Source organism: Pseudomonas solani (assembly GCF_026072635.1).
GTDB classification, from domain to species: domain Bacteria; phylum Pseudomonadota; class Gammaproteobacteria; order Pseudomonadales; family Pseudomonadaceae; genus Metapseudomonas; species Metapseudomonas solani.
In genome coordinates this window covers 1,214,359-1,260,000 of record NZ_AP023081.1, presented here as the reverse complement: position 1 = coordinate 1,260,000, position 45,642 = coordinate 1,214,359, and the positions used below count along the sequence as shown (strand labels likewise).

Annotated in this window: 42 protein-coding genes, 1 tRNA gene and 2 rRNA genes (2 of these 45 cut by a window edge); 32 read left to right on the top strand and 13 right to left on the bottom strand. The window is 61.3% G+C overall.

Annotation, left to right across the window (positions count from 1 at the left end; translation table 11 throughout):
- The 5 genes from PSm6_RS05940 to PSm6_RS05920 all read left to right on the top strand — a co-directional run.
- Positions 1-2,691, top strand: a 23S ribosomal RNA gene (locus PSm6_RS05940); it begins 200 nt to the left of the window's first position.
- Between the two features lie 131 nt (positions 2,692-2,822).
- Positions 2,823-2,938: ribosomal RNA gene (rrf, locus tag PSm6_RS05935) — 5S ribosomal RNA — on the top strand.
- Between the two features lie 367 nt (positions 2,939-3,305).
- On the top strand, positions 3,306-3,968 hold the full coding sequence (locus PSm6_RS05930) for a paraquat-inducible protein A (protein ID WP_031288080.1): 663 nt from the start codon (positions 3,306-3,308) through the stop codon (positions 3,966-3,968).
- Positions 3,955-4,578, top strand: a complete 624-nt coding sequence (locus PSm6_RS05925) for a paraquat-inducible protein A (protein WP_021220389.1) — start codon at positions 3,955-3,957, stop codon at positions 4,576-4,578. The genes PSm6_RS05930 and PSm6_RS05925 overlap by 14 nt, the downstream gene beginning before the upstream one ends.
- Positions 4,571-6,862, top strand: a complete 2,292-nt coding sequence (locus PSm6_RS05920; RefSeq protein ID WP_265169742.1) for a PqiB family protein — start codon at positions 4,571-4,573, stop codon at positions 6,860-6,862. The genes PSm6_RS05925 and PSm6_RS05920 overlap by 8 nt, the downstream gene beginning before the upstream one ends.
- 59 nt (positions 6,863-6,921) lie before the next feature.
- Here the strand turns inward: PSm6_RS05920 and mksF are convergent, their stop codons facing one another.
- The 5 genes from mksF to PSm6_RS05895 all read right to left on the bottom strand — a co-directional run bounded on the left by mksF (position 6,922) and on the right by PSm6_RS05895 (position 13,421).
- Positions 6,922-9,756, bottom strand: coding sequence for an Mks condensin complex protein MksF (gene mksF / locus PSm6_RS05915; RefSeq protein ID WP_265169741.1), 2,835 nt, complete (start codon positions 9,754-9,756; stop codon positions 6,922-6,924).
- A complete protein-coding gene (gene mksE, locus PSm6_RS05910; RefSeq protein ID WP_031288083.1) occupies positions 9,753-10,457 on the bottom strand; it encodes an Mks condensin complex protein MksE in 705 nt (234 codons plus the stop codon). The genes mksF and mksE overlap by 4 nt, the downstream gene beginning before the upstream one ends.
- Positions 10,447-11,694: an Mks condensin complex protein MksB gene (gene mksB, locus PSm6_RS05905; protein WP_021220393.1), complete on the bottom strand. Its 1,248-nt coding sequence runs from the start codon at positions 11,692-11,694 to the stop codon at positions 10,447-10,449. The genes mksE and mksB overlap by 11 nt, the downstream gene beginning before the upstream one ends.
- A gap of 184 nt (positions 11,695-11,878) precedes the next feature.
- Positions 11,879-12,487 (bottom strand): hypothetical protein, encoded by a 609-nt coding sequence (locus PSm6_RS05900; RefSeq protein ID WP_021220394.1) that lies wholly within the window; start codon positions 12,485-12,487, stop codon positions 11,879-11,881.
- 265 nt (positions 12,488-12,752) lie between these two features.
- On the bottom strand, positions 12,753-13,421 hold the full coding sequence (locus tag PSm6_RS05895) for a hypothetical protein (protein WP_021220395.1): 669 nt from the start codon (positions 13,419-13,421) through the stop codon (positions 12,753-12,755).
- A 307-nt stretch (positions 13,422-13,728) separates the two neighbouring features.
- On the opposite strand from PSm6_RS05895, the gene PSm6_RS05890 reads away from it, so the two are divergent.
- The 7 genes from PSm6_RS05890 (at position 13,729) to rimI (ending at position 21,691) form a co-directional block, all read left to right on the top strand.
- Positions 13,729-14,772, top strand: a complete 1,044-nt coding sequence (locus PSm6_RS05890) for a DUF6160 family protein (protein WP_021220396.1) — start codon at positions 13,729-13,731, stop codon at positions 14,770-14,772.
- A gap of 11 nt (positions 14,773-14,783) precedes the next feature.
- Positions 14,784-15,803, top strand: a complete 1,020-nt coding sequence (locus PSm6_RS05885) for a hypothetical protein (protein ID WP_265170504.1) — start codon at positions 14,784-14,786, stop codon at positions 15,801-15,803.
- Complete coding sequence (locus tag PSm6_RS05880) at positions 15,793-16,383, top strand: DUF6160 family protein (protein ID WP_265169740.1); 591 nt, start codon at positions 15,793-15,795, stop codon at positions 16,381-16,383. Before PSm6_RS05885 ends, PSm6_RS05880 begins: the two co-directional genes overlap by 11 nt.
- Positions 16,384-16,397: 14 nt before the next feature.
- The gene (locus tag PSm6_RS05875; RefSeq protein ID WP_021220399.1) at positions 16,398-18,719 is read left to right on the top strand and encodes a DUF6160 family protein; all 2,322 of its coding nucleotides are present in this window, start codon (positions 16,398-16,400) and stop codon (positions 18,717-18,719) included.
- Between the two features lie 157 nt (positions 18,720-18,876).
- Positions 18,877-20,427, top strand: a complete 1,551-nt coding sequence (locus tag PSm6_RS05870; RefSeq protein WP_021220400.1) for a 2-isopropylmalate synthase — start codon at positions 18,877-18,879, stop codon at positions 20,425-20,427.
- On the top strand, positions 20,424-21,242 hold the full coding sequence (locus tag PSm6_RS05865) for a hypothetical protein (RefSeq protein ID WP_043246315.1): 819 nt from the start codon (positions 20,424-20,426) through the stop codon (positions 21,240-21,242). The genes PSm6_RS05870 and PSm6_RS05865 overlap by 4 nt, the downstream gene beginning before the upstream one ends.
- The gene (rimI, locus tag PSm6_RS05860) at positions 21,239-21,691 is read left to right on the top strand and encodes a ribosomal protein S18-alanine N-acetyltransferase (protein WP_021220402.1); all 453 of its coding nucleotides are present in this window, start codon (positions 21,239-21,241) and stop codon (positions 21,689-21,691) included. The genes PSm6_RS05865 and rimI overlap by 4 nt, the downstream gene beginning before the upstream one ends.
- A gap of 32 nt (positions 21,692-21,723) precedes the next feature.
- Here rimI and PSm6_RS05855 read toward each other — a convergent pair whose 3' ends face one another.
- Positions 21,724-22,065 carry a hypothetical protein gene (locus PSm6_RS05855; protein WP_265169739.1) on the bottom strand — a complete coding sequence of 114 codons (342 nt, stop codon included), beginning with the start codon at positions 22,063-22,065 and terminating at the stop codon, positions 21,724-21,726.
- A gap of 159 nt (positions 22,066-22,224) precedes the next feature.
- Between PSm6_RS05855 and PSm6_RS05850 the strand changes: the two genes are divergently transcribed.
- The 6 genes from PSm6_RS05850 to PSm6_RS05825 all read left to right on the top strand — a co-directional run bounded on the left by PSm6_RS05850 (position 22,225) and on the right by PSm6_RS05825 (position 28,616).
- Positions 22,225-23,571, top strand: coding sequence for a flavin monoamine oxidase family protein (locus PSm6_RS05850; protein WP_265169738.1), 1,347 nt, complete (start codon positions 22,225-22,227; stop codon positions 23,569-23,571).
- A gap of 86 nt (positions 23,572-23,657) precedes the next feature.
- Entirely contained in the window at positions 23,658-24,302 is a 645-nt protein-coding gene (can, locus tag PSm6_RS05845; RefSeq protein WP_021220405.1) for a carbonate dehydratase, read from the top strand.
- A 3-nt stretch (positions 24,303-24,305) separates the two neighbouring features.
- Positions 24,306-25,214: a DMT family transporter gene (locus PSm6_RS05840; RefSeq protein ID WP_043246311.1), complete on the top strand. Its 909-nt coding sequence runs from the start codon at positions 24,306-24,308 to the stop codon at positions 25,212-25,214.
- Positions 25,215-25,346: 132 nt separating this feature from the next.
- Entirely contained in the window at positions 25,347-26,180 is an 834-nt protein-coding gene (locus PSm6_RS05835; RefSeq protein WP_265169737.1) for an AraC family transcriptional regulator, read from the top strand.
- Positions 26,181-26,660: 480 nt separating this feature from the next.
- Entirely contained in the window at positions 26,661-28,055 is a 1,395-nt protein-coding gene (locus PSm6_RS05830; RefSeq protein ID WP_021220409.1) for an amino acid permease, read from the top strand.
- A 132-nt stretch (positions 28,056-28,187) separates the two neighbouring features.
- Positions 28,188-28,616: a hypothetical protein gene (locus PSm6_RS05825; RefSeq protein WP_265169736.1), complete on the top strand. Its 429-nt coding sequence runs from the start codon at positions 28,188-28,190 to the stop codon at positions 28,614-28,616.
- Positions 28,617-28,669: 53 nt separating this feature from the next.
- On the opposite strand, the gene PSm6_RS05820 is transcribed toward PSm6_RS05825, so the two are convergent.
- On the bottom strand, positions 28,670-29,095 hold the full coding sequence (locus PSm6_RS05820; protein WP_021220411.1) for a hypothetical protein: 426 nt from the start codon (positions 29,093-29,095) through the stop codon (positions 28,670-28,672).
- Between the two features lie 91 nt (positions 29,096-29,186).
- Between PSm6_RS05820 and PSm6_RS05815 the strand changes: the two genes are divergently transcribed.
- Positions 29,187-29,561, top strand: coding sequence for a hypothetical protein (locus PSm6_RS05815; protein ID WP_265169735.1), 375 nt, complete (start codon positions 29,187-29,189; stop codon positions 29,559-29,561).
- A gap of 314 nt (positions 29,562-29,875) precedes the next feature.
- Here PSm6_RS05815 and PSm6_RS05810 read toward each other — a convergent pair whose 3' ends face one another.
- Positions 29,876-31,654 (bottom strand): acyl-CoA dehydrogenase C-terminal domain-containing protein, encoded by a 1,779-nt coding sequence (locus tag PSm6_RS05810; RefSeq protein ID WP_265169734.1) that lies wholly within the window; start codon positions 31,652-31,654, stop codon positions 29,876-29,878.
- A 200-nt stretch (positions 31,655-31,854) separates the two neighbouring features.
- On the opposite strand from PSm6_RS05810, the gene PSm6_RS05805 reads away from it, so the two are divergent.
- Positions 31,855-32,322, top strand: coding sequence for a hypothetical protein (locus PSm6_RS05805; protein ID WP_265169733.1), 468 nt, complete (start codon positions 31,855-31,857; stop codon positions 32,320-32,322).
- Positions 32,323-32,402: 80 nt separating this feature from the next.
- Here the strand turns inward: PSm6_RS05805 and PSm6_RS05800 are convergent, their stop codons facing one another.
- On the bottom strand, positions 32,403-32,660 hold the full coding sequence (locus PSm6_RS05800; protein ID WP_265169732.1) for a DNA-binding protein: 258 nt from the start codon (positions 32,658-32,660) through the stop codon (positions 32,403-32,405).
- Between the two features lie 356 nt (positions 32,661-33,016).
- On the opposite strand from PSm6_RS05800, the gene PSm6_RS05795 reads away from it, so the two are divergent.
- Together PSm6_RS05795 and PSm6_RS05790 are read left to right on the top strand one after the other, a co-directional pair.
- Positions 33,017-33,289 carry a DNA-binding protein gene (locus PSm6_RS05795; RefSeq protein WP_265169731.1) on the top strand — a complete coding sequence of 91 codons (273 nt, stop codon included), beginning with the start codon at positions 33,017-33,019 and terminating at the stop codon, positions 33,287-33,289.
- Positions 33,282-33,497, top strand: coding sequence for a hypothetical protein (locus tag PSm6_RS05790; RefSeq protein ID WP_043245652.1), 216 nt, complete (start codon positions 33,282-33,284; stop codon positions 33,495-33,497). Before PSm6_RS05795 ends, PSm6_RS05790 begins: the two co-directional genes overlap by 8 nt.
- Before the next feature lie 837 nt (positions 33,498-34,334).
- On the opposite strand, the gene PSm6_RS05785 is transcribed toward PSm6_RS05790, so the two are convergent.
- Both PSm6_RS05785 and PSm6_RS05780 read right to left on the bottom strand, forming a co-directional pair.
- Positions 34,335-34,763, bottom strand: a complete 429-nt coding sequence (locus PSm6_RS05785; RefSeq protein WP_265169730.1) for a hypothetical protein — start codon at positions 34,761-34,763, stop codon at positions 34,335-34,337.
- A gap of 160 nt (positions 34,764-34,923) precedes the next feature.
- Positions 34,924-36,309, bottom strand: coding sequence for an AAA family ATPase (locus PSm6_RS05780; protein ID WP_265169729.1), 1,386 nt, complete (start codon positions 36,307-36,309; stop codon positions 34,924-34,926).
- A 723-nt stretch (positions 36,310-37,032) separates the two neighbouring features.
- Here PSm6_RS05780 and PSm6_RS05775 point away from each other — a divergent pair.
- The 3 genes from PSm6_RS05775 (at position 37,033) to PSm6_RS05765 (ending at position 39,929) form a co-directional block, all read left to right on the top strand.
- Positions 37,033-38,115: a putative RNA-binding protein gene (locus PSm6_RS05775; protein ID WP_265169728.1), complete on the top strand. Its 1,083-nt coding sequence runs from the start codon at positions 37,033-37,035 to the stop codon at positions 38,113-38,115.
- Positions 38,116-38,550: 435 nt separating this feature from the next.
- Complete coding sequence (locus PSm6_RS05770) at positions 38,551-38,787, top strand: hypothetical protein (protein WP_265169727.1); 237 nt, start codon at positions 38,551-38,553, stop codon at positions 38,785-38,787.
- A 71-nt stretch (positions 38,788-38,858) separates the two neighbouring features.
- On the top strand, positions 38,859-39,929 hold the full coding sequence (locus tag PSm6_RS05765) for a reverse transcriptase family protein (protein WP_265169726.1): 1,071 nt from the start codon (positions 38,859-38,861) through the stop codon (positions 39,927-39,929).
- Positions 39,930-40,033: 104 nt separating this feature from the next.
- Here PSm6_RS05765 and PSm6_RS05760 read toward each other — a convergent pair whose 3' ends face one another.
- Complete coding sequence (locus tag PSm6_RS05760) at positions 40,034-40,285, bottom strand: hypothetical protein (RefSeq protein ID WP_265169725.1); 252 nt, start codon at positions 40,283-40,285, stop codon at positions 40,034-40,036.
- 529 nt (positions 40,286-40,814) lie between these two features.
- Between PSm6_RS05760 and PSm6_RS05755 the strand changes: the two genes are divergently transcribed.
- The gene (locus PSm6_RS05755; RefSeq protein ID WP_265169724.1) at positions 40,815-41,135 is read left to right on the top strand and encodes a hypothetical protein; all 321 of its coding nucleotides are present in this window, start codon (positions 40,815-40,817) and stop codon (positions 41,133-41,135) included.
- Between the two features lie 141 nt (positions 41,136-41,276).
- Here the strand turns inward: PSm6_RS05755 and PSm6_RS05750 are convergent.
- Positions 41,277-41,353, bottom strand: a tRNA-Met gene (locus PSm6_RS05750).
- A gap of 219 nt (positions 41,354-41,572) precedes the next feature.
- Here PSm6_RS05750 and PSm6_RS05745 point away from each other — a divergent pair.
- The 6 genes in view from PSm6_RS05745 to PSm6_RS05720 are tightly spaced (at most 47 nt apart) and all read left to right on the top strand, a layout consistent with a single transcriptional unit that may run on beyond the window.
- Complete coding sequence (locus tag PSm6_RS05745) at positions 41,573-42,241, top strand: metal ABC transporter ATP-binding protein (RefSeq protein WP_265169723.1); 669 nt, start codon at positions 41,573-41,575, stop codon at positions 42,239-42,241.
- Positions 42,241-43,101, top strand: a complete 861-nt coding sequence (locus tag PSm6_RS05740) for a metal ABC transporter permease (protein WP_043245644.1) — start codon at positions 42,241-42,243, stop codon at positions 43,099-43,101. Before PSm6_RS05745 ends, PSm6_RS05740 begins: the two co-directional genes overlap by 1 nt.
- 17 nt (positions 43,102-43,118) lie before the next feature.
- The gene (locus PSm6_RS05735; RefSeq protein WP_043245658.1) at positions 43,119-43,988 is read left to right on the top strand and encodes a metal ABC transporter solute-binding protein, Zn/Mn family; all 870 of its coding nucleotides are present in this window, start codon (positions 43,119-43,121) and stop codon (positions 43,986-43,988) included.
- A 47-nt stretch (positions 43,989-44,035) separates the two neighbouring features.
- Entirely contained in the window at positions 44,036-44,416 is a 381-nt protein-coding gene (gene hisI / locus PSm6_RS05730; RefSeq protein WP_265170503.1) for a phosphoribosyl-AMP cyclohydrolase, read from the top strand.
- Entirely contained in the window at positions 44,413-44,973 is a 561-nt protein-coding gene (locus tag PSm6_RS05725) for a gamma carbonic anhydrase family protein (protein WP_043245640.1), read from the top strand. The genes hisI and PSm6_RS05725 overlap by 4 nt, the downstream gene beginning before the upstream one ends.
- A gap of 2 nt (positions 44,974-44,975) precedes the next feature.
- Positions 44,976-45,642, top strand: the 5' end (the start) of a protein-coding gene (locus PSm6_RS05720) for a dihydroorotase (RefSeq protein WP_265169722.1). The gene runs 674 nt beyond the window's last position; 667 of the gene's 1,341 nt are visible here — the first part of the coding sequence; it begins with the start codon at positions 44,976-44,978; its stop codon lies beyond the right edge, outside the window.

Genomic DNA, 45,642 nt, shown 5'->3' with positions numbered 1-45,642 from the left:
CTAAGTACCCTGAGGAAAAGAAATCAACCGAGATTCCCTTAGTAGTGGCGAGCGAACGGGGACTAGCCCTTAAGTGGCTTTGAGATTAGCGGAACGCTCTGGAAAGTGCGGCCATAGTGGGTGATAGCCCTGTACGCGAAAATCTCTTAGTCATGAAATCGAGTAGGACGGGGCACGAGAAACCTTGTCTGAATATGGGGGGACCATCCTCCAAGGCTAAATACTACTGACTGACCGATAGTGAACCAGTACCGTGAGGGAAAGGCGAAAAGAACCCCGGAGAGGGGAGTGAAATAGAACCTGAAACCGTATGCGTACAAGCAGTGGGAGCCCACTTTGTTGGGTGACTGCGTACCTTTTGTATAATGGGTCAGCGACTTATTTTCAGTGGCGAGCTTAACCGAATAGGGGAGGCGTAGCGAAAGCGAGTCTTAATAGGGCGTCTAGTCGCTGGGAATAGACCCGAAACCGGGCGATCTATCCATGGGCAGGTTGAAGGTTAGGTAACACTGACTGGAGGACCGAACCGACTACCGTTGAAAAGTTAGCGGATGACCTGTGGATCGGAGTGAAAGGCTAATCAAGCTCGGAGATAGCTGGTTCTCCTCGAAAGCTATTTAGGTAGCGCCTCATGTATCACTGTAGGGGGTAGAGCACTGTTTCGGCTAGGGGTCATCCCGACTTACCAAACCGATGCAAACTCCGAATACCTACAAGTGCCGAGCATGGGAGACACACGGCGGGTGCTAACGTCCGTCGTGAAAAGGGAAACAACCCAGACCGTCAGCTAAGGTCCCAAAGTTATGGTTAAGTGGGAAACGATGTGGGAAGGCTTAGACAGCTAGGAGGTTGGCTTAGAAGCAGCCACCCTTTAAAGAAAGCGTAATAGCTCACTAGTCGAGTCGGCCTGCGCGGAAGATGTAACGGGGCTCAAACCATACACCGAAGCTACGGGTATCACGTAAGTGATGCGGTAGAGGAGCGTTCTGTAAGCCTGTGAAGGTGAGTTGAGAAGCTTGCTGGAGGTATCAGAAGTGCGAATGCTGACATGAGTAACGACAATGCGAGTGAAAAACTCGCACGCCGAAAGACCAAGGGTTCCTGCGCAACGTTAATCGACGCAGGGTTAGTCGGTCCCTAAGGCGAGGCTGAAGAGCGTAGTCGATGGGAAACAGGTTAATATTCCTGTACTTCTAGTTACTGCGATGGAGGGACGGAGAAGGCTAGGCCAGCTTGGCGTTGGTTGTCCAAGTTTAAGGTGGTAGGCAGAGTGCTTAGGTAAATCCGGGCGCTTAATGCCGAGAACTGATGACGAGTCGTCTTTTAGACGATGAAGTGGTTGATGCCATGCTTCCAGGAAAAGCTTCTAAGCTTCAGGTAACTAGGAACCGTACCCCAAACCGACACAGGTGGTTGGGTAGAGAATACCAAGGCGCTTGAGAGAACTCGGGTGAAGGAACTAGGCAAAATGGCACCGTAACTTCGGGAGAAGGTGCGCCGGTGAGGGTGAAGGACTTGCTCCGTAAGCCCATGCCGGTCGAAGATACCAGGCCGCTGCGACTGTTTATTAAAAACACAGCACTCTGCAAACACGAAAGTGGACGTATAGGGTGTGACGCCTGCCCGGTGCCGGAAGGTTAATTGATGGGGTTAGCGCAAGCGAAGCTCTTGATCGAAGCCCCGGTAAACGGCGGCCGTAACTATAACGGTCCTAAGGTAGCGAAATTCCTTGTCGGGTAAGTTCCGACCTGCACGAATGGCGTAACGATGGCGGCGCTGTCTCCACCCGAGACTCAGTGAAATTGAAATCGCTGTGAAGATGCAGTGTATCCGCGGCTAGACGGAAAGACCCCGTGAACCTTTACTGTAGCTTTGCACTGGACTTTGAGCCTGCTTGTGTAGGATAGGTGGGAGGCTTTGAAGCGTGGACGCCAGTCTGCGTGGAGCCATCCTTGAAATACCACCCTGGCATGCTTGAGGTTCTAACTCTGGTCCGTTATCCGGATCGAGGACAGTGTATGGTGGGCAGTTTGACTGGGGCGGTCTCCTCCTAAAGAGTAACGGAGGAGTACGAAGGTGCGCTCAGACCGGTCGGAAATCGGTCGTAGAGTATAAAGGCAAAAGCGCGCTTGACTGCGAGACAGACACGTCGAGCAGGTACGAAAGTAGGTCTTAGTGATCCGGTGGTTCTGTATGGAAGGGCCATCGCTCAACGGATAAAAGGTACTCCGGGGATAACAGGCTGATACCGCCCAAGAGTTCATATCGACGGCGGTGTTTGGCACCTCGATGTCGGCTCATCACATCCTGGGGCTGAAGCCGGTCCCAAGGGTATGGCTGTTCGCCATTTAAAGTGGTACGCGAGCTGGGTTTAGAACGTCGTGAGACAGTTCGGTCCCTATCTGCCGTGGACGTTTGAGATTTGAGAGGGGCTGCTCCTAGTACGAGAGGACCGGAGTGGACGAACCTCTGGTGTTCCGGTTGTCACGCCAGTGGCATTGCCGGGTAGCTACGTTCGGAAGAGATAACCGCTGAAAGCATCTAAGCGGGAAACTCGCCTCAAGATGAGATCTCACTGGAGCCTTGAGCTCCCTGAAGGGCCGTCGAAGACTACGACGTTGATAGGTTGGGTGTGTAAGCGCTGTGAGGCGTTGAGCTAACCAATACTAATTGCCCGTGAGGCTTGACCATATAACACCCAAACAATCTGACGATTGTTGTTATAAGGTGAAGTCGACTTAGCCGAAAATTGGCCAGAACTTGCAAAGCCTTATCACATACCCATTCGGGGTCGCGTCCTGGACGATACCCCAACCGAATTGCTTGACGACCATAGAGCGTTGGAACCACCTGATCCCATCCCGAACTCAGTAGTGAAACGATGCATCGCCGATGGTAGTGTGGAGTTTCTCCATGTGAGAGTAGGTCATCGTCAAGCACCTATACCAAACCCCCGATCTTCGACAGAAGGTCGGGGGTTTGACTTTGCGCGGCAGAAAAGTTGGCGAGCGGCTTGTGGCCGTGGCAGTAGGGGCGACTTGTAGGGGCGACTTCAGTCGCCAAGCAGGCCGAAGGGCTGCTAATCCCACGACCCTCATGTGACTCCTCCTTTCCTGGCTAACCCTGGAAAAGCCCCGGACTGAAGTCCGGGCTACGTCCAGGCTACATCCGGGCTACCGATATGCCGGTCCGCTGCCATTCCCCACCCGTTTCGAACCTGTTAATGGCAAATCGGGTCACAGTCAGGCAGACCCATTGCCGCTGCGCTCGTCTAGAATAGGCGCGAATTCATATGAGCCCCCTGTATGCCTGACTCGGCCGATCTCCGCCCGTTGTCCGAACGCCCTCTTGAGGAGTTGGTCGCCTGCCCGGAGTGCGACTTGCTGATGCATCGTCAGCACGTCGAAGAAGAACACAAGGCCTGCTGCCCGCGCTGTGGCTATGAACTCATCGTTCACCGTGCCCATATGGAGCGCCGCGCCCTGGCCTTGGTGCTGACCGCATTGATGCTCTACGTCCCGGCGAACTTCTTGCCGATCATGAAGCTCAACCTGCTCGGCCAGACAACCCAGGACACCATCTGGAGCGGCGTGCTCGGCCTCTACCACAGCGGTATGGATGGCGTAGCCGTCCTGGTCTTCCTCTGCAGCATGGTCATCCCGCTGCTGAAGCTGCTCTGCCAGCTCGCGGTGCTGCTGTGCATCCGCTGGCAGGTCATGCAGGGGCTTGGCCTGCAGCTCTATCGTCTTTATCACCATATGCGTGAGTGGGGGATGCTCGAGGTCTACCTGATGGGCATCCTGGTCAGCATCGTCAAACTCATCGATATGGCCGACCTGCACCTGGGCGTCGGCCTCGCCTGCTTCATCGGCCTGCTGCTGTCGCAGGTCTGGCTGGAAGTCACCATGTCTCCGCATCAGGTCTGGGACTCCCTCGACGCCGGAGGTCACGCCAATGAGAGCGCTTGATGCCGGCATCCTCGTCTGCGGTGACTGCCACCAACTGAATCGCCCGGGCCAGGACGACGAGGCCCCCACCTGCACCCGCTGCGGCTCGCGCCTCCATGAGCGTCGACCCAACAGCCTGATCCGCACCTGGGCGCTGCTGCTCACCGCCACCATCCTCTACATCCCGGCCAACGTGCTGCCGATCATGACGGTGAACTTCTTCGGCAACGGTTCGCCCTCCACCATCATGGAAGGCGTCATCGAACTGATCCACGCCGACATGCTGCCCATCGCCCTGGTGGTCTTCACCGCCAGCATCCTGGTGCCCACCTTCAAGCTCGTCGGCATCGCCCTGCTGCTTTACTCCGTGCAGAGGCACCAGCCCATGTCGGCCAGGCAACGCATCCTGATGTACCGCTTCATCGAATGGATCGGTCGCTGGTCCATGCTGGATATATTCGTCATCGCCATCCTCGTGGCGCTGGTGAACTTCGGCAACCTGGCCAGCATCGAAGCCAATCCCGGTGCGGCCGCCTTTGCCAGCGTCGTGGTCCTGACCATGACCGCAGCAGTAACCTTCGATCCCCGACTGATCTGGGACAACACCGATATGGACGACGAGAATGGCTGACCTGCCAAAGCCCAAGACGAAGAAAACCACCAACTGGTCGGCCATCTGGGTCCTGCCCCTGATCGCCCTCGGCATCGGCCTCTGGCTGGGCTGGAAGTCGATGAACGATGCCGGTATCGACATCAAGATCTACTTCGAGAACGGCGAAGGCATCCAGGTCGGCAAGACCCAGCTCATGTACAAGGGCATCCAGGTCGGCAAGGTCACCGACCTGCACGTCAGCGAAGACATCAATGGCGTCGTCGCCACGGTCGAAGTGCTCAAGGAAGCCGAGCCCTACCTGAGCAAGGAAACCCGTTTCTGGCTGGTACGCCCGCGCGTGTCCCTCGCCGGTGTCACCGGCCTGGAAACCCTGGTCTCCGGCATCTACATCGCCATCGACCCGGTGAAGGGCGAGCCCGAGCGCAAATACCATGCGCTGTCCGAGCCGCCGCCGCTCTCCGACAACCTGCCCGGCCTGCACCTCACCCTCAAGGCCGAGCGCCTCGGCTCCCTGGAGCAGGGCAGCCCCGTCTACTACCGGCAGATCCAGGTCGGCCAGGTGAAGAGCTACGAGCTGGCCGAAGACCAGCGCACGGTCGAGATCAAGGTGCACATCGAGCAACCCTACGCCCAGCTCGTGCGCAAGCACACGCGTTTCTGGAACGCCAGCGGCCTCAACGTCACCGCCGGCCTGTCCGGGGTGAAGATCCGCACCGAGTCGCTGCTCAGCATGGCCGCCGGCGGCATCGCCTTCGCCACGCCCGAGAACCGCCAGGACAGCCCGCCCACGGATTCCACCATCCCCTTCCGCCTCTACGACGGTTTCGAAGCCGCCGAAGCCGGCCTCAAGGTCATGCTGCGCATGGAAGACGTCAGCGGCCTCAACCCCGGCAACACCCCGGTCATGTACAACGGCGTCCAGGTCGGCACCCTGAAGAAGCTCGACATGGACAAGAACTTCGCCGGCGCCACCGCCGAGCTGACCATGGAGCCGCGCACCGAGGAGTTCCTGGTCGAAGGCACCGAGTTCTGGACGGTCAAGCCCTCCATCTCCCTCGCCGGCATCAGCGGTATCGAGGCCCTGGTCAAGGGCAACTACATCGCCGTGCGCTTCGCCAAGAGCGGTACGCCTACCCGCGAGTTCACCGCCCGCCCCAAGGCCCCGCCGCTGAACACCGATGCCCCCGGCCTGCACCTGGTGCTCACCAGCGACAAGCTCGGCTCCCTCGATGTCGGCAGCCCGATCCTCTACAAGCAGATGCGCGTCGGCAGCGTGCAGAGCTACCAGCTCTCCCGTGACCAGCAACGCGTCGTGGTTGGCGTCCACATCGAGCCGGAATTCGCCAAGCTGGTGAACGAATCCACCCGTTTCTGGAACGTCAGCGGCGTCAGCATCAAGGGCGGCCTGTCCGGTGTCGAGGTGAAGAGCGAGTCGCTGCAGACCCTCCTGGCCGGCGGCATCTCCTTCAGTACGCCGGATTCCAAGGCTACGCCGGTGACCAAGCCGCGTCGCTTCACCCTCTATGACAACGAGAACCTCGCCCTCGGCAAAGGCACGGTGGTCGAAGTCCGCATGACCCAGGCCGATGGCCTGCGCGAAGGCACGCCCGTGCGCTTCAAGGGCCTGGATGTCGGCAGCGTCGAGCGCATCACCCTGGCCGATGACCTGGGGGGCGTCGTGGTCACAGCACGTATCACCGAGGCCGCCGATCGCATCGCTCGCACCGGCACGCAGTTCTGGGTGGTCAAACCCGAGCTCGGCCTGGTGCGTACCGCCAACCTCGACACCCTGGTCAGCGGCCAGTACCTGGAAGTGCAGCCCGCCTCGGCCAAGGGCCCGATGCAGACCAAGTTCACCGTACTCGCCGAACCGCCGTCGGCCATTGCCCGCGAAGAAGGCCTGCGCATCGTCCTCAGCACCGCACGTCGTGGCTCCATCAAGCCCGGCGTGGTGGTCAGCTACCGCGAGGTCCCGGTGGGCAAGGTGGTGCGTTTCGAGCTGGGCAAGACCGCTGATCGCGTGCTCATCCACGTGCTCATTGAGCCGCGCTATGCCTCCCTGGTACGCAGCGGCACGCGCTTCTGGAATGCCAGCGGCGTGGGTATCGATGCCGGTCTGTTCAAGGGCGTGAAGGTACGCACCGAATCCCTGGAGGCGCTGATCGAGGGGGGCATTGCCTTCGCCACGCCGGACAACGCCCAGATGGGCGCGCCGGCCATCCCCGGGCAGACCTTCGCCCTGCATGACGAACTCAACGAAGAATGGCTGAAGTGGGCACCGAAGATATCCATCGAAAAGTGATCCACCCAGCATGAAAAAGGGCCGCATCTGCGGCCCTTTTTCGTTACTGCGGCTTCAACTCACGCCGGCTCGGCTTCCTCGCTGGCAGCCGGGGTTTGCTGGCTGGCCTGCTCGCGGCGCTTGATGAACTTCCAGTCCGCCTCGTCGATATAGATGCCATTGGGGCCGCTGCCCCCTTCCAGGTCGATGGCCACGTCGGCCGAAACCTGCGGCTTAACCGAGGCCAGGATGGGCGTGAAGCCCAACTGGGCACTGGTCTCGATCAGCGCCTGCTGGTTGCGCTCGTCGATGTCCGCTGCCTCGTCCAGGTAGTAGGGGAGGCGGATGCGGCCGGCCTGCTCGCGGTCCATCAGGTGCAGCAGCAGGTACATGTTGGTCAGCGCCTTGATGGTCATGGTGGTGCCGTTGGAGGCGGCGCCATCGATGTCCGTGTGGATGATCGGCTGGCCATGCACCTTGGTGATCTCGAAGGCCAGCTCGAACAGGTCCTTCAGGCCCAGCTGGTTGCCATTGGCAGCCACCAGGCGCGCCAGGTATTCCTTGGCTTCCTCGTTCTTCGCGTCCTGCTCGGAGGATTGCGACAGGTCGAACACCGACAGGGTCTCGCCTTCCTCGTACTGGCCGGCGCTGTGGATGATCTGGTCGATATGGCGCAGCGCATCCTTGTTCGGCGCCAGCACGATGCGGAAGCTCTGCAGGTTCGACACCTGGCGCTTGTTGATCTCGCGGTTGAACAGCGCCAGTTGGTGTTCCAGGTTGTCGTAGTCGCTGCGGATGTTGCGCAAGGTACGGGCGATGTCGGTGACCGCCGCACGGCGCGCCTTGGCCAGGGTCAGGGCTTCGTCCTGACGGTGGGCGTAGGCGTTGATCAAAAGCTGCAGGCGGCGCTCGGTGTCGTCCTCGCTGTCGAACTTGGCCACGCCCTTCAGGCGTACCTGGGCGTAGAGCGCCTCGATCTGGCCGTCGATGCGCTGCAGCGCCTGCCAGGTGTCCTGGTAGTCGTTGAGCAGCGGCAGCAGGTTGTCGATGCTGTCGTCCACCGGGTCGGTGAAGGGGGTGCCGAAGGGCAGGTCGGCCGGCAGCAGCTGGCGACGGCGCAGCGCGTCTTCCAGGGTGCGCTCCTTGGCCTCCAGGTCAGCCAATTGGCGGCCCACCAGCTGCAGCTTGGCGGAGAGCTGCTGAACGCGTTCGGTAAAGGCATCGCTGGAGCGCTTGAGGTCATCCTGCGCGGCTTCACGCTGGGCCAGCAGCTCCATCTTGCCGGCTTCCTCGGCAGACAGCGTCTGGGCCTTGCGGAAGTCTTCCAGGGCCTTCTGGGCATCCAGCACGGCCTGGTAAAGCTGCTCGGCCTGGGCCTTGCTCGCGGCGCGGTCGGAGGCGACCGACTGCTGGGTCTTGAGCTGTTTCAGCTCGCGCTCCAGGCGGTCCTTCTGGTCGCGCAGGGCGGCGCGGTCGGCCAGGGCCTGCAGGGCTGGCGGTTCGATGCTGGACAGGTCGATATCCAGGCCGGGAACCTGAAAGTGCTCGCCCTTGAAGCGGTCGAGAATGGCTTCCAGGGATTTCACCCAGGCGTCTTCTTTATCCAGCTGAATGCCTTTCTCGCCCAGGGGCAGGCTGAACAACTGGCCGTTGAACAGGCGCATCAGGCGGTCGACGTCGGCCTGGGAGAACTCTTCGCGCAGGCGCGAATAGCTGTTGTTGTCGGCGTGATCGAGCTGCTGCTTCACCGACTTCAGGCGTTTCTCCAGGTCGCGCAGACGCTCTTCCAGATCCTCCGAGGAGAACTGGCGGGATTGCGCCAGGGCGCCGGCCAGTTCGTCGTGGGCGTCCTTGGCGGCCAGCAATTGCTGCTCCAGCACCTTGATGTCGTTGACCAGGGCGAAGCGGTTCTTCAGCACCGCCAGCTCGCCCAGCCAGCGCTGGATCTCGCTGATTTCCCGCTCCAGACGCATCAGCTCCTGGGTGCCGCCGCGTTGCTCGTGCTGCAGGCCGTCCTGCTCGTTGCGGTAGTGCTCGGCCTGGATCACCAGCTCTTCGCGGCGAGCGCCGGAGTAGTCGTGCCAGGTGCCCAGCAGGTTATCCAGCAGGGGCGAAAGGCGGTGCAGCTTGCCGCGCAGGGTCTCGCGCTGGGTCACGCCGTTGGCCAGCGCCTCCACCAGCGGGCCGGCGGCCACCAGGGCCTGGTAGTCCTGTTCCATGCGACGCACGTCGCGGAAGGCTTCCTCGGTGGCGGCGATGTAGTCGACGCTGCCTGAACGCAGGCTGTGCTCGAAGGCATCGAGGAACAGCTGCTTGAGCTTTGCCGCGGTGATCTCGCGCATGTGCAGCAGGTTGATGAACAGCGAACGGAAGGTCTTCAGGCTCTGCTCGCTGGTGGAGCGCAGCGGGATCAGCGTCAGGTCCAGCGGAATGGACGTGTGACCGCCCACCAGCAGGCGGCGCAGTTCATCCGGCTTCAGCTCGTAGGCCTTGATGCCCCCGCGCTCGAGGTTGTTGAACAGCTCGCGCTGACGCAGGCAGGTGCCGTTCTTCTGGTAGTGATCCAGGTCCAGGCTGCCCTGGTAGGCGAAGAACTGGTGGCCGAAGCCGCCGCCCGGGCCGCGACCGGCAACACCGATCACATGGGGGCCGTGGGGCAGGGAAACTTCGACCAGGATGTAGCTGGTGTCGGTGGCGAAGTAGAACTTGCGCGACTGCTCCAGGCTGTACTTGCCGAAGCTCATGTCCGACATGCGCGCCAGGATGGGGAACTGCAGCGCGTTGATCGACGCGGATTTACCCAGGTTGTTGGCGCCGTAGACCGACAGCGGGGTTTCCAGCGGGAACAGGCCGAGGCTGTAACCGGCGGTGTTCAGCAGGGCGAAGCGGCGGATGCCATAGCGTTCCTGGCTCATGCGTCCATCTCCTGCGCGGCGCGCTCTTCGGCCATGGCGCGGGCCAGGGCATCTTCATCGGATTCAACGGCGGCCGGCTCATCGACCTCCAGCGAAATGATGGGCTCCTCGCCCTCATCGTCCATCAGCACCGGCGCTTGCAGGGCCAGGTCGCTGCTGTGCAGGTTGGCGGCCAGGTCGCGGTCGTGCTGCACCGACAGGCACACATCGAGGAAGCGGTGCATGGGCGGCAGGAAGCGGTAGATACCGTTGCTGTCCTCGGCGAAGCCGAGCTGGGTGAGGCGGCGGATGACCTTCTCCTCCAGCTCTTCATGGGTGGTCACCTCGGCCTGCAGGAACAAGTCGCGGTACTTCTCCAGCAGCGCGGGCAGTTCGTCACGGCCGATGCTGCCGCCGTCGAGCACGGAAAGCGGGTCACGGCCCTGGTCGGCCAGGTGTTCCACCAGGATGAAGGTGAACAGCGCCAGGCGCTGGGCGGTCTTGTTCACCTGGGCGCCCATCTGCTCGGGCACGAAGTAATAGAAGCCACGGGGGTCGCACACCAGCTCGAAGCCGAGGGCCTTGAACAGGGCGCGGTACTGGTCCTGCATGGTGGACAGCTGGGCGTAGCATTCCGGCTCGCTGCGCGAGAGGTGATAGCCCTTGAACAGCTCGCGGAAGATGGCCGAGAGCTGAGTCATTTCGGTGAGATTAAGATGCATGTTTTTCGCTCTTGATGAGGGCGAAGGAGCTCAGGCTGACCTGATGCTCCGCGGTGAGGTAGTCGCGGCGCTCCAGGCGGTCACGCTGGAAGCGGCTTTCGCGGGAGAGGCGGGAGAACCAGTAGAGCAGCTCGTCGGTGGCGCCTTCCGGTTCCTGCTCCAGCAGCCAGGCCATGAGGTCCGGCAGCGGCAGGGCCTGCTCGCAACGGTCGATCATTTCCCGGGCGGTACGCGGTGCACGCGGCGCTTCGCCACGACGGCCACTGGAGGCCTTGGGGAAGTGCGCCGGCTTCGGCTCGAAGCGTGCCAAGGCGTAGACGTAAGCCTCCACCTGCGAGGCGCTGCCGAGGAAGGTGCTCTGCGGCCGGGTGAACAGCGGCAGTGCCGCCTGGGGCACGGCATCCAGGCCCTTCTTGCGGATCACCGACAGCGCCAGGGCGGCACCACGGGTCACGGCGTTGTGCCGGCGCGCTTCCTCGCGCAGCGGCAGCAGCAGCTCGCGGGCCTTGCGCAGGGTCAGCTGGGCGGTGGTCTGCATTTCCAGGATGCGCGCGTGGGTGCGCAGCAGCAGGTCGTCGTCCACCAGTTGGCCGAGGCGTTGCTGTTCGCCGAGCAGCTTGAGCAGCACCTGCTCGACGCGGCGCACGCCCTGCTCGAAGGCGCCATCGGCGGCCACCAGCTGGATCATCGGCTCGACGTACTCGTCCCAGGTCGCCAGGACCTCGGCATAGCGCTGGCGCAGAGGGATCTGCCGGTCGCTGGTCTTGGCCCGTTCGGCCACGGCCACCAGGGCCTGTTCATCGTTGTCGAGCTTCTTCAATACATCGCGTACGCGCATGTCGAGCAGGCGCAGCTGGCGCGCCAGGTCGTTGCCGTCGCGGATCTCGAAGGCTTCCTGGATGTAGCCGGCCAGGCGCTCCAGGTGGCGCAGATAGGCTTCGATCTCCAGGCACAGGCCGAGGCGGTGCTCACGGCGCAGGTAGGCGAGGAAGTCGTGGATCTGGGCGTTCAGCTCGAAGCGGTTGGGGCTCTTGGCCACCGGCACCAGGATGTCCAGGCGGATCCACTGGTCGAGCAGCGCGGTAACGTCCGTGGGCGTGCCCTGGGGCAACTGGGCCCCGAGCTGCAAGCGCAGCTCGGCCAGGCTCAAGGTGCCGGCATCGAAGCGCTCGCACAGCGGCTCCAGCAGCGCCCAGTGTTCGGCGAGGGCGCGCAAAACGCGTTTGGGTTCGATCATCGGGGGAGACGGTCCCTGCCTAAGGAAAAAGACGCGATTGTACTGCATGACCGCCGGCTCGACTCAGCCCGAGCTGATCAAAGGACGGCTGGTTCGCATGGCGGCGTGCCGGGTGAAACGGTTGCCCGGCCAGGTGATGCCCGCGAATACGGGAATCCGTTGGGAGCCCGGGGTTGGGGAGGGATCAGCTCTGGCGGAACAGCCCGATCAGGTGATCGGCGATGGCGGCCTTGATGGCATTGACGTTGAGCTGCGAGGTATGGCCCAGGCGCTCGGTGTTGATGCGGTGCAGGTGCAGCGAAGGCATGCGTGCCTCGTATTCGCGCAGGTCGCCCTTCACCAGCACCGGCAGGAAGTGGTCGTTCTTCGCCTGGTAGCGCTGGATCAGCAGCTTCAGGCCTTCTTGGAACGGCAGCTCGCGAGAGGCGGCCAGGCGGTGCTCACCGGGGATCTTCAGGTACAGGCCGGAATAACCCATGGTCTCGCCGGGCAGGATGTGGATGCCGGTGGGCTCCACCGCCTCGGGCGGGATTTCGTTGAAGGTGTCGTGCCAGGCCTGCTCGTCGGGGAGGATGGTGATGCTGCCGTGCTCCTCCTCCGGCACCACGAAGCTGTAGTTGCTGTAGAGCTTCTCGACATAGCCCGAATAGACGCACAGGCGGTTTTCGAAGCGCAGCAGGAAATCGATCGCCTGTTGGCGGTCGGTGATGGCATCCAGGTCCCAGGCGAGGTCGCTCTGGTTCTGCAATTCGTCCCAGTGTGAATCGGAATCGGCTTTGGAGTTGGCGTTCATGGACTCGGTCAATACGGCATCTGATCTGTAACAAGGCAGAAAACATGCCAGGCAATTCAAGGGCTTGGAATGGGGCTGGAGCGTGCTCCAGCTCACATTCGACATTCTAGAGCGGTCGCAATCTGACGAGGATGGTCACTTGTCGGACGGATGCAGGAAATTTCAGGCCCGGTACACGTGGCCAAGCCCGCGCACGCCCTGTGCACCCATCGCGTTGTCGTGATCGTCCTGCTGTCAGGCTGCGCCGCTCATGGCCCTGGGCGAGTCAGGGAACCAGGGTCAGCGACACGGTGGAACCGTTGGGGTAGGTGCTATTGAAGGAATCGAAGGTGGTGCAGAAGGCTTTCTGCTGATAGTGGTACTGCTCGGCTTCGGCTTGGGAATAGCCCGTAGGCACGATGGCGTAGTACGTATACGAGCCTCCGTTGGAGGTTGACGTGTATGCGAGAGACAGCGGAATGCTGACCCCGCCGATGATGATTCCTTGGATCGGCGACTGGGTCGTCACCGCGATGTTGCAGATCTCGTTGATCGCCGGGTCGAATGGGTTGCTGAAGGGCTTGGCATTTTTTGCGAGGAGCAAGTCCTTGAGAATCCCCAGCTCGCTGCTTGCTGCGCCTAATGCCGGACCGGCAGGTGAGTACCCTGCGAACACCACGTTCGTGGTGCTGTAGTCCGTAGGCTCGTCGTTGTAGGGCAGGTAGTTGAACATGTCGTAGGTGATCATTTTACCTACGGTAAGGGTCCCGGTCGGGCCAGTTGCCGTTCTGGCCTGGCGGCTGAACAGCTTGGGTTGTTGCTTGGGGGCTGCGACGTCTTGAGAGGTTCCTTTCATCAACTCGAGTTGCCGGTGAAGGGTGCTCGGGTTGTCTTTGGCAATGGCGTGGCCTGCGATCAGGATGGTTACGCAAGCAAGGGCTTGGATCTTCAGCATTGCAACGACTCCTTGTTTTATGGAGCCGGCAGTGGACCAGTTGCCCCGCTTCACGCCCAGCTATCCAAAGGCTGGCGGGCAGGAGGCCGCGCCTGCTCGGCGTGTCGACCAACCTGAAGCTAGGGGTGGCGTACGAGGTGTGGATTTGGGTAACAACCGCAGCGGCGAGCCGAGGGCGAACTTCAAAAATCCCACCTTTTTCCCGCCTATGGGTCGGGCCCTTATGGTGGGCGCTTCCCTATAGTGGCATCACGTAATCGAGCCGCCAGTGCTCGGCCATAACTATAAGAAGTAGAGGGAACTCGCCATGCGCCTGACCCGCAGTCCCGCCAAACGCCTTTTCCTCGTGCTCGCTACCAGCCTGCTGGCCGCCTCGGCCCAGGCCCGCATGGAGGCGCTCGATGACGCGGAGCTTTCCAACGTCACCGGCCAGGCCTTCATCAACCTGACCACCGACGCCAATGCCGGGATCAACTACACCCGCATCAACCTGGGTGTCGATCTTGATACGCAGCTGAACATGAAGAAGCTGCAACTCGGCCAATACAACGACAGCGTCACCCGGCCTGGTGAGATCGCTGGCTCGTCCGACATCCTGATCAACAACTTCGCCCTGGGCACCGTCAATGCGGATGGCTCGGTCAACCCGTTCCGCATTTCCAACCCGTTCCTCGAACTGGCCTATTCCGGCAACAAGGTGGTGGGCGTGCGCATCGGCTTCGGCGAAGCTAAGGGTGTGTTGTCCGGGGATATCCAGAGCTTGACCGGGAACATTCCGGTGCATATCTCTGGTACCGCGAAGCCGATTATCAATGCAGCTTCTGCCTGGGACAGATTCTTGCTGGGGGTCGCTGGTATTTCGGACACCACCAAGTTGGAAGCGGACGCGACCCTGGTGAACTCAAGCGGCAATGCCGACCCGGTGCGCGGCACCATGGCGGGGCTGACCAATGGCACCGCGCTGACCTGCGTCAGTGGGTGCGCGTGGGGCGGGCTTTCTGATGGCCTGCTCAGCCTGTTCAAGTCCAACGGCTGCGGCATCCTTTCCCTGAGCACCTGCTACAACCTCACCCAGTTCCAGTCCCTACCGGTGGGCAACACCAGCAACATGGGCAGCATGGATGGTGCCGCCAAGGGCTTCTTCATTTCCCTGCAGACCCAGGATGTGGCCTGGCGTGACATGGACAGCAACGCCTTCATGACCGCTCTCAAGGGCGCCTTCATGAACATGCCCAAGTACCGGGACGCCAACGGCAACCTGGTCTCCCCGATCAATATCGACTTTGAACAGGCCTTCAACGGTATTCCCCGGCAGGACACCTGCCTGGGCTCCGCCACCAAGGGGTGCTGAGCATGAGCCGGATTTCGATCGCAGTCCTGCTGGCCCTGGCGGCTTCGGTTGCCCAGGCCGAGCTCAGGGCGCTGGATGACGAGGAGCTGTCCAGCGTCGACGGCGCCGGCATCGGCTTCGTGCTGGACAAGGTGCTGCTGGATGCCAGCAACGCCACCATCACCCTCAACGACATCAATAACGGCAGCGGGCAGAACGTGCCCATCGCGGTGAAGGAGTTCTACCTCGGCGCCATCGGCAGCAACAACGGCGCCAACCTCAATGCCGTGACCATCGGCCGTCTGGACCACCCCTTCGCCCTCAACCTGGCCCGTGGCGAAACCCTGCGCACCCTCAACGATGCCGGGCAGTGGGTGCAAACCACCCCAAACGGCGTCTCGGTGCTGGAGTTCATGTTCCCCGAGCGCCTCACCACGGGGGGCTCGGCCTGCATCAGCGGTTACTCCACCGGCGGCAACACCTGCTCCAGCCGCGCCACGGAGAAGGTCGACCTGGGCATCCGCTTCGACTTCCAGGTCGCCGCCGGGCGCACCGACGTACTCAACCTGGATATCTCCGAGCTGGCCATGGACGGGTCCTACCTGCGTCTCTGGGGCGACAAGGCCAAGAGCCAGATGGTCGGCGAGATGCGCATCAACCTGTTCGCCAAGGGCATCCAGCTGATGTCCTGCGCGGCCGGCAGCACCAACTGCACCACCGCCGAGCAGCAACGGGACCGCACCCTCTTCATGAGCGGCGCCTACGCCACCGTCGCCCTGGGTTACGGCAAGAGCCAGCCGTTGCTGTTCGACGTCAGCAGCAACGGCCAGTTTGTGCTGGAGCTGCAGAACCCCACGGCCTCGGGCACCACCGCCGCCCAGAAGCAGGCGTTGGCGGACGACTTCTACGCCAACGCACCGCGCACCAGCATCATCATCAACAACCTCAAGGCGGGCACCGGCAACTTCAGCACCGGCGGCTACAACTTCGGCTACAACGAGATCGGCGGCCTCAGCATCAACTACCTGAAGGTGACCAGCCATGACCTCTAGATTCCTCTCGCTGGCCCTGCTGCTCGCCGCCGGTTGCGCGCAGGCCGAGCTCAAGCCCATGGCGGATGCCGACCTCAGCGCCACGAGCGGGCAGGGCGGGGTCTACCTTTCCGGCGAGTTCAGTATCAACAAGGGCGGCGGCGTGCTCTGGAGCACCCCGGCCACCAACAACGCTACGCAATGGACCATCGGCGAGCGCAGCTGCGCCACGGCGGGCTCCAGCACCCCGGAAAGTTGCGGCATGCGCATCGCCATCCGCACCGAGGCAGCGGGCGGCTGGTACGTGCTCGACAATCTCAAGGGCGTGTTCAGCTTCGAAGGCCTGACCCTGCGCACCCGGCTGATCAACGACAGTGCCGCCGGCTTCAACCAGGACGTGATCGAGCTGGGCCTGCCCAACAACGTGCGCTTCAAGGACGGCAGCTTCGCCTTCGCCGTCGCCAACCAGGGCGGCTGGCGCAACAAGGTGGGCACCACCGCCAATGGCGGCGACTCCACCTTCCAGCAGACCAACATCTTCTCGGCGAAGATCGACGGCGACATCCGCATGCAGGGCAGCGTGCTGGTCTTCCCCAAATAACAAGGAGCAGGGCGATGCGTGCAGTTGCGTTGTTCGCGGTACTCCTCAGCCCCCTGGCCCAGGCCATGCAGGCGCTGGATGACACGGCGCTGTCCGACGTCACCGGGCAGGACGGCATCAGTCTGGAAACCACCAGCGCCGGCTGGTCGGCCAGCAACATCAGCTACAGCGAGGACGGCCAGAGCCTCAACCTGCGTGGCGTCAGCAACCAGCCGCGCAGCGGTTCCAGCATCACCTCCACCACCAAGGTGGATGTGGTCAACCAGCGCCTGCAGATCGAGCACGCCAGCAGCGCCCAGGCGCTCAGCGTCACCAACATCGAAATGGGCGGCAGCACCAAGAGCTTCGGTTCCCTACGCGCCTTCTACACCCTGGGTGCGACGCTGAAGATCAAGGGCGGCGGCGCCAGCGGCGTGACCGGCATCTCGGTGGACGACAGCCGCCTCTCGCTCTCCGATGTCACCTTCTATTACCGCGACAACGGCTTCGACCTGATCGTCAAAGGCATGAGCCTCGACGCCTACCTGAACAACGCCTACATCGACATCGTCAGCGGCGGAGATGGCCAGGCAGTACGCCTCGACCTGGGCAACTCGCGCTTCGTCGCCGCCATCAATGGCATCGGCCTCGACCTGGCCCATGGCGACCCCACTGCATTGCCGGTGACACCCGATGCGCCGGACCTGCGCGACCCCAATGCCAGCAAGAGCTTCGGCAAGCTCAACATGGACCTGCGCCTGGGCGGCAGCGTCAGCATCTCCAGCGGTGGCGCCAGCGGCTCGGGCCTGCGCATCCGGCCCGACGTGAACATCGTCAACAGCCTGTTCCAGTACCAGGACGAAGGCATCCTGCGTGCCGAGAACTTCTCCGGCACCCTGCGCAGCCTCGCCGGCCTGACCCTCGATCTGGTGCAGGATGGCAATGGCAGCTTCGTCCAGGTCGCCTTCGCCGACCTCAAGCTCAACGCCACCCTGGGCGGGCTGATCATCGGCAACCCCACCAACCAGAAACTCGGCAGCCTGGGCATCGACCTCAACTTCGTCGACGACGGCGCGAAGAAGAACATCTTCAAGCTGCGCCCTGGCGGCGATCCCAACTCGGGCCTCAAGGGCATCACCGCCGATGTCAGCTGGAACATGGCCAACAGCTCGGTCTCGCTCACCGATAACGGCAACAGCATGTGGTTCAGCGGGCTGCGCACCAACGGCACCGGGCAGGTCACCCTGGACATCACCAAGAGCTGCGCGGCCGGCGCCTCCACCTCGTGCTACGCCGGCACCCAGAGCGACATGAGCAAGGGCAGCTACAACGGCCACTTCGACGGCCTGCGCCTGGGCCTGAACAACGTCAAGGGCAGCTACAGCTTCGATGGCCTGCGCGTGGGCAGCGCCACCGCGCCGCTGCAGGGCGGCACCGAGTTGCTGGTGCTGATGGAAATCTTCCCCGCCTACGACTTCACCCTCAATGGCCAGCTCACCCTGCAACCGGGTGGCAGCAGCGGCTCGGGCATCAGCTACAACGCCGATTTCTTCATCACCGACGCCCGCGCCGCCATCACCGTGGACGAGACCGGCAAGGGCCTGTGGCTCTCCGGCACCCGCTACGACATGCACTTCCGCGACGGCTCGGTGGACGTCAGCAACAACGGCGTCGAGCTGCGCAAGGGCACCTACTGGTCCAACCTCGATGTCGCCGACCTGCGCTGGGGTGACCGCGCCACCGGCACCAGCCTCGGTCGCCTGGTGCTCAAGCGCTACGAACAGGGCTCCACCCTGGCGCTCAGCTCCGGCGGTGCCGGCGCCCTCTGCGTGGGCGGCAGCGGCTCCACTGCCAGTGCCTGTTCCGCCAGCGGCGGCCGCTGGGAGGACCGCGGCAACGAAGGCGTCTCGGTCAAGCTGAAGAACGTATTCGTGCGCGACACCACCATCGACAGCACGGTCAATGGCGTGGCCACCGACGAGAAGCGCAACCAGGTGATCATCGAGACCGACCGCGTCAACGGCGTGAACGGCAGCGGCAGCCAGCTGGTTGTGGATAACTTCTACACCTCCGACGGCAACCCCAAGGACCCCAACGCCAACACCTACGGCTTCAACGCCGACCTCAACCTCGACGTCGCGCCGACCAAGGTCTGCACCAAGAACGGCAGCACCTGCACCGCCGTCACCCCCGACCCGCTGGGCTTCGCGGTCAACGGCCGCATCCACTTCAAGGAAGTGAACATCGACCGCATCCAGCACGTGCACCCCACCGGCGGCGCCGTCACCTCCATGTACGGGGTGAAGCTGCAGAACGCCGATATCCGCGCCAACCTCACCGCCACGCCGATCAACTGAGCCGCCCGCCCGGCGGCGCCTTCCGTGCGCCGCCCGTGCCTTCCCGCCTCGCGCGTTTCGCGCCACAATTCGTCATCCGTCGTCGCGGCCACAAGCCGCGGCGTCTTTAGCCAGCGCCCCGGCCGCATCCCCGGTGGGGACATGAGGAGTGACCACAATGAACAATAACGATCGCGTCATCATTTTCGACACCACCCTGCGCGACGGCGAGCAGAGCCCCGGCGCCTCCATGACCCGGGAAGAGAAACTGCGCATCGCCAAGGCCCTGGAGCGGCTGCGCGTCGACGTGATCGAGGCGGGCTTCGCCATCGCCAGCCCGGGGGACTTCGAAGCGGTCAAGGCCATCGCCGACAGCATCAAGGACAGCACCGTGTGCAGCCTGGCCCGTGCGGTCGAGGCCGACATCGAGCGCGCCGCCGAAGCCCTCAAGGGCGCCAACTCCGGGCGTATCCACACCTTCATCGCCACCAGCCCCATCCACATGCAGTACAAGCTGCGCATGCAGCCGGACCAGGTGGTGGAGCAGGCCGTGCGCGCCGTGCGCCACGCGCGCAACCTGTGCGCGGACGTCGAGTTCTCCTGCGAGGACGCCGGGCGTTCGGAAATCGATTTCCTCTGCCGCATCATCGAGGCCGCCATCGACGCCGGCGCCCGCACCATCAACATCCCCGACACCGTCGGCTACGCCATCCCGCACCAGTACGCCGAGACCATCCGCCAACTGCTGCAGCGCGTCCCCAATGCCGACAAGGCGGTGTTCTCCGTGCATTGCCACAACGACTTGGGCCTGGCCGTGGCCAACTCCCTGGCGGCGGTGGCGGTGGGCGCACGCCAGGTGGAATGCACCATCAACGGCCTGGGCGAGCGCGCCGGCAACGCCGCGCTGGAAGAGATCGTCATGGCGATCAAGACCCGCGCCGACATCCTCGGCGTGCACACCCGCATCGACACGCCGCACATCCTCGCCACCTCGCGCATGGTCTCCGGCATCACCGGCTTCCCGGTGCAGCCGAACAAGGCCATCGTCGGCGCCAACGCCTTCGCCCACGAGTCGGGCATCCATCAGGATGGGGTGCTCAAGCACCGCGAAACCTACGAGATCATGTCCGCGCAGTCCGTGGGCTGGCACACCAACAAGCTGTCCCTAGGCAAGCTCTCCGGGCGCAACGCGTTCCGTACCCGCCTGGAGGAGCTGGGCATCCAGCTGCCCGGCGAGGCCGAACTCAACGCCGCCTTCGCCCGCTTCAAGGTGCTGGCCGACAAGAAGCACGAAATCTTCGACGAAGACCTTCAAGCCATCGTCTCCGACAGCCTCGGCGAGGAAGCGCCGGAGCACTTCCGCCTGGCCCACCTGGAAGTCGTCTCGCGCACCGGCGAGGTGCCCCACGCGCGGCTGGTACTGAGCATCGGCGGTGTCGAGCGTGACGCCAGCGCCGAAGGCTCCGGCCCGGTGGACGCCACCTTCAAGGCCATCGAAAGCCTCGCTGCTTCGGCCGCCAACCTGCAGCTGTATTCGGTCAACGCCATCACCCAGGGCACCGATTCCCAGGGTGAAGTGACGGTACGCCTGGAAAAAGCCGGACGAATCGTCAACGGCAACGGTGCGGATACCGATATAGTTGTCGCCTCCGCCAAGGCCTATCTCAACGCGCTGAACCTCATGCAGGCCGGCGTACGCAAAGCCCATCCACAGGTAGCTGACGTTTGATCCAAGAGCTCCGTCGCCGCGCTTATCTCGATGCCATGCAGGTCGCCACCTGGCTGCCGCGCACGGTATTGCCCTTCGCTGCGCCTTCGCGCCCCGAGCTGCTGGTGCAGCCCGAGGCCGCGCCGAAACCCGAACCGACGCGGGTGCCCACTCCCGCCGCTGCCACGACCCAGGCCAATCCGGCCGCAGCCGAGGCACCGGTGCAGGCACCCACGAGACCGAAGATCGAGGTACCGCGCCCCGGCACCACGCCGCGCGTAGCGGTGAACCCCGAGCCGACGGCGGAGCCCGCCAATGAAGCGACCCCGGAGCCGGTGAAAACCGCTCCGGTGGCGCCACCGCGTTTCTCCCTGCAATTGCTGCGTGCCGGCAGTTGCCTGTTACTGGTCGAACTGCCCACCGGCGAAGGCTTCCAGAGCCGCGACCCGGCCTACCTGCTGCTCAAGGACCTACTGCGTGCCGCCGGCCTGCCGGATGCGCCACAGATGATCGGTGAGCCGGTGCGCTGGCCGCTGCTGGTGCGTGGCAACATGGACCAGGGGCCAGACGCTGCCCGTGATTTCCTCCAGGGCTTCGTCGCTGCACGCATGGAAGAGGGCGCCGGTTGCAGTTGCCTGTGGCTGGTGGGGTTGCCGGCGATCCGCTTTGCCGGGGAAGCCGACGCCGATGCCTACTGCCGCGAACTCCAGGTCGAAGGCCTGGGCGCTGCCTGGGCCGTGCCCGGCCTGGAGCTGCTGATGGATGAACCCCAACGCAAGGCCGAGCTGTGGCAGGCCATGCGCCGGGTGACGCGACGCTGGAAGTCCGCTGAATGACCGATGCCGTTTCCTTCCGCCGGATGACCGAGGCGGATCTCGATGCCGTGCTCAAGATCGAATACGCCGCCTTCAGCCATCCCTGGACGCGCGGCATCTTTGCCGACGGCCTGAAGTCCTACGACTGCTGGATCATGTTCGAAGGCACCCAGCAGGTCGGCCACGGGGTGATCAACGTGATCATCGATGAGGCGCACCTGCTCAACATCACCGTAAAGCCGGAAAGCCAGGGGCGCGGGCTGGGCTTGCGCCTGCTGGAGCACCTGATGCAGCGCGCGCTGGAACTCAAGGCCGGCGAATGCTTCCTCGAAGTGCGTGCCAGCAACGAGTCGGCCTACCGGCTCTATGAGCGCTATGGCTTCAACGAGATCGGCCGGCGCCGGGGCTACTACCCGGCGGTGGGTGGCCGCGAGGATGCCCTGGTGATGGCCTGCACCCTGCTGGACTGAAAAATGCCTGCGCTCGACAACGTCCCTAGAAGCTAGCGGGCACGCCGGGCGTAGCGGGGCTGCTCTTCCTCGTGCAGCTCATCTTCCTCATCACCGGTAACGCTAAGGTCGAAATCCCGAGACAGCGTGCCGCTGGGGTTGCTGAGCGGCGTGTCGGTTTCATCCTCCAGCAGCTCTTCCGGCGACAGGTCGAAATCCTTCGGCGGGTGCGATGTGCCGCCCCGGGTCAGGCCGGCCTCACGCAACTGACGCGGCGGGAACTCCTCCACCGGGCCGCTGCCGGCAGGCGCTTCGGTCAGCGACTTCTCCGGGGCCTTGGGATCGTGCTCCTCGTCCGTCGCGGGGTTGTTGCGGGTCGGGTCTGGATGGCTCATGGCGTGGCCTCCACGCTGTGGCTATGGAGGGTGGACGGTCTCCACGCGGAAAGATTCCCCCCATTTGCCCCGATCCGTCGGCCAGTCTGGCATTTACGGCCATTTTCCGACTTCTGGTACCGGCGTACCCTTTTGCCACCATCAGGCGAGGAGGGCGCCATGCAGCAAACGGACGTGATCGTGGTCGGGGCAGGTATCTCGGGGCTGACCGCCGCCTGGCGCCTCGCCTGTGCCGGCAAGCGCGTGCAGGTGCTGGAGGCCAACGAGCGGGTCGGCGGGCGCACCCTCAACCATGGGTTATCCACAGGCGATGTGGTGGAGCTGGGTGGCCAGTGGGTGGGCCCGACCCAGGACCGCATCCTCGGGCTGCTGGGCGAACTGAATCTCTCCACCTTCCCGCTGTGGAACCAGGGCGACAACCTGACCTTCTTCGGCGGCCGGCTGAAGCCCTATCGCGGCACCATCCCGCGCTTCTCGCCGCTGGTGCTGCTGGATGTACTGCAGGCGCAGATGCGCTTCGAGCGCCTGTCACGGCAGATCCCCCTGGATGACCCGGCCCGCCACCCGCGTGCGGAAGAATGGGACTCGATGACCTTCGCCGAGTGGATCCGCCGCACCCTGAAGACCGCCCAGGGGCGCAAGGTGTTCGAGCTGATGAGCGGCGCTGTGTTCGCCGCCAGCCCTCACGACCTGTCCTTCCTTCATGTGCTGTTCTACGTGCAGGCCGGCAGTGGTTTCGACTGCATCCTCGGCGTCGAGAACGGCGCCCAGCAGGACCGTATCCAGGGCGGCTCGCAACGTATCTGCCTGGAACTGGCTGCGCGCCTGGGCGATGCGGTGCGCCTCGGTCAGCCGGTGCGAGCGCTGCGCCAGGATGGTCAGGGCGTCGAGCTGCTCACCGATAGCGGGCGCTACCAGGCTGGGCGGGTGATCCTCGCCGTGCCGCCGACCCAGCTGTTGAGAATCACCCAGGCGCCGTTGCTGCCCGGCTGGCGAGACCAGATGCTGCAACGCCAGCCCCAGGGCGCCTCGATCAAATGCATGGCGCATTACCAGCGGCCCTTCTGGCGCGAGCGCGGGCTCTCCGGCCAGGCCACCAGCGAAGTGGGGCCGGTACGGCTGACCTTCGATAACAGCCTGCCCGGCTCAGCAGGTGGTGTGTTGCTGGGCTTCATCGAGGGCGACGAGGCGCGGCACTGGTCCATGCGCAGCGAGGACGAGCGTCGCGCCGTGGTGCTCGAGTGCTTCGCTCGCTACTTCGGCCAGGAGGCATTGGCGCCCCTGGAGTATGTGGACAAGTGCTGGGCCGATGAGCCTTTTGCCCGGGGCTGCTACGCCGCCTGTTTCCCGCCGGGGCTATGGACCACGGGTGCGGCACGCCTGCGTGAGCCCCATGGTCGCCTGCACTTTGCCGGTACCGAAACCGCCACGCGCTGGATGGGCTATTTCGACGGCGCCGTGGAGGCGGCCGAGCGTGCGGTAGCGGAAGTGCTGGCGGCGGGCTGAGCCGCTGTGACGGCGCGCGGCGGGCGCTTGTCAAAGCCTGGCACCCTCCGTAAGGTGCGCCGGCCATAAGAATGAGGAGAAGACCGATGAGCGACCTGCAGCAGCTGTTCGACAACAACGCCCGCTGGGCCGAGAACATCAAGGAACGTGACCCTCAGTTCTTCGAGAAGCTGGCCAAGCAGCAGGTGCCCGAATACCTGTGGATCGGCTGCTCCGATGCCCGCGTGCCGGCCAACGAGATCGTCGGCATGCTGCCGGGCGACCTCTTCGTCCATCGCAACGTCGCCAACGTGGTGCTGCACACCGACCTCAACTGCCTGTCGGTGGTCCAGTACGCAGTGGACGTGCTCAAGGTGAAGCACATTCTCGTCACCGGCCACTATGGCTGTGGCGGCGTGCGCGCGGCCATGCAGGACGTGCAGTTCGGCCTGATCGACGGCTGGCTGCGCACCATCCGTGACCTCTACTACGACCAGCGCGAGCACCTGGCGCAGTTCACCAGTGAGGAAGAGCGCGTCGACCGCATGTGCGAGCTCAACGTCATGCAGCAGGTAGCCAACGTCAGCCACACCACCATCGTCCAGAACGCCTGGCACCGTGGACAGGAGCTGTCCGTGCACGGCTGCATCTACGGCATCAAGGACGGCCGTTGGAAGAACCTCAACGTCACCGTCAGCGGTATCGAGCAACTGCCGCCGCAATACCGCCTGCGCCCCTTGGGCCAGAGCTGACCGATGAGTGAAACACGCGCCCCGGCCCTGGCCTGGGCCGGCCTGTTGCTGGCCAGCGCCTGCTGGGCCGGCAACGCCCTGGTGGCGCGGGCCTTCCATGACGACATCCCGCCCATCGCCCTGACCTTCTGGCGCTGGAGCCTGGCCCTGGCCATTCTCCTGCCCTTCGTCGCCCGCCCCCTCTGGCAGCACCGCGCCGCCGTGCGTCGCGCCGGCTGGCGCCTGGTACTGGTGGCGGCGATGGGCATCAGCACCTACAGCGTGCTGCTGTACTGCGCCGCGCGCACCACGGTGGCGATCAACCTCACCCTGCTCAACACCTGCCTGCCGCTGGCCACCTTCATCGGTGCCGGCCTGTTGCTGGGTGAATGGCCGACGCGGCGTGCCTGGCTGGGCATGGCGGTGGCCATCCTCGGGCTGCTGGTGCTGATCGGCCGCGGCAGCCTGGCCTCGCTGGCCAGCCTGAGCTTCAACCCGGGCGACCTGATCATGCTGCTGGCGGTGCTCGACTGGGCGCTCTACACCCTGCTGCAACGGCGCTGGGCGGCCTGGTTCCAGGGCATCCCGCCGCTGGCCTTCCTCGGTGCGCTGGCGCTCTGCGGCGTGCCGCTGCTGCTGCCGTTCTACCTGCTGGAGCTGGCCAGTGGCGCCCACTTCGAGCCCAGCCTGCGCAACCTCGCCGCCATCGGCTACACCGGAACCTTCGCCTCGCTGATCGCCTACTTGCTGTGGAACCACGGCATCGCCGTGCTCGGCGTGGCCAAGGCCTCATTGACCAACTACCTGATGCCGGTGTTCACCGCGATCCTCGGCTTCCTCATCCTCGGCGAAGCGCTGCAGGGCTACCACTGGGTGGGCGGCGGCATGATCTTCGTCGGCCTGCTGCTCGGTACCCGCCAGCGGGCGAAGTAGGTTCGCTGACGCTGCGGGGAGAACGCATTCGCCAAGCAGCGCACAGCGTTGCCCTGGCGCCTTCGGCCTCGCCCGTAAAAAGCGCAAAATCTGCAAAACCGCCGTCGCTACAGTGCGTTCCAAGGAGACCGCATGAAGCCCGAGACCCTGAACCACTACGGCCAGCGCCTGGAACCCGTCCTGCACTGGCTGGCTCGCCACCCCGACGCCGACCCGGACCTGTACCGGCTGGCGGACCTGGCCTGCCTTTCGCCGTACCACTTCCATCGCGTCTACCGCGCCTTGATGGGGGAGACGGTGAACGCCACGGTGCAACGCATCCGCATGCACCGCGCGGCGGTGGCACTGGGCAACCCCGAGGCTTCCTTGCGTGATGTGGCGCAGCGCGCCGGCTACGAGTCGGACGCGGCGTTCAACCGGGCATTCGGCACCGCCTTCGGCATCCCGCCGGGGCGCTATCGCGCAGCCCGCTCCCGACCCTTCGACCCCAAGGAGCTCGGCATGTACCCCATCAAGATCGAAACCCTACCCGGCGTCACCCTGGCAGGCCTGGCCCATCGTGGCAGCTACCAGGAAATCGGCCCGCAGTTCGCCCGCGTCTTCATGCTCGCCGCCATCCGCGGCATCGCCCAGCCCGAGTCGGTCGGCTACGGCATCTACTTCGACGACCCCGCCCAGGTGCCCGAGCATGAGTTGCGCTCGATGGCTTGCGTCCCGGTGGCGCCCGATGCCGTGCTGGGCGAGGAGCTGCTGCGCTTCGAAATCCCCGCTGGCCGCTGCGCCGTACTGACCTACACCGGCCCGTACAACGAGATGGAAAAGCCCTACAACTGGATGTTCTCGCAATGGCTGCCCGCCAGCGGCCACGAGCCGGCGAACTTCCCCATGTTCGAGATGTACATGAACGACCCACGCACCACCCCGCCCGCGCAACTGCAGACCTGCATCTGCTTGCCGCTGAAGTAGGGCAACGGGATCCGGCGGGGCAGGGAAGCGCCTTCGCCGGACCCTGTGTCACGGACCCGTAGGATGGGTAGAGCTCTGCGAAACCCATCGAGCCCAGCACCAGACAGCCATGGGCTTATGTTTCCTGGCGAAACGGCCAGGAACCTGTAGCGTCGACTTCTTTCGCTCCAAGAACCGCCGTACCAGAACGACTCCGCCTGTCAGAAGGTCGCATCGAAGTTATTTCTCTCGCCCTGTATAGTTCGCGCGGCAGATTCAGCTGTTTTAATCGGGAAGCCGATTGTCGCATTGCCCCCTCGGTGCCCCCTCTATACAACAGCCAACCGTCCGTATCCGGCCGACAAAGCCTGCCTTGTCTTTGCTGCCGAACGGGCGACTTCTGCTTTCCGGTCCCGCGACCCGGTCACCGGAAACAACAGTCAGCCCTGCCGGGTTACCCCTCGGCGGGTGCCAGCCCTTTTACAAAAATAAGAGGTTCACATGTCCAGCAGCGAACATGAACTGCAACGCGGCCTGGGTGAGCGGCACATCCGCCTCATGGCCCTCGGCGCCTGCATCGGCGTCGGCCTGTTCCTTGGCTCCGCCAAGGCCATCCAGATGGCCGGCCCCGCCATCATGCTCTCCTACATCATCGGTGGCCTCGCCATCCTCGTGATCATGCGCGCCCTCGGCGAGATGGCCGTGCACAACCCCGTGGCCGGCTCCTTCAGCCGCTACGCCCAGGATTACCTCGGCCCGCTGGCCGGCTTCCTCACCGGCTGGAACTACTGGTTCCTCTGGCTGGTGACCTGCGTCGCCGAGATCACCGCCGTCGCCATCTACATGCAGATCTGGTTCCCCGACGTGGACCGCTGGATCTGGGCCCTGCTGGCCCTGGCGAGCATGGGCACCATCAACCTGATCACCGTGCGCGCCTTCGGCGAGTTCGAGTTCTGGTTCGCCCTGATCAAGATCGTCACCATCATCGCCATGGTCGTGGCCGGCGCCGGGATGATCGTCTTCGGCATCGGCAATGGCGGCATCGCCACCGGCATCAGCAACCTGTGGAACCATGGCGGCTTCATGCCCAACGGCATCCAGGGCGTGCTCATGTCGCTGCAGATGGTCATGTTCGCCTACCTCGGCGTGGAGATGATCGGCCTCACCGCCGGCGAAGCCCGCAACCCGCAGAAGACCATCCCCAACGCGATCAACTCGGTGTTCTGGCGCATCCTGCTGTTCTATGTCGGCGCGCTGTTCGTGATCATGTCCATCTACCCGTGGAACGAGATCGGCACCCAGGGCAGCCCCTTCGTCATGACCTTCGAGCGCCTGGGCATCAAGACCGCCGCCGGCATCATCAACTTCGTGGTCATCACCGCCGCGCTGAGCTCCTGCAACGGCGGCATCTTCAGCACCGGGCGCATGCTCTACAGCCTCGCCCAGCACGGCCAGGCGCCCAAGCCCTTCGCCCGCACCTCGGGCAATGGCGTACCGCGCAATGCGCTGCTGCTGTCCATCTTCGCCCTGCTGCTCGGCGTGCTGCTGAATTACCTGGTACCGGAGAAGGTGTTCGTCTGGGTCACCTCCATCGCCACCTTCGGCGCCATCTGGACCTGGGCCATGATCCTGCTCGCGCAGATGAAGTTCCGCCGCAGCCTGAGCCCGGCCGAACAGGGCAAGCTGCAGTTCAAGATGTGGCTGTTCCCGCTCAGCTCCTACCTCGCCCTGGCCTTCCTGGTGCTGGTGGTGGTGCTGATGGCCTTCTTCGAGGAAACCCGCATCGCCCTGTACATCGGCCCTGCGTTCCTGGTGCTGCTGACCGTGCTGTACAAGGTGCTCAACCTCAAGGCCAAGGTCGAAGCGGACAGTGCGGTAGGCGATCTAGCTTCCTGACCGCCGCGCTGATGCACCCAAACACCCCGACTGGTTCGGGGTGTTTTCATTTGGGCAGGCGCGAACGCCTTGGCGGTTCACCTCCCGCTCACGGCATACAATGCGCACCTTATCCACAGGACGGATCACTTCGTGGGCAATGGACTCCGCACCGCCAGCCTCGCACTGGCGATTAGCCTGCTCTTCATCATCGGCACCCTGCTCCAGGGGCTCTGGGCGCTCGCGCCCTTCGCCAGCAACCCACCCTCGGACATGGGCCGCTACTCGCTGGCCGAGGAGCTGCTGGTGCATGCGCTGCTGCTTATCCCGTTTCTGCTGCTCGCCCGCTGGCTCGGCAAGCGCATCACTCACCGCCTGCTCAGAGTGGCCTTGGCCACCTTGCTGGCGATGCTTGCGTGGTACCTGGTGGACATCAGCATCTTCGACAACCGGGTGGCGAGCTGGAGCACCTACACGAGCCTGGAGATGGCGATCGAGGTGCTGGGGTATGCGGTGTTGCCGGTGATGGTGGTGGGGGCGGGGTTTGGGACGGCTCTAGCGCTATCGAGACTGGGAAAGTGAATTGCTAAGGGTTCCCGGAGGGCTCGCTTCAGCCTTCTGGGAACATGAGGCCACTAGAGTTCAGTGGTGCATGGCTTCCCGTAGTTCCAGGTCACCTTGTTCCCGTCCTTGGCCACGAAGGTGAACACTCGTTCCGAGGCACCTTCATAAGCGTTTTCGAATGGAATCACGACCTTGTCTTTCGAGACTTTGGGCTTTACGAACTGCCTTGTGACCGGATCACCCCCCACGTACCTCGTCCACAGCATCTCGTCTTCGCCATAGAGATCTATGTAGTCGTATGAGCCATCGGCCTCGACACATTTGAAGAGGACGGAGTTGCCTTTCTTATAGGCGCTGTCCACGTATGACTTCATATCAAAGTCGTCCGCATGAGCGGTGGTTACCAGGAGCGCGAGTGCCAGCGTAGTTTTCTTCAAGATGCTTCCTTTCAGGTGGTTGTCGCTTCGGGCAAGCATGACAGGCTGCTTTGTGCTCATGCCAGTGGATCTCTTTCAGGCACCCGACACGGCCCCGACGACGCTAAGATCGTGCCCCTTGCTTGGGCGCTTTCCGTACAGGACGTACCCCATGATCGACCTGCTGTTCTGGCCACTGCTCGTCACCCTGTTGTTCGCGCCGCCCTGGTTGCTCTGGCAGCGCGCCGAGCGGCTGGGCTGGTTGAGCCGCTACGCGCTGGCCTTGCTCCCGGTGGGCGTTACCTGGCTGGGATGGCAATGGGGCATCTGGGCCTTTGAGCACTTCGACTGCCAAGGCAACACCAAGGGGCTGCACGACTGCCTGTCGAACGGGCAGGACATGACCGCCTGGGTTGGGCGAGCGCTGTTCCTGAGCGTACCGATGATGTTCATCGGCCTGTCGCTTTCGGGTTGGTTCCTGATCGATACGCTGGTGCGCCACCTCGGCCACCTCGGCCACCTCGGCCACCTCGCCAATCGCGAATGAACATGCCCCCACGCCCCGGCACATCACCGCCCGGGGCGTAGGGTGGATGGCGCTCTTCCCATCCACCAAGGGTGTTCGGCACGGCCTTGTAGGGTGGCGCCACCCCGTGGGAGCGAATTCATTCGCGATGCTTTTCCTGTCCACCATGGGCATCTGGCATGGCTCAGACGGTGGATCGATGAAGCGCGATCCACCCTACGACGGCCCCAACCCGCGTGGCGCTACCCTGCGGGCCGACCCAATTCCGGGCAAAAAAAAACCGGCAATCAAAAAGGGAGGGATTGCCGGCGTGCGCATACGGAGGAGAGGGTTGGCTATGCGGCGAACTCGTCCTCGTTGAACGCCATCAGGGATGCTTTGCCTGCCATCACCTCGGCCAGCAGGCCGTCGGTCTCGGTCAGGGTTCGGGTCATGTAGACGTCGGCGGACTTCAGCTTGGCGCCGTAGAAGGTCTTCTCCTCGCTGCCGGCGTCCAGCTTGGCCTGGGCCACCTGAGCCATGCGGGCCCACAGCCAGGCCAGCGTGGTCAGCGCGAACAGCCGCAGGTAGGGCGTGGCCGCCGCGCCGGCCTGTTCCGGGTCCTTCATGCCTTCGGTGGCCAGCCACATCGTCGCCTGCTGCAACTGGCGCAGCGCCTTGTCCACCTTGGCCACGTGTGCCGCCTCGGGGTTGGCCTTGAGCCATTCACCCACCAACTGGAAGAAGCCACGCACCGCACGGCCGCCGCCCAGGGCCAGCTTGCGGCCCACCAGGTCCAGCGCCTGGATGCCGTTGGTGCCTTCGTAGATACGGGTGATGCGGCAATCCCGCACCAGTTGCTCGATGCCCCAGTCCTCGGTGAAGCCCGAGCCGCCCATCACCTGCAGGCCCTCGTTGGCGCAGGCGAAGCCCTCGTCGGTGAGGAAGGCCTTCACCACCGGCGTCAGCAGTTGCACCAGGTCGTCTGCCTGCTGGCGCACCTCGGCGTCCGGGTGGTCGTGGGCGATGTCCTGATGCAGGCCGGTGAAGTAGGCCAGCGCGCGGCTGCCCTCGATCATCACCTTCTGGCGCAGCAGCATGCGCCGCACATCCGGGTGAACCAGGATCGGGTCCGCCGGCTTGTCCTGCGCCTTCGGCCCGCTCAGCGAGCGGCTCTGCAGGCGCTCGCGGGCGAAGCCCAGGCTGATCTGGTAAGCGTTCTCGGCAATGCCCAGGCCCTGCATGCCCACCATCAGGCGTGCCGAGTTCATCATCGTGAACATGCAGCGCAGGCCCTTGTGGGGCTCGCCGATCAGCCAGCCCTTGGCGCCCTCGAAATTCATCACGCAGGTGGCCGAGCCCTTGATGCCCATCTTGTGCTCCAACCCGCCGCAGAACGCCGGGTTGCGGCTGCCATCGGCGAGGAACTTGGGCACCAGGAACAGCGAAATCCCCTTCACCCCGGCCGGCGCATCGGGCAGGCGGGCCAGCACCAGGTGGACGATGTTCTCCACCAGATCGTGCTCGCCGCCGGTGATCCAGATCTTCGTGCCGCTCAGCGCGTAGCTGCCGTCCGCCTGGGGTTCGGCGCGGGTGCGGATCAGCCCCAGGTCCGTGCCGCACTGCGGCTCGGTCAGGCACATGGTGCCGGTCCACTCACCGCTGATCAGCTTCGGCAGGTAGGCCTCCTGCTGCTCGCGGGTGCCGTGGGCGGTGAGGGCATTGATGGCGCCGTGGGTCAGGCCCGGGTACATGCCCAGCGACAGGTTCGCCGAACACACCATCTCCTCCACCATCATGTTCAGCACATGGGGCAGGCCCTGGCCGCCGAACTCGGTGGGGCAGGCCAGCGCCGTCCAGCCGCCTTCGGCGAACTGGCGGTAGCCCTCGCGGAACCCGGCGGGCGTCTTCACCGCGCGGGTCGCCGGGTCGTAATGACAGCCTTCCTTGTCGCCCGAGCTGTTCAGCGGGGCCAGCACCCCCTCAGCCAGGCGCGCCGCCTCTTCGAGGATCGCGCTGCCCAGGTCCGTGCCGAATTCCCCTTGGGATGGCAAAGCCTGCAGGTGCGTATAGGCATCGAGTACTTCATCGAACACAAAGCGCATGTCGCGGAGCGGCGCGCGGTAGGCCGGCATGGTGGCGTCCTCTAAAGCTGTACATTGAGTGAATTTGTATAGCTTTTCTACTGCTGCGTATAAGTTTGTACAAGGGGTTTGTACAATTTTTTCCCGCCGGGGGGATGACCGGCCAGTTCCGCTTTCAGCGCCCCGGCAAGCCGCTATGGTCCGCCAGGCCCCGCGCCCTGTAGGCTTCGCCCACCCGCAAGGAGGCCTCGATGAAACGCGCGTTAGGGATTACCTCACTCACCCTGGCACTCGCCGCCAGTGCCGCAGGCGCCGGCTACCTCTACCTCACCCAGGTGCCCCGCCTCGCCTACCCCCTCCAGCGCCTCGACGGCTGGGCCCTGAGCGATGGCGGCTCGTACGGGTTGGACGCGGTGGATGCCGAGGGCCGTGTCGTCCTGCTGGGCATCCAGGCCACCGGCCTCGATGTGCCCGAGGAACGCCACCTCGCCTTCATCGGGCGGCCGCTATTCGGCCTGCCCCTCACCGTTACCGCCGGCCTGGGCAGCACGCTCGAAGGGCAGATCGATGCACTCGCCCACCAAATCGCCCGCAGCGGGCTGGATGAAGCTCGCTGGCGAAAGGCAGGGGACGCCCTCAACCCGCGCGAGCAGCCCTACGCCGTCGCGTGGTCACTGCATGAGCAGTTGGTGGCGCGTCGCGGGGGAGGGCGGGAGTGAAGGCGGGGGATCAGGAGAGGAACGCCCGGCGCCCCATGACGTGGGCACCGAGCGGGGGAAGGTGAAAGGCGACGCTAGGCCTAGGAGGGCGGGGCGATCAGACCGTCGTGTTCGGGGCTGGTCTGCCCCTGGTCCGGTTTCACCTCGCCGGTGATCAGCCACCAGCGGTACTGGGGATAGACGCGTCCGAGAATCTCGATTTCATTGGCACCCATCCGGGCGCGGCCGCGCTTGATGTTCTGCCAGCGCACGTATTCCGTGCTCCCTGCCTCGGTCAGTGCCTTGATGCTGGCCATCTCAAGCAGCTGGAGCGCCCTGTGGGTGATGCCTTCGCTCATGCTGGTCACGCAGAAGGCGCGTCATCCGGGCTGATGTGCCCGTTCTCCGGCTCCGTGCGCCCGGATATCAGCCAAAGCGCGAACTGTGGATAAGCCTCGGCCAGGATGCCCACTTCCTCGGTGCTGATCCTGATCTTGCCGCCGCTGATGTTCCGCCAGCGCTCGTAGTTCTTGCCCCGAGTTCGCTCAAGTGCTTCGGTCCTACAGCCCGAATCAGTTGAAGTGCTCTGTTTCTTACGTCATCCATTGATTTTTCTCGGCTTGAGTAACCTTTACTCGAAAGCAGCAGTGCCCTAGATTGCTTTGAGTATCTATTACTCGGAATGGCTTAGAGTGGCCGATTATAGGGTGTCTGTATGGAACAGTCTGGAGTAGTGAGGTTCAGCAAGGGCGCAAGGCCCGAGCGAATGAGCGATTTCCGCTGTGCGCCGTTTTGCACGCAGCAGGTGCTGGCTGAAATGTGCGGCATCGAGGAAATCACCGAGGACGTGGTGCGCGGCTGGGTCGAAACCCGAACGATCCCCACCGTGAAGATCGGGCGTCGTCGGGTGATCAATCTCCATCGCATTCGCAGCGACCTGGATCAGGGCAAGACGGTCTTCAGCGCAGGGGACTACGCGAATGAATAGGACGACTGCCCATCAGCTGCTGTTGCTTCTGCGGAGGATTCGCTACTCGGATCCGGATCGGGCGTTCGCACAGTTCATGCGCTTTACCGGTTATGTGGATGCGTTGCAGGACACGGGCGCCTATGAAGCAGAGACGTTGCGGCGCCTCGATCAGCTCGGGCTTAACGCGTTTGCGCAGCGCCGTGGCCGGAATCTTGTGAGGGAGTGATGAAAGGAAATGTCCTGAATTTTCGCAGGCGCAGGGAGTTGCGCCTGCTCTGCCTGCTGGTGCCGTCGTCCACGGGATCACTGCATGCGGTGCCTGTCACGACGCTGAGGGCACGCGCGCCCTGGGTCGATGTTCAAGGGCGCTGGGGCTTGGCGTTACCTGCCGGCCTCTACCTGCGCGAGACCTTCGCTCGGAAGCCGCACGGGTGGTCGGGCAGGGAAGGGGGCCAACAGTTGGGGAGTGAGATGAACCGACGCTTCTCTTCATGCGGCGCAGATTTGGAATTACCGCCTCCTCACTGCAGGAAGTGCGCTACCAAGTCAGAAAACTGATCCAGCCTTCTTGCTCCCGGTCGAATCTGCCAGCGCCGGGGTGTACCTGATGCGCCTGCATTCAGACCGCCCACTCACGCGCCATTGCGAGTGATGAGGGCATCGAACCATCCACTCTTTCGAGGCAGACAAAAAAGGGCGTAGCTTTCGCTAAACCCTTTGTTTTGTATGGTGGCTACGCAGGGATTTGACCCCCCGGACCCCAGTATTATGAATTATGTGAGGGGCTCCCCAACGTTACCCGGCGGCCCATAAGTCAAGGGCTATAGCCTATGCCGACCTCACAGAACCACAGTTTTTCGCAGCAAGCGTCCAAAGTAGTCACCCGGATTTATCGGCGCAGATGTTCATAAAGAATCGGATAATCCATTCGATACTGGATCCATCGAGAGGAGCTTCAATGACGTCTATCCGGATATCAGAGTATTGACTAACACATCCGGCCGAAATCTCGATAAGCCGTTTGTCTATTTAGTAACTACTAGATGCCTTCCAGTATCAGCGCTTAAATCGGCTGCTCATGAAACTTGTGAAACGCCTCTTCTTCTTCAATTAGTGCCACATCTTCCACTAGCTCCTCGCATACACCAAAGCGATGATAAAACCTATTTAGCTTACATGCCCCAATGGTCCAATGTCCTTTGGGGGTTATGTCAATGTATATGCGATTTGCGTGAATAATATGTTCGCTATAGTTGTCAAAGTGCGGGTGGACAATTTTAAAGGCCCCGGATGTCCTAGGATACTGGATTGCGTTCCTTTTCAGCGGGTTCGGCTCATCCCCAGTTACTTCTTGGCTTCTTTTTACTTCGTTGCAGTCTGGGCAGATTACGCAGAGATTTTTTGGTTCAAAGATGAATTCAATTTTTTTTGATTTTGGAATAATGTGTTCAATGTTCGCACCATTTGCAGAAATGGATGCGATGGGATTCATGCAATATGCGCATTTTAGCCTTTGTTCGTTTCGGTAGTGTTCTCTTATAATTCGTCTCGTGTCTAGTAAGTCATCATCTCCCCATTGAGTGTGCGAAAAACCCGGCTGCGAGGCTTTCTCTTTGATAGTGGCCAATTGATCTTTAGTGAAAGATATCTGTCTATTTATTGTTGGCATAGTGCTCGCACACCAATTTTACGGACTGGATCAGCTCGAAGGTTGGGTCGTTGTTTTCAAGGTTACTAGAGAGTTCTATAAGTTTATTTAGGTTGCTTGCGCTATCTGCGTCTAAAGTTTTTGAGCTTTTAACCTTTGCTAGTAAATTAAAGGCTAGTCTTGCTATGTATTCATTCATCAAGCCTGGGGCATCGAATAACTCTGCTAGTTGAAAGTCTGCTGACCTATTCTGAAACTCACTGGAGTTGTGAATTGTATTTCGCGTTAATGATAGGATGTAGCAGTTGTTTTCACCTAGCCTTGATATTATTTGAGGAGAGTGAGTTGCGATGATGAATTGGCAGTCGCGAAACTTAGAAAAGGCTCTTATCAGTAAAGGCATAAAAATTTCTTGCCACTTCGGGTGAAGGCTTATTTCAGGCTCGTCAATTAATATTGTAGATCCATTTGTTATATGTCCGGCGATGCCTAGCATTAGAACCGCTAGGCATTGCTCTCCTGAGCTTGCCCTTTTTAGCGACATTTCACCGTAAGTAATTTTTGTTACGACTATATCCATTAGTCGAATAAAGCCACTGCTCAGTAAGGTTAATAAAGCATCGAGCGTTTCAGTGCTTTCATAGATTGTTTTTTGAAGTTTAGGATCTTTTTCTAGCTCTAAGCGAACTCTGATTGCTTTTCGCTTGTTGGATATATTGCTGATTGTATATATTGCATTTAAGATCCTCGCTGATACTTCTGTTGGCATCTCCCGAAGTTGATCAATATATTTGTCCTCTATGGTGAAATCAAAAGCCTTTTCCAGGGTTATGATTTCTTGAAGTAGTGGCTGCTCCCTGCTTGTTGAGTCTAAGTAAAGATCTCGCGGTTTCATTTTTATATAACTTGGTTTAAAAATTAACTCTAGTCCTGGGTAAAACCCTAGTGCTGAGAAAACTTCTATAAGTTGAGCATTATTTTCATCTTTCTGAGCTGATATTAACAAGCCTTTTGCTGCAGAAGACAGTAGGGCTACTGAAGATGAAGTATTGTAGATTCCCTCGCTTCGCATTCCAATGTAACGATAATTCGTATCGCTATAGTTTGATCGTCGAGGAGTTGAGGGGAACTTATCAAAGGGGCTAGTTGAGGCAGCTATGATTTTCGGCGCGTCGTCCGACGATGGCGAAAACTGAGGAGCTCCTTTATATTGGTATGCATAAGTGTAAATATGAGAGTGCGTTTTTGCGATTTCTGAAAGTATCTTGCTTTTTCCTACGCCATTTTTTCCAACAATTATTGTAAATATGTTGTTGGTGGTAGGTTTGTGGGTGTCTGGGACTAGTTTTATTTTTTTGAATTCGTATTCAATATCTAGAATGGCTGGCATACATTTTCTTCATTGATGTGATGGTAGTAGGTGTGAATGGGTTAAAATATATTTTTATCTGCTTAAATGATTGCTGCCCAGGCATGTCCGGTAAGCATGTGAAAAATATTGGGCCAATCCTTCTCATGCTTCAATAGATAATGCTGATGTTGCGCTAACTAGTAGAAAGTGTTTGCCGGAGGCTATTTACGAACGATAGCGTATCGCGTTATTTTTGCCCATATGGCTTTGTGCCACAGATGGATACCACGAGAGCGCAAGGAATGGCACGTCGTCGTAGAACCACCACGTTCGAAGAGTTCATGTCTCTCGCAGCGCTACTGCCTTGCAGGGGGAGCTTTCTGGTTGCACTAGTGTCATGCTTTCTGCTGCATGGCTTCGCTACCAGCACTGCGCCCGCCATGATGCATTCCAGCAAGCTACCCGCCGCCATGACTGGGACTGTTCTCCGCAGCTTAGCTATAGCCGGACAGTTTCTGATAATGCCTGCCTTGCTTGGTGCTGTTGGCTCATATTGGGAGCGCGCTAAGCGTAAGAAGTTGTTCAAGGACGCAGTAGGAGTCACTCAACCGGCTGGCGTTTTATACCATCACTTGGCATAAACCAAGGGGTAAATTTTTTAGGGAGCTAAGCTCCCAGTTTGTGTAGATATACGCTAATTAGAGTAGTGTGCTTTTTGATGTTGGCTTAGAAAATTTAGACTTGGTATTAGAGAGGTGGTAAGTGCTTTCTTTTAAGTTACGTAGCGAGCTTGACTATCTGAGGGAAGCCCTTGTTGATGTGTCGGAATTTACTAAATGGGTCGATAACATATCTAGACTATTTGATGGGTTAGATGACGTGTTGATTAAGCTTTTTGGGGTCTCGCAGACAAAAATGCCGGAGGCAGTTTCTGAGTTGCGTCAGTTTAGTAATCCTATCGCTACCGTAGTGAAGGGCATTAATCCTAGAAAGGTTTTTAATCTGATTGAAGGGCTGCTGACTGCTATTGAAAAAACCTATGAGTTCGAGTTTGAGGATGTCGGCTTGGTGCGTGACTTGGAGAGAGAACTAAATGCTTTCTCTGGGCTCTATGAGGCATACATAGATTCGTATGGTATAGATGCTGCCGTGCGCCTCATAAGCGCTGCCGGTCGGCTGCTATTGTCGATAAAGGTGATTGTTGGTGCTGTTGAGCTATCTCATCGAAATTTAGAAGAAAGTTCGCCTCGGATTGTTGGTAGCAGTGAGCTTTCTTTATATTTGTCTGATGTGCAAGGCTTGCATGACTTTGCTGGCAAGTTAATGGCTTTGAATAATCTTTATGAGGCTCTGGGGCGGTTGCTGAATGTTGATGTGGCTGAACGGCCAATCTCTATTCAGAAAATTGAGTCGGGAAGTCTTTGGTCTAAAGTTTTTGGTGACTCTAAAATAATTGGTCTGATGATTGATCTTTTGCGTGGGTCGGCTTCATATATGTATCGAGAGTATACAAGGGAGGGTAAAGTATCCTCCGTACCAGCAAAGTTGGACTCAATGAATGCTGTTTTAGAGTTTTCTAAGCGACTGCAAGATCTTGGAGTTGATACTGATGAAATTCATGAGGAGTTGAGGAGGGCGACTGTAGGTATTGCAAAGAATTTGAATGTTCTTATTGAAAGTCAGAGTGAAATCAGAGTAAACGGAGAGCCCCAGTCGTTAGCTTTAGAAGTGTCTAAAAGTCTTAGTTATAATTCCTGGGTTCCCCAAATTCCCTATGACCCGCCTAAAATTGAAATTGGAAAATCGGTACCTCTTCTGGGGGCGGATCCGAAGCCAGATAATTGAGTTTTAGGAATTCTCTATAAATCAAATAGATAGATAGAATTTCTCTGTTTTTTTGATATCACCTTGACATTGGTGCTGGCGGGGATGTAAAAAAAGGTCGCTGGGTGCATCACCCAGGTGCTCTTTAGACATGGTTAATAATTCGGGCTTGCAGTTGGTGATTGGGTAACCAATCAGCTTTGGTGTTCTCCAAGGCTACCTCTGCCGAAACGCCCCGTCGCGCCCCGTACGGTCAGAGCAATTGCGGCTGACCGCTACAGGGCATAGCGCTTAGCGCTATCCGTACGTAGTAACGACGGGTAACGGAGGTTCAATCGGCGGACGGCTTATCAATAAATTGATAAGCAGAACTGTAGTTTGTAGCGGCATCTTCAAGTTCCTTTCGGCCCGGAATGCTTGACGGCGGGGCAATTCCGCCCGAAGGAGCTCTTAACCATGAAATATCTGAAGAAAACTGGTGATCGTAAGGTCGCTCGGTTCAAGCACAACTTTGAAGATGCCCGTGTCATAGATAAGGAAGGTGATCAGTCGAAGCCCAAGAAGGAGCAAAAGCCTTCTGAGCTCAAGAGAATTCTGAGAACTTTCATTATCTTCGGTTTCAAACATTTCCTCATTTGGGGGTGGGAAAACCGGGAGAATCTCTTGAATTTTATTCGTGAGTGGTTCTTGTGATGCAACAAACTACATCTTTCGAATCATAAAAAGGGCTGATTTTTCAGCCCTTTTGCTTTTGGGGTGATGTCATGGAAACTCCGATTTACCCTAATAAACCAATTTTCTCAATGCGTGCTTTGGCATTAGCTCTCGGTGAGCCTGAGGCCCTGCTTCTGAAAGTTTCCAATGCTGCCAACTATATGTATAGATCTGTTCCCCAAAAGAAGAAGAATGGTAGCAGGCGTGAGACTTATGATGCCCATGAACCTCTGAAGCGTATTCAGAAGAAGATAATTGGAAGAATTCTTAGTCGTGTCATATTTCCCAGTTATTTGCACGGTGGGATAAAGGATTTAGCTTCTCCTCGTAGTATTTACAGTAATGTAAAAGCTCATTTGGGTGCGCAGAAAGTAGTTCTTTTGGATATTGAGGATTTCTTTCCATCAATAACTGTCTCGCATGTTTATCGAATTTTTAATGAATTCTTAAAATTTGAGAATGAAGTGTCAGCGGTGCTTGCCAAGTTAACAACTCTTAAAGGATGTGTTCCCCAAGGGGCATGCACTAGTAGTTATTTGGCGAATTTAGTGTTCTGGGATGTTGAGTGTCTGGTGGTGGATAGGCTGACTGCTAGAGGGCTAAAGTACTCAAGATTTGCGGATGATATAACCATCTCTGCAAGAGGGGAGTTCCCTGATAGTGATGTTAGTCTTGTGATATCTGATGTCGTAAATATGCTTGCGGCAAAGGGGTGTCGTCAGAAGAGGAGTAAGTTACATGTGAGGCGAAGGGGGCAGGCAGTTATGAGGGCAGCAGGAGGATTTGAGCCGCTTACAGTGACTGGTTTATCCGTATTTAATTTCGAAAAACCTAGTGTGAGTCAGAAGGAACGCAATAAAATCCGATCCTCTATTAAGAAAATTGAACTACTAGTTCATGCTGGTGAGCCTTGGGCATTACTTGAGCCGCTCTACAATCGCGCAATGGGTAGGGTTGGGAGATTAATCGCATGTAAGCATTTGGATGGCACTCGTTTGAAGGCTCGTTTGGAGACGGTGAAGAGAATCTATGATGTTGAGTCTCCTGAGTCATTTATAACAGGGTTAGGAAATGCTACTGCACTTGATGATGTTTTATTGCCTCCTTGGGAAGTTACTTAAGGGGAAATATAGGTGGTATTAAGTATTCTGATGGTTGTTTGTTAGTGTGATGCTGTTTTTGTGCTAAGTTTTAATCTCAGCTGCTTTTAATGTTTCTTGTTTTCCTAGATTGGTTTTTTGATTTTCTCTATAAGCATAAGCATAAGCATAAGCATAAGCATAAGCATAAGCATAAGCATAAGCATACGCTTCGGTGCTCGAATCTCAATCTTCGCAGTACCCGCTTTAATAGGGCCAATGGTTATCTCAATTCCTTCAGATCGCAGAAGCTCCAAAAGCTCCTCCTCACTCACCCCACCCCAAAGCGTCAACGTAATCACGTCTTCCTCTTGCCTGGCTTCGATGCGCAGCTGCATGGCGCGCCTCCTCTCTCTCAGACACATCCACAGATACTCTCCTCGCGAGGGCTCTTAAATGGAGTGTCTAGTGGTTTTAGTGAGGAAATCGCTGGCCAGGCTGTCAGATTGGCTGAGGTGTAAGGATTGCAACTTTACTTTTCTTTCCTGCGGGCGAACCAACGTTTTGCTGCTATTTCAGTGATCGCTATTCCGCGTCTGGAGTGGGCAAGTTTCGTTAAGCCTCATCGTATTCAGGACTGGTCTGTTCTATCTCTGGCGCTACCTCTCAACTGATCAACCACCAGCGATAGGCAGGGAAGGGCCTGCTGAGCTCTTCTACCTCAACGATGCGGATCCGTATGTCTTTGTTGTAGAGCACGGTGTGCCATCTATTGGCGTCTCACGGACCAAGCGATCCATACCAACGATCGAAGCAAGTGATCTGACCCGCTCTTCCTTGATGCTCACTTTTTTGATCATCCCGCTCGCCTAAATCTCCGCCACCCCACTCCTGCCCTTACCTGCTACCCGACTCGGGTCCTGCCGATTGCTGCTCTGCTTCGGTAAGGGCCGGGCTGATCTGTCCACTGGCCAGGTGGAATTCGATGCGGACGTAGCTATCGGCTACATCGGCAAGACGGTGCTCGTCGAGCTGGTGTGGGATGACAGCGAGGCGCCGACCTGGTGCTGCAAGCACATCGTCGGCGTGGTCCTGCCCATGGCGGGCGTGTATGAGGAAGCGTTCTTCATGACCATCGATGGTCATTGCCGTGAGCGCTTTCCCAGCGAGGTCTTCCTTTCCACCATCCGCACGATTCGGGCCATGTGGCCACGGGATTCAACAGGCGGTGCTGTTGACGGGAGGTGAGTGTCCGAGCGGGAAGCCAGGGAAGGGTGGCGCAGCCAATCAGGTGGAGGGCGTGATACAGGGAGGCAGGCAGTGGAGCGTCATGAAATGAACACCCCAGAAAGCACAAAGGGTTAGCCGAAGCTAACCCTTTGTTTTGTATGGTGGCTACGCAGGGACTTGAACCCCGGACCCCAGCATTATGAATGCTATGCTCTAACCAGCTGAGCTACGTAGCCAACGTGGCGCGCATTATTCTCTCGCTTCCTGCCTCTGTCAACCCCACTTTTCAGAATTTTTCGAAGGGCGATCAACCGCTTAGCGGTGGGTGCCGGTTGGCGTTCGGGTTGGAAAAGGGGAGGGGGCGTGTGTGGGGAAATGGGTTGTGAAGCGTGAAATGTTACTTTATAACATTTGCGGTTTCCTTCAGCCCTTTCTCCCACGCCCTGGACCTGACGATGCTTCAGTTCGATGCCTTGCAATGGGGGCCGCCTGCGCGGCCGTTGGCGCCGCCGCTTTCCCTGGCGTTGCCGGCCGGCAGCCTCACGGCGGTGGTGGGGCGCAACGGGTGCGGCAAGAGCAGCCTGCTGCGGGTGATCGCCGGTTTGCAGCGCCCTTTGGCCGGGCGGGTGAGCGTCGGGGCGGCGGGCCGGGGGGCGGTGGGCTTTTTGCAGCAGCAACAGGCACTGGACCGGCAGTTCCCCCTCAGCCCGGGGGAGCTGGCGATGGCGGGCTTGTGGCGCAGCCGCTTGAGCCGGGCGGAGCGGCGTCGGCGCTGCAAGGCGGCCCTGGCGGATTGGCAGCTGGAGGCGCTGGCCGACCAGCCGCTGCTGGCGCTTTCCGGCGGGGAGTTGCAGCGGGCCTTGCTGGCGCGGCTGGAGCTGATGGACGCGCCGCTGCTGTTGCTGGACGAGCCCGACGCGGCGCTGGACGCGGAGGGCCAGGCGATTCTCTGGCAGCGCATCGCCCGCTGGCAGCGGGAGGGGCGCACGCAACTGGTGGTCTGCCATGACCTGGAGGCGGTACGCGAGCGCCTGCCGCGCTGCCTGCTGATCCGCGCCGACGGCTGCCGTCATGGCGCCAGCCGGGTGCTGCTGCCGGCGTCGGCCAGCCAGCGGGTGGCCTGATGCTCGCGGCGCTCTGGCAACCCTTTGCGGAGTTCGCCTTTTTGCAGCGGGCGCTGCTGGGCGGGGTGGCGCTGGCGTGCAGCGCGGGGCCGCTCGGGGTGTTCCTGATGCTGCGGCGCATGAGCCTGATCGGTGATGCCATTTCCCATGGGGTGTTGCCCGGTGCGGCGCTGGCGTTCTGGTTCTTCGGCCTGAGCCTGCCGGCGCTGACCTTCGGCGGCCTGGTGGCGGGGCTGGGGATGGCGGGGCTGGCCGCGTGGATCACCCGCCGTACCGGCCTGCGGGAGGATGCGAGCCTGGCGGCCATCTACCCCATTTCCCTGGCGGGCGGTGTGCTGTTGCTGGGGCTGGCCGGGCGCCGGATCGATTTGTTGCACCTGCTGTTCGGCTCGGCCCTGGCGGTGGACGGCGAGACGCTGCGCAGCATGCTGACGGTGGCCGGCACCAGCCTGGCGCTGTTGGCGCTGATCTACCGCCCGCTGCTGTGGGACAGCTTCGACCCGGTGTTCCTGCGCGGGGTGAGCCGCTTCGGGGCGCCGGCCTATGCGCTGTTCCTGGCGCTGGTGGTGCTCAACCTGGTGACCGGCTTCCACGCCATCGGCGCGCTGATGGTGGTGGGGCTGATGATGCTGCCGGCCGCTGCCGCGCGCTTCTGGAGCCGGCGCCTGCCGGTGCTGCTGCTGACGGCGGCGGGCATCGGCGCGAGCTGCGTGTGGCTGGGGCTGTTGCTGTCGTTCCACGCCAACCTGCCCAGCGGCCCCTGCATCGTGTTGCTGGCGGGGCTCGCCTACCTGATTTCGGTGTTCGTCGGGCCGGTCCACGGCTTGCTGCGACGCGCGCCCCTTCCCGTGCCCTGTTGAGGAGCCCCCGCATGTTCATGCGCTTGTGCGTTGTGCTGTTGCTGTGCCTGCCCGTTTCACTGTCCGCTGCGGAGAAGGCTAGGGTGGCGACCACCTTCAGCATCCTGGCGGACATCACCCGCGAGATCGGCGGGGACGATATCCAGCTCACCAACCTGGTGGGGGCGGATGCCGATGCCCACGTCTTTGAGCCGGCGCCGGCCCAGGTGCGGGCGGTGCTGGAGGCGGACCTGGTGATCGCCAACGGGCTGGGCTTTGAGCCTTGGCTGGAGCGCCTGCTGGCCAACGGCGAGGCGCGCGGTACGCGCATCGACGCGAGCAAGGGCGTGGTGCCGATGACGGTGCTGGAGCACGACCAGCGTCTGGTGGACCCCCACGCCTGGCAGAGCCTGGGCAATGCGGAGATCTACGCGCGCAACATCACCCAGGCGCTGGCACAGCTGGTGCCGGCCCGCGCGGCGGCCTTCGAGGCGCGGCGGGACTCTTGGCTGGGCCGCCTGGGGGCGCTGCGCCAGGGCATCGCCCCGCGCCTGATGGCGCTGCCGCCGGAGCGGCGCCGGGTGCTGACCAGCCACGATGCCTTCGGTTACTTCGCCCAGGAGTGGCGCCTGCAGTTCCTCGCGGCCCAGGGCGTGAGCGATGCCGCCGAGCCCTCCGCCGCCGAGGTGGCGGGGCTGATCCGCCAACTGCGGGCAGAGGGCGTGCGCGCCATCTTCGTGGAGAACATCCGCGATGCGCGGCTGGTGAAGCAGATCGCCGAGGAGGCCGGGGCGCGGGTGGGCGGCACGCTGTATTCCGATGCGCTGGCGGCCGAGGGCCCGGCCAGCACTTACCTCGGCATGTACCGGCAGAACGTCGAGCGGCTGCTGCAGGCGCTGGCGCCATGAGCTTCTGGCTGCAACTGGAGCGGAGCCCGGCCGGCACCGCGCGACCGTTGGAGGAGGTGATGGCGGCCATCCCCTGGAATGCCGACGGGCTGATCGCCGCCGTGGCGCAGCAGTACGACAGCGGCGAGGTGCTGATGCTGGCGTGGATGAACCCCGAGTCCCTGCGGCTCACCTTGGAGGAGGGGCGGGCGTGCTACTGGTCGCGCTCGCGGCGTTGCCTGTGGCGCAAGGGCGACACCTCCGGGCATGTGCAGCGCCTGGTCAGCGCCCACCTGGACTGCGACGGCGATGCGCTGCTGCTGCAGGTGGACCAGGCCGGCCCGGCCTGTCACACCGGCCGTCGCTCCTGTTTCTACAACCAACTGTCCGACGTTGGGCTGCGGGTGATGAGCTCGGTGCCGGTGCCATCTGCGGGAGGCCATCCATGATCCGCAAGAACCCTTCCGGCCACCTGCCGGTGATTGCCGAGTCCGCCTATGTGGACAAGACCGCCATCCTCTGCGGCAAGGTGATCGTGCAGGACAACGTGTTCATCGGGCCCTATGCGGTGATCCGCGCGGATGAGGTGGACGCGAGCGGCGACATGCAGCCGATCGTCATCGGCGCCAACTCCAACATCCAGGACGGGGTGGTGATCCACTCCAAGTCCGGGGCGGCGGTCACCATCGGCAGCCACACCTCCATTGCCCACCGCTCGATCATCCACGGCCCCTGCCAGGTGGGGGACCGGGTGTTCATCGGCTTCAACAGCGTGCTGTTCAACTGCACCGTGGGCGATGGCTGCGTGGTGCGACACAACGCGGTGGTGGACGGCTGCGACCTGCCCCCGGGCTTCCACGTGACCTCGACCCAGCGCATCGGGCCGAAGACCGATCTGGACAGCCTGCCCCGGGTGAGCGTCTCCGCCGCCGAATTCTCCGAAGATGTGGCGCGCACCAACATCGATCTGGTGCGCGGCTACAAGGCCCTGCAGAACGAGTTCTAGCCATGCACAACCTGCTGATCCGCAATGCCCGCCTGGTCAATGAAGGCTGCGAATGGGAGGCCGACCTGCTGGTGCACAACGGCCGTATCGAGCGCATCGACCGCAGCATCAGCGCCCGCCCGGATATGTGCGTGATCGACGCCAAGGGCCAGTACCTGCTACCGGGGATGATCGATGACCAGGTGCATTTCCGTGACCCGGGCGCGCCCCACAAGGGCACCTTCCTCAGCGAGTCCCGCGCGGCGCTGGCCGGGGGCGTGACCAGCGTGATGGACATGCCCAACACCCAGCCGCCGACCCTGGACCTGGAGGCGTTGGTGGCGAAGGAGCGCCGCGCGGCGGCCTGTTCCTTGGTGAACTACGGCTTTCACATCGGCGTGAGCCGGGACAATCTCGACACCGTGGCCCGGCTCGACCCGGAGCGGGTGGCGGGGGTGAAGGTGTTCATGGGCGCCTCCACCGGCAACCTGCTGGTGGACGACGAGGCCTCCCTGGAGCGGTTGTTCCGCGATTGCCCGACGCTGCTGCTGGCCCACTGTGAAGACACGCCGCGCATCCGCGAGCGCGAGGCGCAATGGGCGGCCGGCTACGGCGAGGCCATCCCGCCCGAGGCGCACCCGCTGATCCGCGATGCGGAGGCCTGCTACCGCTCCTCCAGCCGGGCGGTGG

Bases quoted from the DNA above. Each gene is read 5' to 3' on its own strand.
- PSm6_RS05930 (WP_031288080.1), top strand. From the start codon at position 3,306: ATGCCTGACTCGGCCGATCTCCGCCCGTTGTCCGAACGCCCTCTTGAG.
- PSm6_RS05925 (WP_021220389.1), top strand. From the start codon at position 3,955: ATGAGAGCGCTTGATGCCGGCATCCTCGTCTGCGGTGACTGCCACCAA.
- PSm6_RS05920 (WP_265169742.1), top strand. From the start codon at position 4,571: ATGGCTGACCTGCCAAAGCCCAAGACGAAGAAAACCACCAACTGGTCG.
- mksF (WP_265169741.1), bottom strand. From the start codon at position 9,756: ATGAGCCAGGAACGCTATGGCATCCGCCGCTTCGCCCTGCTGAACACC.
- mksE (WP_031288083.1), bottom strand. From the start codon at position 10,457: ATGCATCTTAATCTCACCGAAATGACTCAGCTCTCGGCCATCTTCCGC.
- mksB (WP_021220393.1), bottom strand. From the start codon at position 11,694: ATGATCGAACCCAAACGCGTTTTGCGCGCCCTCGCCGAACACTGGGCG.
- PSm6_RS05900 (WP_021220394.1), bottom strand. From the start codon at position 12,487: ATGAACGCCAACTCCAAAGCCGATTCCGATTCACACTGGGACGAATTG.
- PSm6_RS05895 (WP_021220395.1), bottom strand. From the start codon at position 13,421: ATGCTGAAGATCCAAGCCCTTGCTTGCGTAACCATCCTGATCGCAGGC.
- PSm6_RS05890 (WP_021220396.1), top strand. From the start codon at position 13,729: ATGCGCCTGACCCGCAGTCCCGCCAAACGCCTTTTCCTCGTGCTCGCT.
- PSm6_RS05880 (WP_265169740.1), top strand. From the start codon at position 15,793: ATGACCTCTAGATTCCTCTCGCTGGCCCTGCTGCTCGCCGCCGGTTGC.
- PSm6_RS05875 (WP_021220399.1), top strand. From the start codon at position 16,398: ATGCGTGCAGTTGCGTTGTTCGCGGTACTCCTCAGCCCCCTGGCCCAG.
- PSm6_RS05870 (WP_021220400.1), top strand. From the start codon at position 18,877: ATGAACAATAACGATCGCGTCATCATTTTCGACACCACCCTGCGCGAC.
- rimI (WP_021220402.1), top strand. From the start codon at position 21,239: ATGACCGATGCCGTTTCCTTCCGCCGGATGACCGAGGCGGATCTCGAT.
- PSm6_RS05855 (WP_265169739.1), bottom strand. From the start codon at position 22,065: ATGAGCCATCCAGACCCGACCCGCAACAACCCCGCGACGGACGAGGAG.
- PSm6_RS05850 (WP_265169738.1), top strand. From the start codon at position 22,225: ATGCAGCAAACGGACGTGATCGTGGTCGGGGCAGGTATCTCGGGGCTG.
- can (WP_021220405.1), top strand. From the start codon at position 23,658: ATGAGCGACCTGCAGCAGCTGTTCGACAACAACGCCCGCTGGGCCGAG.
- PSm6_RS05840 (WP_043246311.1), top strand. From the start codon at position 24,306: ATGAGTGAAACACGCGCCCCGGCCCTGGCCTGGGCCGGCCTGTTGCTG.
- PSm6_RS05835 (WP_265169737.1), top strand. From the start codon at position 25,347: ATGAAGCCCGAGACCCTGAACCACTACGGCCAGCGCCTGGAACCCGTC.
- PSm6_RS05830 (WP_021220409.1), top strand. From the start codon at position 26,661: ATGTCCAGCAGCGAACATGAACTGCAACGCGGCCTGGGTGAGCGGCAC.
- PSm6_RS05820 (WP_021220411.1), bottom strand. From the start codon at position 29,095: ATGAGCACAAAGCAGCCTGTCATGCTTGCCCGAAGCGACAACCACCTG.
- PSm6_RS05815 (WP_265169735.1), top strand. From the start codon at position 29,187: ATGATCGACCTGCTGTTCTGGCCACTGCTCGTCACCCTGTTGTTCGCG.
- PSm6_RS05810 (WP_265169734.1), bottom strand. From the start codon at position 31,654: ATGCCGGCCTACCGCGCGCCGCTCCGCGACATGCGCTTTGTGTTCGAT.
- PSm6_RS05805 (WP_265169733.1), top strand. From the start codon at position 31,855: ATGAAACGCGCGTTAGGGATTACCTCACTCACCCTGGCACTCGCCGCC.
- PSm6_RS05800 (WP_265169732.1), bottom strand. From the start codon at position 32,660: ATGAGCGAAGGCATCACCCACAGGGCGCTCCAGCTGCTTGAGATGGCC.
- PSm6_RS05795 (WP_265169731.1), top strand. From the start codon at position 33,017: ATGGAACAGTCTGGAGTAGTGAGGTTCAGCAAGGGCGCAAGGCCCGAG.
- PSm6_RS05790 (WP_043245652.1), top strand. From the start codon at position 33,282: ATGAATAGGACGACTGCCCATCAGCTGCTGTTGCTTCTGCGGAGGATT.
- PSm6_RS05785 (WP_265169730.1), bottom strand. From the start codon at position 34,763: ATGAATCCCATCGCATCCATTTCTGCAAATGGTGCGAACATTGAACAC.
- PSm6_RS05780 (WP_265169729.1), bottom strand. From the start codon at position 36,309: ATGCCAGCCATTCTAGATATTGAATACGAATTCAAAAAAATAAAACTA.
- PSm6_RS05770 (WP_265169727.1), top strand. From the start codon at position 38,551: ATGAAATATCTGAAGAAAACTGGTGATCGTAAGGTCGCTCGGTTCAAG.
- PSm6_RS05765 (WP_265169726.1), top strand. From the start codon at position 38,859: ATGGAAACTCCGATTTACCCTAATAAACCAATTTTCTCAATGCGTGCT.
- PSm6_RS05760 (WP_265169725.1), bottom strand. From the start codon at position 40,285: ATGCAGCTGCGCATCGAAGCCAGGCAAGAGGAAGACGTGATTACGTTG.
- PSm6_RS05745 (WP_265169723.1), top strand. From the start codon at position 41,573: ATGCTTCAGTTCGATGCCTTGCAATGGGGGCCGCCTGCGCGGCCGTTG.
- PSm6_RS05740 (WP_043245644.1), top strand. From the start codon at position 42,241: ATGCTCGCGGCGCTCTGGCAACCCTTTGCGGAGTTCGCCTTTTTGCAG.
- PSm6_RS05735 (WP_043245658.1), top strand. From the start codon at position 43,119: ATGCGCTTGTGCGTTGTGCTGTTGCTGTGCCTGCCCGTTTCACTGTCC.
- PSm6_RS05725 (WP_043245640.1), top strand. From the start codon at position 44,413: ATGATCCGCAAGAACCCTTCCGGCCACCTGCCGGTGATTGCCGAGTCC.